Source organism: Bacillus sp. 123MFChir2 (assembly GCF_000383235.1).
In the GTDB taxonomy this organism is placed as follows: Bacteria; Bacillota; Bacilli; order Bacillales; family Bacillaceae_G; genus Bacillus_A.
On record NZ_KB910932.1, the window covers coordinates 57,672 to 104,250 of the forward strand.

General features: G+C 34.7%; 42 protein-coding genes and 4 pseudogenes. 14 read left to right on the top strand and 32 right to left on the bottom strand.

Annotated features, from left to right (window positions below):
- Nucleotides 1–79: 79 nt before the first annotated feature.
- The 17 genes and pseudogenes from deoC to H280_RS0107465 all read right to left on the bottom strand — a co-directional run bounded on the left by deoC (nt 80) and on the right by H280_RS0107465 (nt 16,326).
- Nucleotides 80–751: a deoxyribose-phosphate aldolase gene (gene deoC / locus H280_RS0107385; protein WP_020060482.1), complete on the bottom strand. Its 672-nt coding sequence runs from the start codon at nt 749–751 to the stop codon at nt 80–82.
- A gap of 380 nt (nt 752–1,131) precedes the next feature.
- Nucleotides 1,132–2,070 carry a sugar-binding transcriptional regulator gene (locus H280_RS0107390; RefSeq protein WP_020060483.1) on the bottom strand — a complete coding sequence of 313 codons (939 nt, stop codon included), beginning with the start codon at nt 2,068–2,070 and terminating at the stop codon, nt 1,132–1,134.
- Nucleotides 2,071–2,246: 176 nt separating this feature from the next.
- Entirely contained in the window at nt 2,247–2,513 is a 267-nt protein-coding gene (locus tag H280_RS0107395) for a YciI family protein (RefSeq protein WP_020060484.1), read from the bottom strand.
- A gap of 251 nt (nt 2,514–2,764) precedes the next feature.
- Nucleotides 2,765–3,688, bottom strand: coding sequence for a CobW family GTP-binding protein (locus tag H280_RS0107400; protein ID WP_020060485.1), 924 nt, complete (start codon nt 3,686–3,688; stop codon nt 2,765–2,767).
- Nucleotides 3,689–3,861: 173 nt separating this feature from the next.
- A complete protein-coding gene (gene copZ, locus H280_RS0107405) occupies nt 3,862–4,065 on the bottom strand; it encodes a copper chaperone CopZ (protein WP_020060486.1) in 204 nt (67 codons plus the stop codon).
- A 21-nt stretch (nt 4,066–4,086) separates the two neighbouring features.
- Nucleotides 4,087–6,483 carry a heavy metal translocating P-type ATPase gene (locus H280_RS0107410; protein WP_020060487.1) on the bottom strand — a complete coding sequence of 799 codons (2,397 nt, stop codon included), beginning with the start codon at nt 6,481–6,483 and terminating at the stop codon, nt 4,087–4,089.
- 12 nt (nt 6,484–6,495) lie between these two features.
- The gene (locus tag H280_RS0107415; RefSeq protein ID WP_020060488.1) at nt 6,496–6,807 is read right to left on the bottom strand and encodes a metal-sensing transcriptional repressor; all 312 of its coding nucleotides are present in this window, start codon (nt 6,805–6,807) and stop codon (nt 6,496–6,498) included.
- Nucleotides 6,808–6,950: 143 nt separating this feature from the next.
- Nucleotides 6,951–7,109: pseudogene (locus H280_RS0107420) on the bottom strand (multicopper oxidase domain-containing protein); the annotation flags it as partial.
- 68 nt (nt 7,110–7,177) lie between these two features.
- On the bottom strand, nt 7,178–8,074 hold the full coding sequence (locus H280_RS0107425) for a M23 family metallopeptidase (protein WP_020060490.1): 897 nt from the start codon (nt 8,072–8,074) through the stop codon (nt 7,178–7,180).
- Between the two features lie 84 nt (nt 8,075–8,158).
- Nucleotides 8,159–9,199 (bottom strand): sensor histidine kinase, encoded by a 1,041-nt coding sequence (locus tag H280_RS0107430; RefSeq protein WP_081625631.1) that lies wholly within the window; start codon nt 9,197–9,199, stop codon nt 8,159–8,161.
- Nucleotides 9,200–9,218: 19 nt separating this feature from the next.
- Nucleotides 9,219–9,906: pseudogene (locus H280_RS23230) on the bottom strand (response regulator transcription factor).
- Between the two features lie 336 nt (nt 9,907–10,242).
- Complete coding sequence (locus tag H280_RS0107440; protein ID WP_020060492.1) at nt 10,243–11,877, bottom strand: peptide ABC transporter substrate-binding protein; 1,635 nt, start codon at nt 11,875–11,877, stop codon at nt 10,243–10,245.
- A 152-nt stretch (nt 11,878–12,029) separates the two neighbouring features.
- Nucleotides 12,030–13,337 carry a bifunctional S-methyl-5'-thioadenosine deaminase/S-adenosylhomocysteine deaminase gene (locus tag H280_RS0107445; RefSeq protein ID WP_020060493.1) on the bottom strand — a complete coding sequence of 436 codons (1,308 nt, stop codon included), beginning with the start codon at nt 13,335–13,337 and terminating at the stop codon, nt 12,030–12,032.
- Between the two features lie 111 nt (nt 13,338–13,448).
- The gene (locus H280_RS0107450) at nt 13,449–13,796 is read right to left on the bottom strand and encodes a YunG family protein (protein ID WP_020060494.1); all 348 of its coding nucleotides are present in this window, start codon (nt 13,794–13,796) and stop codon (nt 13,449–13,451) included.
- A 46-nt stretch (nt 13,797–13,842) separates the two neighbouring features.
- Nucleotides 13,843–14,289, bottom strand: a complete 447-nt coding sequence (locus tag H280_RS0107455; RefSeq protein WP_020060495.1) for a GNAT family N-acetyltransferase — start codon at nt 14,287–14,289, stop codon at nt 13,843–13,845.
- A gap of 191 nt (nt 14,290–14,480) precedes the next feature.
- Nucleotides 14,481–15,047: an AAA family ATPase gene (locus H280_RS0107460; protein ID WP_020060496.1), complete on the bottom strand. Its 567-nt coding sequence runs from the start codon at nt 15,045–15,047 to the stop codon at nt 14,481–14,483.
- A gap of 355 nt (nt 15,048–15,402) precedes the next feature.
- Nucleotides 15,403–16,326: an alpha/beta fold hydrolase gene (locus H280_RS0107465; protein WP_020060497.1), complete on the bottom strand. Its 924-nt coding sequence runs from the start codon at nt 16,324–16,326 to the stop codon at nt 15,403–15,405.
- 219 nt (nt 16,327–16,545) lie between these two features.
- Here H280_RS0107465 and H280_RS0107470 point away from each other — a divergent pair, with 219 nt between their 5' ends.
- Nucleotides 16,546–17,307 (top strand): DODA-type extradiol aromatic ring-opening family dioxygenase, encoded by a 762-nt coding sequence (locus tag H280_RS0107470; protein ID WP_020060498.1) that lies wholly within the window; start codon nt 16,546–16,548, stop codon nt 17,305–17,307.
- A 142-nt stretch (nt 17,308–17,449) separates the two neighbouring features.
- Here the strand turns inward: H280_RS0107470 and H280_RS0107475 are convergent, their stop codons facing one another.
- On the bottom strand, nt 17,450–18,154 hold the full coding sequence (locus H280_RS0107475) for a CPBP family intramembrane glutamic endopeptidase (RefSeq protein WP_020060499.1): 705 nt from the start codon (nt 18,152–18,154) through the stop codon (nt 17,450–17,452).
- Between the two features lie 278 nt (nt 18,155–18,432).
- Nucleotides 18,433–19,356: a GNAT family N-acetyltransferase gene (locus H280_RS0107480; protein ID WP_028411145.1), complete on the bottom strand. Its 924-nt coding sequence runs from the start codon at nt 19,354–19,356 to the stop codon at nt 18,433–18,435.
- A gap of 357 nt (nt 19,357–19,713) precedes the next feature.
- Between H280_RS0107480 and H280_RS0107485 the strand changes: the two genes are divergently transcribed.
- A complete protein-coding gene (locus tag H280_RS0107485; RefSeq protein WP_020060501.1) occupies nt 19,714–20,847 on the top strand; it encodes a CapA family protein in 1,134 nt (377 codons plus the stop codon).
- 92 nt (nt 20,848–20,939) lie between these two features.
- Nucleotides 20,940–21,476 carry a peptide-methionine (S)-S-oxide reductase MsrA gene (gene msrA / locus H280_RS0107490; RefSeq protein WP_020060502.1) on the top strand — a complete coding sequence of 179 codons (537 nt, stop codon included), beginning with the start codon at nt 20,940–20,942 and terminating at the stop codon, nt 21,474–21,476.
- Between the two features lie 71 nt (nt 21,477–21,547).
- Here the strand turns inward: msrA and H280_RS0107495 are convergent, their stop codons facing one another.
- On the bottom strand, nt 21,548–22,186 hold the full coding sequence (locus H280_RS0107495; protein WP_020060503.1) for a FusB/FusC family EF-G-binding protein: 639 nt from the start codon (nt 22,184–22,186) through the stop codon (nt 21,548–21,550).
- A 194-nt stretch (nt 22,187–22,380) separates the two neighbouring features.
- On the bottom strand, nt 22,381–22,644 hold the full coding sequence (locus H280_RS0107500) for a CD3324 family protein (protein WP_020060504.1): 264 nt from the start codon (nt 22,642–22,644) through the stop codon (nt 22,381–22,383).
- Nucleotides 22,645–23,078: 434 nt separating this feature from the next.
- Between H280_RS0107500 and H280_RS0107510 the strand changes: the two genes are divergently transcribed.
- The gene (locus H280_RS0107510) at nt 23,079–24,713 is read left to right on the top strand and encodes a putative polysaccharide biosynthesis protein (RefSeq protein WP_020060505.1); all 1,635 of its coding nucleotides are present in this window, start codon (nt 23,079–23,081) and stop codon (nt 24,711–24,713) included.
- Nucleotides 24,714–24,932: 219 nt separating this feature from the next.
- On the opposite strand, the pseudogene H280_RS26065 reads toward H280_RS0107510, so the two are convergent.
- Nucleotides 24,933–25,239, bottom strand: a pseudogene (locus H280_RS26065) (hypothetical protein).
- A gap of 158 nt (nt 25,240–25,397) precedes the next feature.
- The gene (locus H280_RS0107515) at nt 25,398–26,606 is read right to left on the bottom strand and encodes an MFS transporter (protein WP_020060506.1); all 1,209 of its coding nucleotides are present in this window, start codon (nt 26,604–26,606) and stop codon (nt 25,398–25,400) included.
- Nucleotides 26,607–26,837: 231 nt separating this feature from the next.
- Here H280_RS0107515 and H280_RS0107520 point away from each other — a divergent pair, with 231 nt between their 5' ends.
- Complete coding sequence (locus H280_RS0107520; RefSeq protein ID WP_020060507.1) at nt 26,838–27,401, top strand: GNAT family N-acetyltransferase; 564 nt, start codon at nt 26,838–26,840, stop codon at nt 27,399–27,401.
- A gap of 52 nt (nt 27,402–27,453) precedes the next feature.
- Here H280_RS0107520 and hflX read toward each other — a convergent pair whose 3' ends face one another.
- A complete protein-coding gene (hflX, locus tag H280_RS0107525) occupies nt 27,454–28,716 on the bottom strand; it encodes a GTPase HflX (protein ID WP_020060508.1) in 1,263 nt (420 codons plus the stop codon).
- Between the two features lie 807 nt (nt 28,717–29,523).
- On the opposite strand from hflX, the gene H280_RS0107530 reads away from it, so the two are divergent.
- Nucleotides 29,524–30,468 carry an aldo/keto reductase family protein gene (locus tag H280_RS0107530; protein WP_020060509.1) on the top strand — a complete coding sequence of 315 codons (945 nt, stop codon included), beginning with the start codon at nt 29,524–29,526 and terminating at the stop codon, nt 30,466–30,468.
- A 296-nt stretch (nt 30,469–30,764) separates the two neighbouring features.
- On the opposite strand, the gene H280_RS0107535 is transcribed toward H280_RS0107530, so the two are convergent.
- The 3 genes from H280_RS0107535 to H280_RS0107545 all read right to left on the bottom strand — a co-directional run bounded on the left by H280_RS0107535 (nt 30,765) and on the right by H280_RS0107545 (nt 33,399).
- Complete coding sequence (locus tag H280_RS0107535; protein WP_020060510.1) at nt 30,765–31,565, bottom strand: polyphosphate kinase 2 family protein; 801 nt, start codon at nt 31,563–31,565, stop codon at nt 30,765–30,767.
- A 155-nt stretch (nt 31,566–31,720) separates the two neighbouring features.
- Nucleotides 31,721–32,839: a DUF4179 domain-containing protein gene (locus H280_RS0107540; RefSeq protein ID WP_020060511.1), complete on the bottom strand. Its 1,119-nt coding sequence runs from the start codon at nt 32,837–32,839 to the stop codon at nt 31,721–31,723.
- Nucleotides 32,824–33,399, bottom strand: coding sequence for an RNA polymerase sigma factor (locus tag H280_RS0107545; protein WP_020060512.1), 576 nt, complete (start codon nt 33,397–33,399; stop codon nt 32,824–32,826). The genes H280_RS0107540 and H280_RS0107545 overlap by 16 nt, the downstream gene beginning before the upstream one ends.
- Before the next feature lie 175 nt (nt 33,400–33,574).
- On the opposite strand from H280_RS0107545, the gene H280_RS0107550 reads away from it, so the two are divergent.
- The 5 genes from H280_RS0107550 (at nt 33,575) to H280_RS0107570 (ending at nt 38,183) form a co-directional block, all read left to right on the top strand.
- Nucleotides 33,575–34,003: a MarR family winged helix-turn-helix transcriptional regulator gene (locus H280_RS0107550; protein ID WP_020060513.1), complete on the top strand. Its 429-nt coding sequence runs from the start codon at nt 33,575–33,577 to the stop codon at nt 34,001–34,003.
- Between the two features lies 1 nt (nt 34,004).
- Nucleotides 34,005–34,397: a rhodanese-like domain-containing protein gene (locus H280_RS0107555; RefSeq protein ID WP_020060514.1), complete on the top strand. Its 393-nt coding sequence runs from the start codon at nt 34,005–34,007 to the stop codon at nt 34,395–34,397.
- Nucleotide 34,398: 1 nt separating this feature from the next.
- Nucleotides 34,399–34,845 carry an EVE domain-containing protein gene (locus H280_RS0107560; protein WP_020060515.1) on the top strand — a complete coding sequence of 149 codons (447 nt, stop codon included), beginning with the start codon at nt 34,399–34,401 and terminating at the stop codon, nt 34,843–34,845.
- A 155-nt stretch (nt 34,846–35,000) separates the two neighbouring features.
- On the top strand, nt 35,001–36,824 hold the full coding sequence (locus H280_RS0107565) for an APC family permease (RefSeq protein WP_020060516.1): 1,824 nt from the start codon (nt 35,001–35,003) through the stop codon (nt 36,822–36,824).
- A 378-nt stretch (nt 36,825–37,202) separates the two neighbouring features.
- Nucleotides 37,203–38,183, top strand: a complete 981-nt coding sequence (locus H280_RS0107570; RefSeq protein ID WP_020060517.1) for a DUF4003 family protein — start codon at nt 37,203–37,205, stop codon at nt 38,181–38,183.
- A 292-nt stretch (nt 38,184–38,475) separates the two neighbouring features.
- On the opposite strand, the gene H280_RS26725 is transcribed toward H280_RS0107570, so the two are convergent.
- The 5 genes and pseudogenes from H280_RS26725 to H280_RS0107600 form a co-directional block, all read right to left on the bottom strand.
- Complete coding sequence (locus H280_RS26725; protein WP_020060518.1) at nt 38,476–38,610, bottom strand: hypothetical protein; 135 nt, start codon at nt 38,608–38,610, stop codon at nt 38,476–38,478.
- 118 nt (nt 38,611–38,728) lie between these two features.
- Entirely contained in the window at nt 38,729–39,472 is a 744-nt protein-coding gene (locus H280_RS0107580; protein WP_020060519.1) for an amidohydrolase family protein, read from the bottom strand.
- A 518-nt stretch (nt 39,473–39,990) separates the two neighbouring features.
- On the bottom strand, nt 39,991–41,268 hold the full coding sequence (locus tag H280_RS0107585) for an MFS transporter (protein WP_020060520.1): 1,278 nt from the start codon (nt 41,266–41,268) through the stop codon (nt 39,991–39,993).
- A 228-nt stretch (nt 41,269–41,496) separates the two neighbouring features.
- Complete coding sequence (locus H280_RS23235) at nt 41,497–42,930, bottom strand: RNA-guided endonuclease InsQ/TnpB family protein (RefSeq protein WP_020060521.1); 1,434 nt, start codon at nt 42,928–42,930, stop codon at nt 41,497–41,499.
- A gap of 176 nt (nt 42,931–43,106) precedes the next feature.
- Nucleotides 43,107–43,502 (bottom strand): annotated as a pseudogene (locus H280_RS0107600) (NAD-dependent dehydratase); the annotation flags it as partial.
- Between the two features lie 213 nt (nt 43,503–43,715).
- Between H280_RS0107600 and H280_RS0107605 the strand changes: the two are divergent.
- From H280_RS0107605 to H280_RS0107615, 3 genes are all read left to right on the top strand, one after another.
- Complete coding sequence (locus H280_RS0107605) at nt 43,716–44,561, top strand: hypothetical protein (RefSeq protein ID WP_020060523.1); 846 nt, start codon at nt 43,716–43,718, stop codon at nt 44,559–44,561.
- Nucleotides 44,562–44,910: 349 nt separating this feature from the next.
- Nucleotides 44,911–45,999, top strand: coding sequence for a Rap family tetratricopeptide repeat protein (locus H280_RS0107610; protein WP_020060524.1), 1,089 nt, complete (start codon nt 44,911–44,913; stop codon nt 45,997–45,999).
- Entirely contained in the window at nt 45,999–46,205 is a 207-nt protein-coding gene (locus H280_RS0107615) for a hypothetical protein (protein ID WP_020060525.1), read from the top strand. The genes H280_RS0107610 and H280_RS0107615 overlap by 1 nt, the downstream gene beginning before the upstream one ends.
- Nucleotides 46,206–46,579 lie beyond the last annotated feature (374 nt).

A 46,579-nucleotide genomic window follows, 5' to 3' on the forward strand; every position in this document is an offset into this window, starting at 1 on the left:
TACATTTTTTTTAGGTGTTAAAGCAATAGATACACTATGTCTTCCATTCATGTATCTATTGCTTGCAACTTTTTATAAATTAATAATTACTTGAACCACCGTTTGTTTCATTTAGCACAATTGCCACACTAGCACTTGCTCCAATTCTAGAAGCGCCAGCTTTCACCATTTTCTCCGCATCTTCTCTTGTACGAACTCCACCAGATGCTTTCACGCCAACGTTTTCTCCAACAGTTTTGCGCATTAATGCAATATCTTCTGCAGTTGCTCCGCCAGTTGAGAATCCAGTTGAAGTTTTTACAAAATCAGCACCAGCTTTAACAGCTAATTGACATGCACGAACTTTTTCTTCATCCGTTAATAAGCAAGTTTCAATGATAACTTTTACAAGTGCTTTTCCATTTGCAGCTTGTACAACTTCATAAATATCTTTTTCAACGAATTCAGTATCGCCATCTTTTAAAGCGCCAACATTGATTACCATATCAACTTCAGTTGCACCTTTTGCAATTACATCTTTTGTTTCAAATACTTTTGTTTCAGTTGTATTCGCACCTAAAGGGAAACCAATTACTGTGCAAACATCTACATCATGTCCTGCTAATTCTTCAGCTGCTAATTTCACCCATGTAGGATTAATACAAACCGAAGCGAAATTGTATTTTTTTGCCTCTTCTAAAACTTTCATAACGTCTTCTTTTTTAGTGTCCGGTTTCAAAACTGTATGATCAATTAACTTTGCAATGTTCATTCTATTCACTCCTCATATCTTTTAACACCTTCATTCTAACTCTATATTGAACAATTGTAAACGAACTTTTGAAATTTTGTTCAATATTTTTAAAAAAGGAATTTATCTCCTCTAAAAAGAATCTTAATTTGTAGTATAAAATGGAGAATAAAGGATGTGAGTCATTTACTAAAATCGAAACCATTTATACTAGCATTACTAATATGTATGGCACTATCTATACTTGTCTTTCAAAAAAGGAAATGAAACGAAAAGTATTCCTTATAAATACTATACGAGGTACTATACACTTATTTACTCATACTAAAAAAAATCATGTATCCAATAAAAAGACTCTCTCAAAATACTACTTTTGAGAGAGTCTTCTATTTCTAATCTTTTTAATAATGTAACAACTCTTTTGCAGTATGCTGATCGATAATTAATACATTCGCATACCCTCCACTTAACGCACCATCAATTGCCTTTACTTTTCTAGTCCCTCCTGCAACTAGAATGGAACGCTCTTTAAAGCGCAGTTTCTCTAAATCAATGCCAATTGTGCGCTTATTTATTTCTTTGCTACAAATTTTACCATCTCCATCAAAGAAACGTGAACAAATGTCACCAACTGCTTTTTCTTTTAATATGTTCATCTCATCTTCGTTTAAGTAGCCTAATCGGAATAATAAAGCCTCGTCCCTAACAGTTCCAACAGTAAAAATAGCTATATTAGCTTGTTTTCCCATTTCAATAATATGGTGGATATGTCTATCCTGTTCCACTAATTCCTTCGTAACTGCGTTATCAAATATAACTGGAAGTGGTAGGTTTCGTGGTGTTGTTTGAAAGGCATCTGCAAATAAAGCAATCGTTTCATTTGCATACGTATTAACACTTGAATGGCTAATGCCTCCTTTTAATTGAACAACCTCTACCCCTTTTACATGCTGTGGCACGATTTTTCTTGCGATTTCATACATAGTAGTTCCCCAGCTCACACCGACAATATCACCATTAGTTACATTATTTTCCATATATTCAGCAGCATACTTACTAATATACTCTGTAATGGCCGTGTACTCTGGTACAGGGGAAAATACGACATGCGCTTCTAATAAATTATATTTTTCTTTAAGTAGGTTACCCACATTATCTAAATCAGCAAATGGATCTGCTATATGAATTTGAACAAACCCTTTTTCTTTCGCATATTTTAACAACCTTGAAATAGTCGGCCTTGAAATATTTAATTTATTTGCAATTTCTTGTTGACTATAATCGGATTGATAATATAATCTTGCAACTTCCACGCTCAACTGTTGTTTTTCTTTATCCATATTCGTTATTTCTAGACCCCTTCCAAACTTATTTTATCTTAATGGCATCATACCATTTCATGTTGTAAAATTCGACTATCTAAATTGGAGATAAAAGTATTTCAGTTAATAAATTAATTTTTAGATATTTAATTTTCAAAATAAAAAACATACAATTGTATGTTTCCATCACATTACTAAAATGTCTTTGAAAGTGGATGCAATGGATGAACTGTTGCTTGAAGTATCTCATCAGAGACAGCAGGATTATGACTCACTAACTCTTTAGCTGCCTCAATGCTCTCCATGCCACCAGTATCATCCATGAAAGGACCTCCAGCTATCACTTTTTCCGTTCTATGCTGGGTCCAATATACTTTATGTTCTTCTAAATTCTGTTCCCAAATGTGTTTTCCTTTCTCCCAATTTTCACCTTGTGTCAACAAAATAACAAAATATTTCATTTTCACAGGCTCTTTTTTAAATATTCATCTATATAAATACAAGTTGACTTTTTAACATCTAAGTCGCTGCTATGCAGAACAAAACATGGCCGCTACTTGCTGTCTATCTTTGTTTTAAACTTTGCACGTGGCAGAAATAGGCCCTGACCGATTTCTATGCATGGCCAGTTGCTCTCGCCCACCGAAAAAGAAAAGGGCTTTTATGTTAGTTTTTCAATTTGCATCTATATAAAAACAATCGTACACAAACCTTACAACTCAACTTGTTCCAAACTCTCTAGTTCTTTCTTCAATTTCGCTTTATCTAAATTCTCACCAATAATTACAAGATTTGTAGGAAACCCAAAATCTTGCTCCAATAAAGATGGTACACCAAATGAATATTGCAGCAAGGTTGGGTATTTATCACCTTGAAATTTCACAAACCCTTTGACGCGATAAATTCCCTCAGGTAAATTAGAAAGCCACTCATACAACTTGCCCTGATCAATTGATTTTGTAAATGGATAAGTCATAGTTTGAATATGTAAATGCTGTTTCACATGTAACTTTTCATGCTTTTGATCACTTGTTAGCTTTATATCTTTAAAATCCTCTAAAGACATATTACAATACTGTGTTTCATATAATTTTGCATGTTTATTTATTAACGCTACTTCCCCAACAATCTGTTTCTTCTCTTCGCCCTTAAGCAAATCTGATTTATTGATGAGAATATGACTTCCAAACTTTATTTGTTCGTTTAAAAGTTGTTGTACGCTTTTACTTAATGTTTCCCGATTTAACCACCGGTTTGCATCTAATACAACAATAATGGACTTCACTTCAATATAAGGAGCTAAAATTGGTGAGAGACAAGCGTCTAATACTTCAATCGGATGCGCAACTCCAGTTGTTTCTATATAAACTACATCAGGTCTTTCCTCCTGATATAATGAGTGCAGCTGAATTTCTAATTCATCTTTCATCGTACAGCAAATACAGCCTTTTAAAAGTTCTCTTAAAATATTTTCTCGTCCTACAATATCTGTATCTACGGAGTATTCACCTATTTCATTCATTAATACTGCCACTTTTCGATTTCTCTTCTTTTCCGCTAATAAAAGATTTTGAAGTAGCGTTGATTTTCCGCTCCCTAAAAAACCACCTAAAATATGAATTTCTACTTTGTTCATATGATCAACTCTCCATTTCTTTGTTACTACTTATTACATTTAAAACACCGTTAATTAACGAAATTATTAAAACTTAAAAAGATTGCATAATGCCCACAATAACTATACTTTAACATACTAAAAGGCCACTTTTCATAAAGCGACCTTTTTGCTAAAAATTATTGAATCTATTTTTATAGTACGTCATATCCTTGATCTTCAATAGCTTCTTTCATTTTTTCTACATCTACTTTTGCTTCATCATATTCTACATTTACAGTTCCTTCTTGCAAGTTTACTTCTATATTTTGCACTCCTGCTAACTCTGAAAGTGCATTTGTTACTGCCATTTTGCAATGATTACATGTCATTCCTTGTACGTTTAATGTAATTGTCATATTAAATTCCTCCATATTAATTTATATGTTAACGCGTTTCAAACGAAGTGCGTTCGTCACAACAGATACAGAGCTAAATGCCATCGCTGCTCCGGCTACCCATGGCTCTAGTAACCCAAATGCCGCTACGGGAATACCAATTGCGTTATAGAATAAAGCCCAAAACAGGTTTTGACGAATATTTCTCATCGTCTTACGACTTAACTCAATTGCTTTTGGTATATATGATAAATCACCGCCAACTAAAGTAACGTCTGCAGTTTCAATCGCTACATCTGCACCCGTTCCAATCGCCATACCAATATTAGATTTCGCAAGAGCCGGTGCATCGTTAATACCATCACCCACCATTGCAACATGCTTTCCTTGTTTTTGTAAATCCTCTACAAGTTTAGCTTTAGCTCCTGGTAATACTTCCGCAAATACATGGTCAATACCAACTTGCTTTGCAATCGCTTCAGCAGTGCGTGTATTATCACCTGTTACCATGTATACTTCAATTCCCATTTGCTTCAGTGTTTGAATTGCAGTCTTTGAACTTTCTTTTACTGTGTCAGCAACAGCGATTATTCCAGCAAGTTCCCCATCAATTGCGACAAGCATCGCTGTTTTACCTTGAAGCTCTAATTCTTTCATCGTTTCTTCATGCTGTGAAATTTCTACTAATTGTTCATTCATCAACTTGCGCGTTCCTACAAGAACCTTTTTATCTTCAACGTTCGCTTCAATGCCATGCCCCGGAATGGCTGAAAAATGCTGTAGCTCCTTCAATTCTATCTCATTTTGTTTTCCATACTCAACAATAGCATGAGCTAATGGATGCTCGGAAGCACTTTCAGCTGAAATCGCACAATGAACCATGCCTTCTTGAAATTGTAACACGTCAGTAACTTCTGGTTTCCCTTTTGTTACGGTTCCTGTTTTATCTAATAACACTGCATTTACCTTATGTGTTCCTTCTAGGTATTCACCTCCTTTAAAAAGAATACCTTTTTCTGCTCCTTTTCCTGTACCAACCATAATCGAAGTTGGTGTAGCAAGCCCTAATGCACATGGACATGCGATTACTAAAATCGCAATTCCTACTTCCAATGCTTTTGACAAATCTCCTGGTGCAATAAAAATATACCATACTAAGAATGCTACGATAGCAATTCCTACAACGATTGGAACAAAAACACCTGAAATAACATCCGCTAATCGTTGAATTGGGGCCTTAGATCCTTGCGCTTCTTCAACAATTTTAACAATGCCGGCCAACGCTGTGTCCTTTCCAACCTTTTCAGCTTGAATCATGAGCACTCCATTTGCATTAATAGTTGCTCCAATAACCGGATCTCCTTCTTTTTTGTCTACTGGAATAGACTCTCCAGTAATCATAGATTCATCGACAGAGGATACCCCCGAAATGACAATACCATCTACGGATATTTTCTCTCCTGGCTTTACAATAATCTTATCTCCAATAACAACCTCTTCAAGCGGTACTCTTACTTCTTGACCATTTCGCACAACAACCGCATCTTTCGCCTGTAAACTAAGCAATTTAGAAATTGCTTCCGTTGTCCGTCCTTTGGCCATTGTTTCAAAATATTTCCCGACTAAAATTAACGTAATTAACACTGCACTTGTTTCAAAATATAAATCAGGCTCATATTCAGGATTCCCTACTGTTTTCAACGCTTCATATAGGCTGTAGAAGTAAGCGGCTGATGTTCCTAAAGCAACTAACACGTCCATATTGGCACTTTTATTTCGAAGAGCACGATAAGCACCTACATAGAAATGTCCTCCAATATAAAACTGAACTGGCGTTGCTAATAAAATTTGAACCCATGGATTCATAAGAATATGCGGCAATGGTAATCCCGTATCGAACGGCATATGTCCAACCATTGTATAAAGTAAAGGTAAGGACAAAAGAATCGAAATGATAAGTTGACGCTTTTTCTCCTTAATCATTTCTTCTTTTCTTTCTGAACGCTCTGCACTTTCGTTGCGTATTTGTCCTTTATATCCAATTTTCTTTATCTTTTCTATAATACTTTCTGTAGAAACTAAACCTTCGCTATATTCTACAACAGCGCTATTAGTAGCTAAATTAACAGTAGCGTGTGAAACGCCTTCCATTTTATTTAATACTTTTTCAATTCGAGTGGCACAAGCTGCACATGCCATTCCTTCAATATCAAAGGTAACTTTTTCTGCTGATACACTATACCCTAACTTCCCAATTTTCTCTTTTATATTAGAAAGTTCTTGCTGAGACGGATCGTATTTAATACTTACTTTCTCCATCGGCAAGTTTACGTTAGCTTCTACCCCATCCATTTTATTTAGCACTTTTTCAATTCGAGTGGCACAAGCTGCACATGTCATTCCTGTTATTCCAAGCGTAACATGTTTTTGATTTTCCATCTTATCCCCCTCCTATTTTGAAAACTGCTTAATAACATTCATTAATTCTTGAATCGATTCGTCCCCATTTCCCTCATGAACTGCCTTTGCAACGCAATGCTTTGTATGGCGCTCCAATAAAGAAAAACCGACCTTATTTAACGCTGCATTAATCGCTGAAATTTGAATTAATATATCAACACAATAACGGTTATCTTCAACCATTTTTTGAACACCACGCACTTGCCCTTCAATACGTTTTAAACGTTTTATCACGCTTTGAATTTCCTCTTCTGTTCGAGGAACCATCTTTTGATCTATATGATTTCCTTCGCAATGATCCATTACTATCACCTCATGAATTATAATTATTAATCTTTATATACATCATACGGGTAGGGGGTATAAAAGGCAATTGGTTATAAGTACATTTTTTGAATTTTTTTCAAAATTTAAAAACATTTTTCATATAACAAATGAATTCAATATCACTCTGGCATATTGGGATTTGGAACATAATCTTTATATTTCACTTCTGTTACCATCCCGGCAGATACATGGTGCAAATCATGACAATGGAGCATCCATTCACCTGGATTATTTGCCACAAATGCTACTTCATACTCTTCTCCTTGTTTCAAATTTAATGGCCATGTTACTTCCATCATTATCGGCTAAATTAAGAATTGCTACCAGAAAAAACCTTCCTAAAATCTCAGGTTGGAGAAATGACATCCCCTGTCGGTACATCTCTTCCATCTTCTATACGAATTCCCCCCTTTGGCATCGCTGGTCCATCTATATCACGAAAATATAATGGTAATCCTTCAGAAAGAAACATACTCGTCTTAGCTGGATCTTGCCGTTGATGATGAATGTGTAAATGCGGTTCACTCGAATTTCCAGAGTTGCCAACACGAGCAATTACAGCTCCTTCTTCTATGTGTTGTCCTATCTTCACTTTAACAGATCCCTGTTTTAGGTGAGCAAGGACAAGATATGTTCCCGTCTCATCTAAGCGTATATAAATATGATTACCCGCCATAGACTTAAAATTATCATTTTCTGATGTTAAATCTGCTTCTGAATCCTCTACAGATATAACCGTTCCTGATGCAGGAGCTATTACCTCCACTCCATATATGTCATAATCCTCTAGTTGCGAATTTGTTATCCCTTTTTGCGGAGCAATAAAATCATACGCCCATCGTTGATTTGGTTCGATAGCATGGTAATTTGTTTGAAGTCGATCTCCTCCCCAACCTACCCGAACAGTTTCACGAAACGGAAGTCGAATTGTTACTTTCGGTGTAGCTGAATTAGCATTTGCTGGATAAGCGATTTGTCCTATTCCAACAAACCAACATACCGGCCACGCAGCTGCTATGGATAAAATAAAAATCGTAACGGTTGTTTTATGTATTTTACTTTTAGAAAGCAATTTACCTACCATTACACATAACGTAATCATTACACTAATGAAACCGACAATACTAAAAGCTTGCATTCCCCACCAAGCTAAAGTAGACACAATACCGGGAACTAAATAAACAGAACCCCAACCTACTACTAAGATTGTAATAAACATGATTATTATCCATTTCTTCCACATCGTATTCCCTCCATTTGTAATATCTCATATTAAGATCGTACAAAATAATAATTACGACATTTGAAAGAAATACTTACAACTTTCTTACGGTTTTATTGAATATTGCGGCAAAATGATTGTGAACACTGTTTCAGCGTCATCACTGCATACTGTAATATCACCTTTATGTATATTGGCAATGCTCTTAGCAATAGCAAGTCCCATTCCTTTCCCACCCGTATGAACACTTCGTGACTTTTCTCCTCGATAAAATTTTTCAAATATATATGGGATATCTTCTTGTAAAATTCTCTTCCCGTAATTTTTAATATTCACCTTAACATTTCTATCTTCTTGAAAAATTTGCACATCAATTTTCTTTCCAGATTTCCCATAAAAAATGCTGTTGCTAATTACATTTTGCATCAACCTTACTAGCAAACTGATATCTGCTTCTATTTGTAAGTCTTCACTACACTCTATATGAAAATTCATTTGCACTGCTTCTAATTGTGGAATAAAATCTACCATAACTTGTTCTACTAATTGTTTTACCCCTACTATTTCTTTATGTAACTTAATTTCTCTATAATTAATTTGACTATATTCAAGTAAATCATCTATTTGATTTTTCAACTCATAGCTTTTACGTTTTACAACTTCTACATATTGCTGGCGATTCTCTTTGTTCGTATCAAGGTTACGTTCTATTAAATCAACATAACCAATTAACGATGTTACCGGTGTCCGCAGATCATGAGAAATATTCCCAATCATCTCATTTTTCATCTTTTGTGCGAACTTCTCTTTTTCAATTGACGCCTTCAAACTGTTTGTCATTTTATTAATATTTATTGCTAGTTGTCCTATTTCATCGTTTTTCAGTGTTTGTATCTGTACGTCTAAATTTCCTTTGCTAATTTCTTTTACATTTTGATTAATTTCTTCTAATCTCGTTATCATATTCTTTGATAATAAAAAGAAAAAGAATGAAGTGAAGATAAGAAAAATAACAAAATAAATAAAAGAATATTTCTCCTCTAATTCTGCTATATTTCCATATACATGGCTAATAGCATTTTGAAAGAAGACAATACTTAAAGTCGCTAATACAATACTGCATATAAAAATGAAAAAAAGCCTCATTCTTAATCCTTGAAACAATTTAGCTTTCAATTTTATATCCTACTCCCCATACATTTTGGATAAATTTTGATTCTTTCGGATTCGCTTCTATCTTCCCTCTTAATCTTGCTAGATGAACCATAACAGTATTATTGCTTTCGTAGGCTGTTTCTCGCCAAACGCTTTCATATATCTCTTCTAGCGTAAATACGCGGTTTAGATGTGTTACCATCAGATGCAAGATCTCACGTAAGATTAATATGTTCTCCATATAACATTACCTTTCTAGAGGCCTCATCTATTTCTAATCCCCTAATTTGTATTTTCTTCTCATGAACTTGTTTTGAAGGGTGATTTAAATACATATATCTTCTTAACTGTGCTTTCACTCGTGCTATCAGCTCAATTACACTAAATGGCTTCTCAATATAATCATCTGCACCTGTGCTTAATCCGATGACTTTATCTACATCTGTTGTTTTCGCACTTAAAAACATAATAGGAATATTATAATCCTCTCGTATTCTCCTGCACACTTCAATTCCATCTATAACCGGCATCATAATATCAAGAATAACCAGTTCAATATCGTTATCTAAAAACAGGTGTATTGCTTGTTCTCCGTTGTAAGCCTTTACAACTTTGTAACCTTCTTGCTGCAAGTACACTTCAATCATTTGAACAATATCCTTATCATCATCTACGACTAATATAGATTGTTGTTTCATACTCCATCCTCTTTTTGTTTATTTTCGAAATATATTCCATATCCTCATAGTATCATGTTCACAACGTAAAAACTTCGAAATATTCTAGACATTAAACTATATATAAATCAATTTTAATCTTTCAGCATATAAGTTGCTGTTATGCAGAGTGCAACACGACCTGTACTCGCTTGCGCCCTTTGTTTTAAAACATCGCATGTGGTAGGAAAAGGCCCTGACCGCTTCTATGCACGGCCAGATGCTCTCGTCCTCCCCTAAAAGGAAAGTTCTTTTAACTTGTATATATAAGAAAAAAGCTAAGGCTTATCGAAAGCGCTTAGCTACTTGACCTCTTATCTATTTCTCCTTTTCACTTATATAAGCATGCTTATACGTATAAACACCGCCAAATTGATGTTTTTCAATACCTTTTACATATTCCTTTTGAACGTATGCTGAACCTGTATGGTAAAGCGGTGCAATAGCAGCGTCTTCTAATAAGATTCTCTCTGCTTCTTGCATAGCTTTCCAGCGTTTTTGCTCATCCAATACAAAATCATTTTTCGCACTATGTATAAGCTTATCATACCCCTTATTTGAATAACTCATTTTATTATTTAAATTATCTTTCGTAAATAGTTCTAAATAACTGATTGGATCTTTGTAATCTGGAGCCCATACAACCATCGATATATCATACTGCCCCGTTTGTTCAAGTTGTAATTTTTGTTTAAATGGTTGTGTTTTTACATTTATTGTTAATCCTTGTAAGTTCTTTTCCAGTTCTCCTTTTATATATTCTGCCATTTGCTTCGCTTGGTCCTGTTCAAACGTTAAAAATTCAAGTGTAATATGTTCTACACCAAGCTCTTTTTTCGCATCTTCCCAAAGATTCTTTGCCTTTTCAACGTTATATACGGCAAGATCACCGTTTTCTTTTCTGAAATCTTTTCCATTTTTTTCATTTTTATATCCTTCTGGTACAAGCCCTTCAGCTGCTGTTGCACCGTTGTTTAGAAAATGATTTACTACCGCCTCTTTATTTAAAGCCATAGAAAGTGATTGTCGTATTTTTGTGTTTGCTAGTGTAGAATTTTTTTGATTAAAACGCAACATAGCTATAGCAGAATCTTTCGTTGTATAAAAATCACTTTTCTCTTTATATTTATCAACAAACGAAGAATTAATTGGCGTACGATCAATACTACCTGTTTCATATAAATTAACTGCTGTCGCTGTATCTTTTACAATATGAAAATTAATTTCTTCTAGTTTCACTTTATTTTTATCCCAATATGTATCATTTCGCTTCAACTTAAATTCTTGCTCATGTTTCCATTCCGATAATACAAATGGACCATTGTAAGTCAAATGTTCTGGTTCTAATCCATACTTACTTCCTTTTCCCTCAACAAACGATTCGTGCTGTGGTAAATAAATAGGCAGTGTCAGTAAATAAAGGAAATATGGAAGTGGTTTCTCTAACTGTATCTCTAATGTAATATCGTCTATCGCTTTTACACCTAGTTGATCTACAGCTAAAGCTCCTTTGTTTATTGGTTCCGCATTTTTTATATTAAATAACATGTACGCATATTGTGATGCTGTTTCCGGTTTCACTGTACGCTGCCATGAATAGACAAAATCACGAGCTGTTACAGTATTCCCATTCGACCATTTTGCATCTTTACGCAAATGAAATACATATGTTTTTCCATCTGTACTTTTCTCAAAAGATTTTGCAACACCAGGGACTGGGTTATCTTTCTCATCAAGTACATATAATCCTTCAAATATATTTTGCATGACATGCGCTGATGTACCGTTCATAGATTTTGCAGTATCTAAGGACGGAATTTCTTCTGAGATTGTTACATTTAATACTTGTTTTCCACTTACTTCCTTCGATTTACTCGAAGGATTACTACAAGCTGAAATCAATAATGAGGTGGCAAGTATAATTCCTATCAGTAGTCGTTCATGTTGTTTCATAAATCGGCTCCTTTAATGAAATAATAAAGCGCTTTATATTATAACAGAATAATTATCATAAAAGTGTTACATTTCACTGAATTTTCACCTTTCCAAATATATACAAAAACACTATTCTTTCATTAAATGAAAGAATAGTGTTCTCTTATTACTTACATTTTCAATCCTTGTTTGTAACGGCCCGCTTCAAATATAATACGTTCTTCATCTAACGTTTTACACTCACCGTTCCAAACAATATGTTTTCCATTAATAACTACATCTGAAACGTCTTTGCCGCTCGCTGCGTATACAAGATGTGATAACACTTCTTCTGCAGGCTGTAAATGTGGCTTTTTAGATGGATCAATTGTAATAAAGTCAGCACACTTGCCTACTTCTAATGAACCTGTTTGGTTCATCCCAATTACCTCTGCCCCTACTTTTGTCGCTAATGTGAGAAGTGTTTCAACAGGTAATGTTGTCGCGTCTTTATGAACACCTTTTTGCAATAAAGTGGCAATGCGCATTTCCTCAAACATATCTAAATTGTTATTAGAAGCCACACTATCTGTTGCAATTCCGACTTTTATGCCGCTCTCTAACATTGCACGAACGTTCGCGATACCCGATCCTAATTTTAAATTACTAATCGGATTATGAGCAACGCGCACATCATGTTCTGCTAAGAAAGTGCGCTCATTATCATTTAGCACAACACCGTGAGCAATTACAGTCGGTCTTTTAAACAATCCACAATCTGCTACATACTCTACTGGCCGTTTTCCATATTGCGCTTCAATATCTTGAACTTCACGTTCTGTTTCAGAAAGATGAATATGGACCATCGTCTTATTTTCCACTGCAATTCGTGCACACTCTTCTAACATTTCCGTAGAACATGCATATGGACTATGAGGAGCAACCATCGTTGTTAACATACTATCTTTATTGGCATAGCGTTTCACATACTTTTCCGCTTCCTGAATTGCCTTCTTTTCATCCTCTTTCGTTCCGAAGCTAAATAATGTTCGAGAAACAGCTGCTCGCATACCACTTTTACGAACAGCTTCCATAATAGAATCCTGATCTACTCCAATTGGATTAAACATATCAGAAAATGTTGTTGTTCCGCTTTTCACCATTTCTAATAAACCAAGTTCTGTGCTAGCAACAGCAAGCTCTGGTGTAAATTGATTTTCAAGCGGCCAAATTCTCGTTTCAAGCCATGGCTTTAAGAGCATGTCGTCACCTATTCCACGTAAAATGCTCATCAAGACATGCGTATGCGCATTCACCAAACCTGGCAATACCCACTTCCCATGAAGATTAATAATTTGATCTACTTCTTTTCCGCTCGGTAATTCTCCTGATTGTACCTCTATAATTTGATCATCTTCTACAATGATATATCCATTTTTCAACACTTCATTTTTTTCATTTAAAGTCACGATTGTAGCGCTTACATATGCTGTTTTCACGAATATTTCCCCTCTCGACTCTTTTAGAAATAATGATTCTCCACAAATAAGTTACTACCGTTATAGTAACCCATTTAACGATAAGAGTCAAAAGATAAATTAATATGAGATTTATTCCTTTATATGGATACGAATCTTTTGCTTTAAAGCATCGTATTGTATTTCATTTGTATCAGTAAATGCTTCTTCTCTATTAGAAGAAATATCCATATATGTAATCTCTTCTAAAAATTGTGATGCTGTATAATCATATCTTTTACCATTAATTCTGTTATAAAAATGCCATCCTTCAGAAACTTTCGTTTTCATGATCTCTCCTCCAAAGAAATCATTGATTAGTAATGCTGTTACACCACATTGCCCTTTCGCTGGATTGTCTAATGTCCATTTTGTGCTTGTCTCTTTTGACCAAGATTGAAACAAAACCTCTCTCATCTGTTCTATTTCCATATACGTCATACTTAGCATCTCCTAACTGAATTCAAAATATCTAATGAAAATTAATTTACACATCATACCGCAAAAGTGGCAATACACGATTTTTTAAAACAGTAGAAGGTGTTTTTCCTATTAATTTCGCTCCCATTTTTACATAATACCCCTTCGCATTTGGGTCACTATCAATCGTAAAACTCTTTATATTTAACTCAACTGCTTTTTGAACAACGCTTTCCCAAAGAATTCTGCCATAACCTTTTCCTTTGTATGTTGGGTGCAGATATAGAAAATCAAGACTGTCTACTTCTTTTCTCTGAAAGGAAAAAAAGCCGATTATTTCTTGGTTTTCTTCTAAAATGTACACATAGTTATTCTTCATATATTGTTCTGTCATTGTTAAGTCTTCCTTACACGCCAATATAAATTCTTCACTATAATTCCAAGTTGCTTTTGAGGATAGTGCGATGTTACTTAGCTCTTTTGCTTCTTCTAATAATGCTTTTCTAACAATCATGTATTTCTCTCCCTTTTTCTTTTATCCATACAGAAAGAAAAATTCTTTTATTTCTGAATATTAATTGCAATATTATTTTCTCTCTCCGAAAAAAAGACGCCCCATTAGCTTAATAATCTCTACTTTTTAAATGAGTACACCTTTTGTAAAACTCTAACATTACTTGATCATTATCAACTAACTGAGAATAATCATAAACATTTAGCGATATGAATCACTTCTTTAATAACAGAATCAACTTCCGCGTTGTCTTTAATTACAAATAAATGATCTGCTTCACCATTTACTGGATCTGTTACATCTTCATTTAGGGATTCAGCCTGTTGCCGAACAAGCACTTCCTCAAAATTAGAATAAGCACCCCTAAATATATTGGTACTCCGCCTGCTTTGAGTAACTCGTTTATGAAGAACATCATCTGGAATATCAAAATGAACCAAGATACGAACAAACTCATCTTTTTTAAACAACTCTTCAAGCAAATACAATCGTCCATCTCGACTTCGATTTGAGTTGCAAATAATAAGATGTAAATCAGTATGTTCTTTGGCATAATCGACAATTAACTTTGAGAGAGCATGCTTAAGAGTATTAGGTCCTCGTTTTGGTTGTAATTCCTTATAATGAGTGTTTATAAATTCAGCGTGGTTATCTTGGTCCATAACAAAGGAGTTATGTAACTCTTTTTCTAGAGCCCTTGCAAATGTAGTTTTCCCACTATGCGTTTTACCTACTGTTATAATTACTAACCTTTTCATAACTTTAACCTCCATTGTTACAGCATAAGTTATTCCAAAAAACTGCTCCTTTGATTGAAGAAACAATATTGTATCCTCAATCCATTATCAGTAAAATAAAGGCGCCTTATCTGTGTTAAGGCGCCTTTATTTGAAATATAAAAAGTCTTTCATAGTAAGTTCCGTTGTTTTTATTTGCCAAACAAATATTGTAGAAAGTTCTTAGAATCGTTACTCTTGATAATCATCTTGTATTTTCTTTTCTCGGTACACTTTGCTCAAGAAATGATGACATCGCTTGTTTAAAATTCTTTGTTAAACACAACAGCTAATACCACTCACTCCTAATTGTTGAATCTTCATTTGCTACAAACCACTATTTTACATGCTCGTCTAACCAAGAAATCACATCTTGGAACACGTCCTGTCTGTTTACCTCATGAAACATTTCGTGCCTTCCATTCTCATATAAACGGATTGTTACGTCATTGACACCACATTTTTTATACATGTCATACACTTCTTGTACACCTTTGCCCATATTTCCAACTGGATCACGATCTCCTGAAAAAATATAGATAGGTAAATCTTTTGGTGTTTTCTTATACGCCTCCAGCCTGTTCACAGCCAGCACACCGTTAAATAATTCACGGTAAAAACTCGTTGTACAAATAAAGCCACATAATGAGTCCTCTATGTATCTATCAACTTGATTCGTATCAGAAGACAACCAATCAAACTTCGTACGGTTTGGCTTAAAATGCGAATTAAAATTACCAAATGATAAAAAGTTCAGCATTGGGCTTTTCGTTTTTGCGCCGCGAAGTTTCATTTCAACTGTTGCCACTTTATGACCAATAACTCCTAAAAGCCCCGGATTCCCTCCCGTTCCGGAAATAAGGAAGCCATTATATAATTCACCGCGAATTTGCACGGCACGCCTTGATAAGAAAGAACCCATACTATGACCTAATAAGAAAAGTGGACAAGCATGTTCCTCCTGAATAAGCTCTGAAACGAAAATTACGTCAGAGACAGCTTGATCCCATCCTACATTCGGCTCAAAATGCCCATAATCTTCTTCATACTTTACTGTTTTTCCATGTCCGCGATGATCATGAGCATATACCCCATATCCAGCTTTCAATAGCGCTTCAATGCATTCTATATATGCACCAGCATGTTCCGCCATACCATGTGCAATTTGAACAATCCCGCGAGGTTTATTTTCTGGTAACCATTTACGTAAATAAATTTCCGATCCATCCGACGTCATAATAAAGCTTTCTTGTCTATTCATTTTGAACTCCCCCAAATCTCTCATCTATTACTCAATAATATAAATCTACACCCTCACAAAATGAATCACCATTCATATTTCTTACTATAAATTATATGTAAAAGCTTTCCTTATTACAAATCATGATATTTGACTTTCTATTACTTCATTCTTGACGAAACTAAAATAAATATATATAGTTACTTACATAAAGTAACTATATTATTGGAGGTAATCACTATGATTCCATCTCTTTTTTTAGCACATGGGTCACCTATGTTAGCCATTCAAAATACAGACTATACAAGTTTTTTACAAACACTTGGTGAAACATACAAACCAAAAGCAATTGTCATTTTTACAGCTCATTGGGAAAGTGAAATTTTAACTATTTCTTCTTCAGATAATGAATATGGAACGATTTATGACTTTGGTGGTTTTCCACCTGAACTATATGAGATAAAATACGGGGCAAAAGGTTCGTCATCTATTGCAGCTATGTTAGAAGAGAAGTTCAAAAAGCAAGGGATTGCGGTTCAAAAAGATACAACACGCGGATTAGACCATGGCTCGTGGACACTCCTGCACCGTATGTATCCAAAAGCTGATATACCCGTTGTTCAAATCTCAGTAAATCCATTCCTATCTGCAAGAGAACAATATGAAATCGGAAAGGCTCTTCAAGGACTTGGGGAAGAACATATTTTAGTCATCGGAAGCGGTGTTACCGTTCACAATTTACGAATGTTAAAGTGGGAACAAACTACACCTGAACCATGGGCTGTTGAATTTGACGAATGGCTCATTGATCAAATCCAAAACACAAATATAGAAGCCCTATTTAATTGGGAATCGGAAGCTCCACATGCACGTTTAGCTGTGCCAAGAGCAGAACATTTTGTTCCTCTTTTCATTGCAATGGGGAGTGGTAATACAAAGGCTAAAATGATTCATCGAAGCTATGAATTTGGAACTTTAAGTTATCTTTGTTTACAATTTTAATTACTATTTATAAAAATAAAAAACCGAAAGACTCCCCGATAGTTGATTTTGAATATAGTTCACTATCTAAAGTGAAAATAGGATGCTTTAAAAGCATGTATACAGTAGCATTGGATACTTCACCTGCTGACAACAACTTTTACTATCCCATCGTTGTCAGCAGCACCATAATTCCATTAGTTAGACCATGAATGATGACTGGTGCCCAAATTGAATTGGTTCGTTCATACGCCCATGCAAAGACTATACCACTCAAGAAGTTTACAGGCATCGCGTTATAAGTTGGAATGTGGATAATTGTAAAGATTACTGAGCTTAGAAAAATGGCCACTATCATACCTAAGCGCGTACGCAGCCATCGATATAAAAAACCACGATAAAATATTTCCTCATATACTGGTGAAATGACCGCCGCAGAAATAAAGGCAATAAGAACTGTAAAGAAATTTACGTTTTGCTGCATAGCCTCAGTTTTGCTGTTCTCATAAGTATTCCCAATAAAACTAGTAAGTGCCATCACTATTACATCACCAACCATTAATATAATAGTTAGTAAGACAATAACTTTCCAATCCTTCATAGACAATGACCTGATTCCTACTTCACTCCAAGAAAGCTTCTTTGGACGAAGAACGATAAAATATACACCTAAAACTAAAACAATCGCTATTGTTAATCCTATTAAAGTTCCTGAATATAACTCATTATTAAACCACTGAGAATAAATAGGCTTTACTAAGAATTTTATGCCCCCTATAACAAATACAAATTCAAGTAGCATCATTAATAAAAATTCTTTTAATCCCCAATGGTCTTGCTCCTTCCAATTCATGTCATTTTTCTTCATTCACCATTCCTCTTTCTTTGTATTCTATATCTTAACTATAATAGATGACGTAACGTCACTTACAACCTTCATTTTCATGAGGAATTAAATAAATTGATGGATTACAGGAAGACAGGTATCCAAGCGACATAATTTCACTCCCAGAATAAAAAACACCCCTTTAGATATGATTACCTAAAGGGATAAAGCATCGTGACTTTATTTCAACCCTATATTCAAAAACCAAAATACACATATAAAGTCAAAGAAGTCCAGTAATTCACCACTAGACTTCCACTTTATTTCCTAACAGAAACTTCCTTATCAAACCGTACAAATTTACTCTGCACTTTCATTCCAGCTGTTTCGTATACGCGTGGTGCACCTGTAATATTCTCAGAGTCTACATTTAGATGAACTTTAGAAATCCCGTCTTGTTGCAATTGACCAAATGCATGATGTAATAGCGCTAATCCCAATCCTTGTTTACGCCTTGAACGACATACACCTAAGTGAGTAATTTCAGCTTTATTGTCAGTACCCTTTTTACTAAAGATAAAACCAACTACTTCATCTCCATGCATCGCTAGTGACCATAATGTAGGATGGAATCCCTCTCTTTCGGTACGTTTCAAAAACTCTTCAAGTGAAGAAGGATGCGAATTCCAGTGGTCTGCAAAGGCTTCATTAAAAGCTTGATGTAACCCTCCATCATCCACACCTGGTATGTAATGTCGTACAGCAATCTCTTTTGGCCATAGTGGAGATGGAACATTTGATTTTAATTCAATCCCCATCTCCCACCAAATACGGGTTGGAGTAAAACCAGCTTCTGCTAATACTTCTTCCTCATAGTTATTATTTGCTTGTGTTACAATCGTACCGTCCAAGCGAGGAGAATACTCTACGAGCTCCGTAGCTCGCTCTTCAAGCATTGACCATAATGAATATTCAATACCTTGCTGTATGTAATCAGGATTTATTAATACAGCAGAAGGAAATTGTCCTTCATTTCCGGTAAGAATCCCGTATCCGATTATATTTTCTTCTTCATTTATAACAACAGAAGAGCTCTTACTCACATCAATATCTTTCCATGAGTTGATAATATCCTCTTCTGTCGTATCAATTTCACCATAAATAGCTTGATCGTAAATCGTGCATAGCTTTACAATTTGTTGTAAATCTTCTTGTGTTGTTGCTCTAATGAATAGGCCATTCACTAAGTTTCCCATAACTTCTATCCCCCTCTTCAAAAAAAACAAAAAAGTCCGAATATTAATATTATAAAACAAGATACTATTGTTCTTAAAGAGCAATTTCTATTTTCATTCTAATTTCAATACAATCCCCTTCTTTAAATAGCCCATTATTATGACATTGATTTCCCCTCTATTTTTTGATATTTTACTATACATTTCAATTTTGTTACTTTCATTCAAATTCATTTTCATATAAAGTTATAAGTAGAAATGAAACTTCTCGAGTTAACTTCATATAAAAATCCTTAAAGTGTTATATTTTAATATTTTTTAAAACAAACAACTCTACACACTATTTTTATAAGGAAAGGACTACATATGAAAATTCGGAAAAGAACATTACTAAAACGGACTATAGTATTAGCTGTACTCTTTACCCCGATAATCTTATTGATTAACTATGCGCTAAGTTCAGACACGAAAAATGATCAAAATACAGGGGTAAAAAATAAACAAACAGAAAAAGCTAAAGGAAAAGAACAAACAAAAAAACCGAAAGAAGATCCTGAGATTACTCTTACATTCTCGGGTGATACAATGTTTGATTGGCAATTACGACCTGTTATTCAAAGTAAAGGTGCTGATTATCCATTTCAGCATGTAAAACCGGAAATAGAAAAAGCGGACTACTCATTTGTAAATTTAGAATCTGCGTTTACAACTCGCGAGAAAAAATATCCTGGCCAACTGTTTTGGATTAAAAGCGATCCTTCTACGTTAAAAGCTATTAAAAATACAGGCTATGATATTGTTAATATCGGAAATAATCATACACTCGATTATTATCAAGACGGCTTATTGGATACAATTTCGCATGTTGAAAAAATGGGATTTCCGTATATCGGCGCAGGAAAAAATGCAAAAGATGCATATACAGCGAGAGAAGTTACAATTAAGGGAAAAAAATTTAAATTCCTCTCTTTCGTTCGTTTTATGCCTGATGCTGCATGGATAGCTACAGAAAACAAACCAGGAATTGCAAATGGTTACGATTTAAACCTAGTTACAAAAACAATTAAAGAACAAAAGAAAGATGCTGACTATATGATTGTATATATGCATTGGGGAGTCGAAAAAACAAATCGTCCTGCTGCTTATCAAAAAGAATATGTTCAAAAAATAGTAGAAGCAGGTGCAAATGCGATTGTTGGAAGTCATCCGCATTGGTTACAAGGCTTTGAATATTACGACAAAGTTCCTGTTGCATATTCACTTGGAAACTTCCTCTTCCCTGATTATGTTAAGGGACATAGTGCAGAAACTGGAGTTCTAACAATGAAATTTAAAGGAAACGACGTCCGCATGTCATTTAATCCTTACATGATTCGTAATAACCAAATTACGCCGCTTCAAGGTACAGAAAAACAAACCATGCTGCAATATTTACAGTCTATTTCAAACGATGTACAAATTAATCAAAATGGAGATATTATGAATAAACGCGCACAATAATTTTCTTCCTACCTTCCTGACTTTTCTCTTGCGATGATTCAAAACATATACGATACTATATGAAACATATCAATTTAAGGGGATTACATACGATGGAAGAAAAACAATATGAACTTGCAACTTTTGCTGGCGGTTGCTTTTGGTGTATGGTCAAACCATTTGATGAATTGCCTGGTATACACAAAATCCTTTCAGGTTATGCAGGAGGACATGTTGAAAACCCAACATATGAAGATGTAAAATCAGGGGAGTCTGGACATTTAGAAGTCGTTCAAATTACATTTGATCCTACTATATTTCCTTATCAAAATTTATTAAATTTATATTGGCCACAAATTGATCCAACAGATGATGGTGGACAATTTTTCGACCGCGGTCCATCATACCGTACAGCAATTTTTTATCATAATGAAGGACAAAAAGAACTTGCTGAAAAATCGAAGTTAGCATTAGCAGAAAGCGGTATGTTTAAAGACCCAATTGTAACAGAAATCCGCCCAGCTACTCCATTCTATGTGGCTGAAGAATATCATCAACATTTTTATAAAAAAAATCCAGAGAAATATGCACAAGAACGGAAAGAATCTGGTCGGGAAGAATTTATTAAAACAAACTGGCAAAAGAAATAATACAATAAGGAAAAAAGGACACAAAAAGCAGTGTCCTTTTTCTTTCCCTTATTCACAACTTTATCTATTACTTATTTTCTCACTCTCTCAATGAAATCATGTAATTTATCGAGTGAAGTAATATTACAATTACACACTGTACTATCTCGACAAATATAGTTTCCCTTTTTCACAAAAGTACCTGGTACATCACCTTTTATTTCAACAAGAAACATTCCCACTTCTTCATGTTTATGGCACAATGAACAAATGCTTTTTTTGTTTATACTTTGAAATGTACCTTGCACACCTACAAGCTTATTATCTTTACGAGCTAGTATGAACTTTCTGCTTGATCCTTTATCAATCCAACTTAAATAAGATGTCTCTTTCATATTGATTTCTTCCATTTCAGGCAGTTTAAGCTTTTTAACCTTAGGAAATAATTTTTTTAATGTTTGCTCGGACACTTCTTGAAACGGTATGATATATGGCGATAACTTGAGCAAAAATGATTCTGCATCCTCTCTATTTTGAATCGTCAAAATCATATCCATTAATTCTTTTTGTTCATCTGTCAGATCTTCAAACAGATGTAATACTTTTTCTATCGCCAGAGATTTCAGCGCAGCAATAACTCCCTTATCATTCGCAGTTGCATGTCCATTCACTAAAATATAAGCTTGTGATTTTATAAAATTATATTGATCACTTCTAATAAAAGCATTCATTCCTATCACTCCATACAAAATTGTTTATCCCGCATTAACGGGCAGTAAGACCCCCACTGACGGAAGTTTCACTTTATCTATTTTTTATTTTATACAATGAATTTTCTTTATAAAATGCAGAAAATCATTTAGAAACAAACTTTACATACAAAAACACTGAGTATTTTATATGAAAAACTCAGTGCTTTGTATCTTTATTTGGAGTACACGATTTTTTTTATGGTTTCAATGGAGAGAAAATATTCTTCAGCTAATTGACAAATTGAAGTTCCGCTTTTAAAAGCATCTTTAATTTCTTTATTTCGATCATCAAGTTGCTTTCTTCCTCCAGAACGTGTACCCCACTTATGATAAGCATTTTCTTGTTTTGGAATATAAATCGTTTCACCCTGTACATACTTTTGAATTTCTATAATTAACTGTTCAGGTAAAACAGTCGCTGCTTTTACATATTTCATTTCCGCTCGCCCCTTATTTTTTATGTTTCATCTAAATAAGGTGCAAAGCCAAATATAAGAGAAATGATACAAGTCCATTGAGGCGATTGTATGTTTAGATCTCTACCTCATGCAAAGTATCGCCGTTTCCATACTTGGCTTTGCATGAGACGCTGCAGTATCTAGCAATTTCATTGTAATTGCCATACCCACACCCCCTAATATATCTTTTGAATCCCCTCTTATTATATGATAAATTTTTCCTAATTGCATCTTCATGCCCTGTAAACGATTGTATTATTACAAATATCCAAACCATCTATTAAAATTCCCAAACAAACACACTTTGTAAAAATTCTGTAATAATAAATTGATTATTTTACTTTATAAAATACTAAGACAAGTTTATAGTAGAAAAAGATGATTCTTAAGCAACCAGAGTAGGAGGAAGTATTTTGTCTACTTCAAAAGTATTGAAAGGCACTGCCCTGCTAAGCGGTGCAACAATGATTTCACGTATTTTAGGTTTTATTTATTTTTTCCCATTCCAAGCTTTAGTTGGAAGTGAAGGAGTTGCTTTATATTCTTATGCGTACTCCTGGTATGGGATTTTACTAAGCTTTTCAACGGCAGGTATTCCGATCGCCGTTTCCAAATTCGTTGCCAAATATAACGCTTTAGGAGATTATAGTACAAGTAAAAAGTTATACAACTCAAGCTTAAAAGTAATGATGTTTATGGGATTCCTTGGTTTCTTAATTTTATTTTTCGGCGCACCTTACGTATCAGAATTAATTATTCGCTCTAAAACACCTGAACCTGGATTCGTCGAAGATGTAACATTAACAATGCGTGCGCTAAGCTTTGCACTTATTATTGTGCCAGCAATGAGCGTTACGCGTGGTTATTTCCAAGGTTTTCAATATATGAAACCAAGTGCCGTTTCACAAGTTGTGGAACAAATTGCACGTGTTATTTTTATTTTAGTTGGAAGCTTTATCGTTTCTAAACTATTAGGTGGATCAGTCGCATCTTCTGTAGCAGTTGCAACATTTGGAGCTGTTATTGGAGCCATTGCCAGTGTTTCCATGCTCATTATGTACTGGAAAAAATACAATGGACTTCGTGCGCCAGAAGGAGAACGAAAAACACGCTCTTCTTCATTCTCCTTAACAAAGATTTATATGGAACTGCTTCGATATGCGATTCCAATTGTCTTTGTAGGTATTGCCATTCCACTTTATACATTAGTGGATCAATATACAGTTGCTGATGCACTGCGAGCAATAGGCACACCGCTTGATAAAGCAAACGCTGTGTTCGCTTACATTACGAACTATGCTCAAAAATTAATTATGATACCAGCATCACTAGCAACAGGATTTTCACTTTCAATCATCCCGGCAATTACACAGTCATTTACGGGTGGTAAATTAGATGAACTGCAAAACCAAATTGAAAAGATTTTCACAGTCTTATTATTTTTCACAATTCCAGCATCATTTGGACTTGCGAGCATCGCATATGATGCATTTCGCATGGTATATTTCGATCACAATACAGCATTAGACGGTTCACAATATTTAATCTCATATGCACCGTCCGCTGTCATGAGTGCAATCTTCACCGTATCAGCTGCTATTTTACAAGGCATTGATTATCAACGTAAAACAATGATTGCCTTTACTGCCGGTATTCTTTTAAAAGTTGTTGTCAACACACCGCTTTTATACTTACTCGGTGGGCACGGTGCAGTATTAGGAACTATTCTAGGTTACCTCGTTTCTGATGTCATCATGTTATACTGCATTGTGAAATATACAAAGTTTAACATCGTAAAGACTAGTAAAACAATATTGCTTATTACCATTTACTCAGCTGCGATGTCTGCTGTAGTAGTTGGTGCAAAAACGTTATTAAAATGGTTAATTCCTGGTCAATCATACATCGAGTCATTAATAATTGTAGTCGTGTGCGGTTCTCTTGGCGGAATAGTTTACTTTGCGTTTGTATTTACAAGTGGACTTGCTTCTGACATTCTTGGCGATCGTATTAATCGACTACCACTGTTAAAAAAATTAAAACGCTAAATGTTAAAGAGATGTAACTTTCAATATTTTTGTTAAAAACATTGAAAGTTGTCATCTGGCTTTCAGATTACTGACTTTCCATATAATGTTCCACATTATATGACCTAAGAAATAAGGATAGATAAAAGCAGATATAATCGGCTTTATCTATCCTTTTTTAGTACCCTTTAATGAAGAAAAATCATTTTAACATCGCCGCGGGATTTAAGATGAAAATTTTTATTTTTCCCGATATGCTAAACAATGTTCATCGGAAATACGATAATTTCCCCTGCCAGTTAAAGCTGATACTTCCACTAATTTATGACCAAGATTGTCCCATACTGCAACTACATTCAAGGAGACCCATTCAAAATTCCCCCGTGCAAGTCGAAAGGAATAATAGTCATTATTTGTTGTTACCAAGACTTTTTTATAAGTAATCTGCTTTTTTTTCGGTTTTGAATCACCAGAACAAAGTCTAACTTTTCTTCTTTGTTTTATAAATTTTTTCTGCTTCTATTTTTAGTTCGGGTCTCCCCCTCATAATCTCTCCCTCCATACTTATATTTTAAAACTATATTTGCTAAAAGATTAATTTAAAACAACTAAGAGTTGGCACTATGCAATTAGAATTATACTTTTTTCTTTGTTGTGGTAAAACATGAAGTCATTTAGAGGTCTTGTAAATAAATCGTTTCATTTTCACGTACTTTTCCGATCATTTGGTAATAACCATGATGATAATCCAATTAACGGTAACATGCTACATAATATCATAATAAAGTTAAGACTATATATGTCTGCTAATTTCCCAAGTACAACTGCTCCTAATGCACCAAGTCCGAATGCAAGTCCTACAATTAATCCGGATACCATACCAACCTTCCCTGGAACAAGCTCCTGAGCATACACAACAATTACACTAAAGCTACTCGAACTAATAAATCCAATGCATAGAAACAATGGAACAACCCATACGAGCGAAACGTGCGGCAATAACAGCGCTAAAGGTGCCGAACCAAGCATGGAAAAAACAATAATATTTCGCTTTCCAAATCGATCTGCTAACGGCCCGCCAAAGAACGTTCCAAGTACGCCAGCAATCATGAAAGCAAATACGTAAAATTGTGCATTTTTAATAGATAATCCGTAATGCTCGATTAAATAAAACTGATAAAAGTTTCCAATACCTGCTCCGTACCATGAGCGAACAAACGTTAAAAATACAAGTAAAACAATAACAAACTTAATTCGGCTGCTTATTACTAAACTGTCAGCTTCTAGCGCAGCACGTTTCTTCCTTCTTACAGCCCCGCTTACTAACTCTCCTTTATACCACGTTGAAACAAAGTATAATAAAATAATTCCAACCATCGCAAAGCCTGTAAACCATACAGTTCCAATTTGTCCAAGCGGTACAAATACAAGTGCCGTAAAAATTGGCGCAAGCGAATTCCCTGTATTTCCTCCTACTTGATAAATGGATTGTGCTAAACCACGCTTTGCTCCTGCTGCCATATAAGCAACACGTGCGCCTTCAGGATGAAATACAGCGGATCCAAGTCCAATAAATAAAACGGATAAAATAACAATAAATAAGTTCGGCGCAAACGCAAGTCCAATCATCCCAAGCATGCTTGAAAACATTCCTAATGGCAGTAAAAACGGGGAAGGCTTCTTATCCGAATACATCCCAAACACCGGCTGCATAATGGAAGATGTCATATTCAAAGCAAAGGCAATCCAGCCCACCTGCATATAGGATAAATTCATCGACTTTTCTAAAATAGGAAACAACGCCGGTACAACCGCCTGCATCGAATCATTAAGAAAGTGCCCTAAACTAATCGCAAATAAAATACGGTAAATCGTTGGTGTATTCATCGCATTCGGCTTTGCTATTGTCTGCATGCCACACGCTCCTCTCCTCTTGTGCTGATACCAGCTTCTGCATATGTTCCACACACTTTTATTTTTCTGACTTTTTAAACAAAATCTATTCTATACCTCTTCTTCCTTTTTTTCCACTTCTATGCTTACCATATAATAAAACTTTATTTTTATTAAAATTCAGAAAAAACATTTACCATATACATCCATTCATGTATCATAATATAAAATAACAAATAAGGAGCGTTTCTTATGAATCCACTGCTATTAGATTTCCCTTCTGAGTTCTATACGGAAAGACTTCTCATAAGGATGCCAAGACCTGGAGATGGAAAAGTAGTATATAACGCTATCAATGAATCTATCGAAGAATTAAAACCTTGGATGCCTTTTGCTCAAAAAGAACAAACAAAACAAGAGGTAGAAGCAAATATTAGAGATTCTCACGTGAAATTTTTGGCACGTGAAGATTTACGATTACTCGTTTTCCTTAAAGATACAGGGGAGTTTGTCGCCTCTTCAGGGTTACACCGCATTAACTGGGATATTCCGAAATTTGAAATTGGTTATTGGATTCACTCTCATTTTAGCGGGCAAGGTTACATGACAGAAGCTGTTACAGGAATTGTAGATTTTGCTTTTCATAAATTACAAGCAAATCGAATAGAGATTCGCTGTGACTCAAGAAATGTCAAAAGCCGTGCCATACCAGAAAGGTTAGGATTTAAATTAGAAGGTATTTTAGAGAGTAATAGTGTATCAATAGATGGGACTGAATTAAGAGATACATGTATATATGCAACGAAAAGATCATGAAAAGAAGAGCTACTTTCCAGCAGCTCTTCTTTTCCTATTTCATGTGAACTTTTTAGTGTATTGCATACCTTTTATACTTTTCGAAATCACTCATTTTACATTCCACGGTAATCTTCGTACCTTCATTTTCATAGTCTGTCGATAAAACGTTAGCATGCTCGTTAAAATAAGAAATTAGGTGTCCTTGATCATAAGGAATTAACATTTCACACTTTGTATAATCTTTATAAATTTGTGTGCGAATCATATGCACAAGCTCATCAATACCTACTTTTTGTTTCGCAGACAAATATACCCGATCATCTTGTACTTTTGGAATTTCAATATCAATAACGTCTGCTTTATTATAAGCATAAATTGCCTGGATATTTTCCACGCCGATTTTTTTTAACGTTTGATTCGTAATCTCAATCAGATGCTCATAGTTCGGATTTGCATAATCCACAACATGAACCAATAAATCAGCCTCCGCCACTTCTTCTAACGTCGAACGGAACGCTTTCACAAGATGATGCGGCAATTTACTAACGAATCCAACGGTATCTGTTAATAAAAATGATTTGTTATCTGGCAATTGAATATTTCGCACAGCTGTTTCCAGCGTCGCAAACAACATATCTTTTTCAAATACTTGTTTCTCTGCAGATCCGTTAAACATTTCAAGCATCGCATTCATCGTTGTTGATTTCCCAGCATTTGTATACCCTACTAATGCAACAACAGGCACTTCATTTTTCTTACGCTGTTTACGCTGCGTTTGACGCTGTGCAACAAGTGCTTCTAACTCTTTATTTAACGTGGCAATTTGCTCTTCAATCTTACGGCGATCAAGCTCTAACTTCTTTTCCCCCACACCTTTGTTTTTCGTACCAACACCACCGCTTTGTCTTCCTAACGATTCACGGAGGCCAATTAAACGAGGCATCATATATTGTAAATGAGCTACCTCAACCTGTAATTGTGCTTCCTTCGTTTTAGCACGCTGCGCAAAAATATCTAAAATTAAAATCGTACGATCAATCACTTTACAATCTAAATCGGCTTCTAAATTTCGAATTTGTGAAGGCGATAACTCATCATTAAAAATGACCAAATTCGCATCCGCTTCTTTCACGAACGCTGACACTTCTTCAATCTTACCCGTTCCAATATAATGAGATGGATTTACACGATGTAAATTTTGCGTCACTTTCCCTATCACTTCTACATCGCAAGCTTCTGCTAAGTTCACTAACTCTTCCATTGAATATTCGAAATCACTTTCACTATTTAAATTCACTCCGACTAATATTGCTTTTTGTACTATTTGTTCCATATATTTATTCCTCCATTTCGATTACGCGCAAACTAAAAAACACAAGCCGCTGCCTGTGTTTTTAATAAACGGATGAGAGCACAACAAATAAACATAAAAGCATCGCTTCTCGCTTGTTCAATGGTCGTCAAAGCCAGCATCATACAACATAAAAATGTTTGTATACATGCATTGCGTCATTCTGTTTTAAAGGTAAAACAAAAAGAGGGCGTATTCGTCCTCCCCTCTTTTCACATATAAGTTCAATTGGGTTCCTTTAAAGAGACAGACCAATCCCGTTTACTCTGTACACAGACAGAGCCTTTGAGCGCTATTCAATTATTGGCACAAAGTATTGAGACGTAATCTGATTAAGATCAAAGGAGACCCCTCCGTTCATTAAAAGTTATATAAATTTTAGCATAGTTATAGAGCTGACACAAGAATAAACCCCATTTATTAACATAAAGAAAATCGCTATTTTTCTATTTTATTCATCATTTTTTGCACCTGTTTCTCATTTATTGTGTCCAATTTCTGCAACAATAATATGAATAACCACTTTCATTCATACACTTTAAACAAACCAAAAATCCAAAAGTTATTAATAATCTGATAAAATCATTATAAAGTAGCAACCTTTCTTAATACTAGAAAATATGGTTTTCTCAAAAAAACATACAAATCATCAAGCACAATTACTAATGACTCCAAAAATAATCCGTGATTTTGAGAGAATAACATTTTTTTCGCTCACAGATAAAAACGAAATGGCATCTACCGCGCTCCACTTTGATACATACTAAATTATATTATGGGGGAATATGTTTGAAGTATAACAGACTAGGAAAATCTGGTTTAAAAATTAGTGAAATTAGTTTAGGGAGTTACTTAACATTTGGAGAAAATGGGACAGAACAAGATGCTGTACGAACGATTCATAAGGCATTTGATGTAGGAATTAATTCATTTGATACTGCAAACGTGTATCAAAATGGTGAAGCTGAAAGAATTTTAGCATCTGCTTTAAAATCATTCACTAGGGACGAATATGTGTTAGCAACAAAAGCATATTGGCCTACTGGAAAAGGTCCTAACAGCAAAGGGCTATCACGTAAACATGTTATTGAGCAAGTACATACCAGTTTAAAAAGAATGAACCTTGAATACATTGATATTTTTTATTGTCACAGTTACGACTATGAAACTCCAGTAGAAGAAACGCTAAGAGCAATTGATGATTTAATTAAGCAAGGTAAGATACTATATGCTGGGGTAAGTAACTGGAGCTCAGAACAAATTAAGGAAGCAGTACATATCTCTGATAGGCATTTAATAAATCGAATTATTGTGAACCAATGCGAATACAGTTTGCTGAAGCGGGACATAGAGGACAAAATCATCCCTATCTCTGAAAATTTAGGCATATCACAAATCGTTTTTAGTCCCCTTGCTCAAGGTATCTTAACTGGTAAATATAAAAAGCAAATTCCTGAGAAAAGCAGAGCCAACAATCCAAATGTAAATAAGTTCTTTAAAAAACTTTTTACAAAAGAATTACTACTCACGTCACAAAGATTAGAAGAGATATCTAAAACTTGCGACATGTCTTTAACTGAATTAGCAATTGCTTGGGTACTACGGCAAAAAAATGTAGCAAGTGCGTTAACAGGTGCTTCCACTCCTCAACAAATTGTGGAAACCGTAAAAGCTGTTTATAAACAAATCCCTGAAGAAGTTCTAATAGAAATTGAGAATGTACTTTTAAAATGAGGAAGCCATAAAAAGGATTTTTAATGATATGAACTATCTTCAGTGCGCACCTTAGAAAATTATTGAATTATAGTGTTATTTTCATAGGTTATTCTTTCAACAATCCAGCTATATTAAGAGTACTAAAGACTGAACAATCGTGCTACGGTATTTAATTAAATATCGTAGCACGATTGTTCCATAATGACCGTTCCTAAAATATAAAGGACTGTCCCATTAAAATAAGACAGTCCTTTATATTACTATATTATTTTCCTTCCACTATCTCCTGCACCACTATTCCCATCTTTAACAGCTTACATCTTTATTTGTTCGTCTTCCTCTTCCTTTTCTTCTTTCATTTCATGATAGTATGATGGCAGTTCTATACTATGTTCTAAGAAATAATCTTCAATTAATGAAATAATCACTTTCAATGTTTTCACACGCGCATACAACTTATCATTGCCAGGTATAATATGCCACTTTGCGTTTGGTTTGTCTGTTTTTTCAAACATATCTTCCATAGCCTCGACATATTCATCCCATTTTTCTCGATTGCGCCAATCTTCATCTGTAATTTTCCATTTTTTAAGAGGATTTTGCTCTCGTTCTTTAAATCGTGCTAACTGTTCATCCTTACTAATGTGATAGAAAAACTTTGCTACTATGTAACGATCATCCGTTAATAGTTTTTCAAAATCATTAATTTCACTGTATGCCCTAGTCCACTCTTCCTTTGTAGCGAAACCCTCTACGCGTTCAACCAGTACACGACCGTACCATGAGCGATCAAAAATAGTAATTTGACCATATTGCGGAATTTTCCGCCAAAATCGTTGCATATAATGATAGCGTTTTTCATGAGGAGCAGGTGCACCAATTGGATTTACTTGAAATCCGCGCGGATCAAGATGCTCAGTAATTCGCTTAATTGCTCCGCCCTTCCCAGCAGCATCCCAGCCTTCCATAGCCAAAATAACAGCTATTTTTTCTTTTCGTAAAATCTGCTGCAACGCAAGTAAACGCATTTGATATTTTTCCAGCTTCTTATTATATATTTTTTTTGATTCCATTCTTTTCGTTAAATCTATTTTTGCAAGACGATCTTTTTTCACAATAAAATCCTCCTTTTCAAGCAATTAACACTATTTTAACATAATTTTCAGTATTTTACGTATATACATATCGACTATCATCACTCTTATTTAGCTTGTTACTAAGATACAAAGGACCGTCCCACTTCAAGAAAACAGTCCTTTCGATTTTTATGTTATTTTTCTAATTCGATAACAATATCTTTTAATACAAGATCTTCTTTATCACTACCAATTATTTTTAGTATAGAAAATTTATTTCTTCCACTTCCGGTCCCTCCTGCTTCTCCATAGTTATCAGCATTGTGATTACTTAACATAACATGAGGAGTTATCATAAGTTTTGTTGCATTCGGGTTGATTTTTTGAAATGTTTTACTTCCATTCAAAGTAAAAGAACTTTCATCACCTATACTCCCATTTCCTTCTCCGGCATAACTATTCCCTAAATCATCTTTAATTCTCAAATCAATATATATTTCATCCCATCTATTTTTCATGTAATCGGAAACTTCTTGTTTATACGAAACGATAAATGACATCGGTGATATGGATAGCTTCTCAATAGATACCTTTACTCCATCTTGCTCTACACTACTATAAATTAATTTTTCTTTACTTTTCATTGCATTTAAAGTGAAGTCAAAGTTCCAATTCCCTTTTATTTCTTTTTGTGTATTTGAACTTGCAATACTATCTATTTTCCATTGCATATTTACACTATCTTCTGTAGTACCTTCCAAATTACTAGCCGTTATTAAGCCTACATACTTATGTTCATCTACTTTTTTAATCCCATTACGTTCCGATATGCCTCCAGCCCCTTTTATTTTTAGAAAGTCCAAAGTAAATGGATTGTCACCTAAATCTTGATCACTTTCAATAGAGTACGTTAAAGATACTTTCTGTCCATCATAAATCGCATTATGTATAGTAAATTTAATTCCGTTACTCTCCTGAGTAAGATTAAGTTCATTCGAGTACTTCTTATACTCATGATAAAGTCCTGGCCCTTCCTCTTTCGTTATTTTAACTTCGTTATGAAGTACAACTCTTTCGCTATCAAAAAATCTAAAAATATCTCTTATAATGGGAATACTTATCGCAGAGGCAGGAAACGTTAATCCAAATATGGTAGCTACTAAACAAATTGCGACAGAAGCTATCGCAACATACTGTTTCCAGACGGTTACTTTTTTCTTCTTACTATGTAACAGTTGTTCAATATTTACGCGCTGTGGAAATGAAGTTCCATTCGCTTTTTCATGAAATGTCTTCTTTATTTGTCGATCCATACACTCACCTCCGTATCATGGTCTAAAAAAACAGTATGAGCTAAATAATCCTTCAGATTTTCTTTCGCTTTAAAAAGACGCGACTTTATTGTCCCTTCTTTTACATTTAACACTTCCGAAATTTCTAAAATAGATAAATCTTGATAGTAAAAAAGAATAATAACAATTTGATGCTTGCTGGATAATTGCTGCACTGCATCAAGAATCATCTGAGACTCTTCTTGTATGAGATAATTATGTTCAGGTGTTTTCCCATCTTTTATACGAAACCACGTTTCAGGTTGCAAAAAAGCAAACCGTTTTTTTCGCTTCTGTTTTAAAGTTGTATGAATTAAAATTTGATGAAACCAAGTTTTAAACGAAGCAATCTCTCCATTAAAACGATGGATAGATTCATATGTTTGTATGAGCGATTCCTGTACCGCATCTTCTGCTAAGCCTTTATCATCTACTATGAGATAAGCTGTTTGATATGCTTTTTGTATGTACGGTTGTAGTAGTTGATTAAACGCCTCTTTGTCTCCTTGTTTTACTTGCTGAATTAACCGTTGTTCCTCCAAACTCTTCCCTCCTTATTTTTTATTCTATATATTTATTACCATCAAACTAGAAAAAAGTTCACTTTTCCCCATTTTTTATCTTTCACTCTCTGTTTTTACCATTTAATGGTTGACACTCAAAAATAGTCAGTTATACTGATTATATATAAAGGTGATTATTCGGGAGGATGATACATTGAGCAGAATCTTAGAATCATACGGATTCCTTACAGGAAAAGTAGAGCAATTACTAGAACTCGACTTGATTGAAAAATTAAAACCTTACGACATTAATGCGAGACAATATGGGATTTTAATTAAAATCAATGAAAAGCCTAACCTTTCTCAAAAAGAAATTGCTACTGAATTAAAAATCGATCGTACAACAATGGTAGATTTTATTGACCATTTAGAATCACTACAATATTTAATTCGAATAAAAAATCCAAAAGACCGCAGATCCTATTGCATCCAAATTACAAACAAAGGTCAAGAAGTATTGGAAAACTGTTGGGGATTGTTAACACAGTCGGAGATGAAAATTTTATCTCCTTTAACAAAAGAAGAACAATTCTTTCTAAAAACCTGTTTGTTAAAAATCTTAAAAAACGCGGAGGAATGCTAATATGCTTGAAATGGAATTTTTTAAAGGTCGTATTGCTTCTACATTTAGTCCAATGGATCTTTTACAGGCAAAAAAATTAAATCCTGATGCTTACATATTAGTTGATGTACGAAATGGAACACTTGAGTTAAAAAAAGAGATGATTACAGGAGCACTTCAAATTCCGCAATCTGAATTAAAAAATCGGTTATCAGAGTTACCGAAAGAAAAAATAATCATTTTATATTGCTGGGACGTCTGGTGTAATACAGCTGCGAAATCAGCTTTATTCCTTTTAGAAAACGGATATAATGTGAAAGAACTTGCTGGAGGTATTGCCGCATGGAAAACAATGAATTTACCAACCACACCTTTATTTTTTGAAGAAACTAGTGATTCATCATGCGGGTGCTAATATGCTAACGAACGAGATCAACTATTGGATCGGTGTTGCTTCAAGGGATCATGTTTTAAAAGGAGTAGAAGGCAGATTCGCCCAGCTTTGTCACGGTAAGTCCACCCCTTTAAAAAGAATGAAGCCTGGGGATTGGATTATATATTATTCTTCTAAACATCAATTTAATGAAAAAACACCATGTCAAATGTTCACAGCTATTGGCAAAGTAATTGATGACCATATTTACGAGTTTGATATGGGGAACGGATTTATTCCTTTTCGCAGAAATATCAAATTTTATTCATGTAAAGAAACAGACATTCATCCTCTTATTGATAAACTATCCTTTATTCAAGATAAGAAAACGTGGGGATTTCCGTTTAGATATGGACATCTCAAAATAAGTAAAGAAGATTTTACGTTAATAGCACAAGAAATGGGTATTGAAACGATTGAATTCCACTAAAATCGCATTCTTTTTACGTAATAAAAAAGGTTTTCTGTCACCGTTTTGTCAATTTACTATTAAATAAAAAAGAATTCATAATAAAAATATCTATTCACTCGCTACCAATTGTGATATTCTGTTCATTGGAAAAATTACTTATTGGTGGTGCATCCATGTTTTCAGTATTCAAAAGGTTTTTAATTGGTAGACCTCTTAAATCAAATGCATTAGGTGAACAAAAATTGAATAAGTTAAAGGCATTAGCCATTCTTTCATCTGATGCTCTTTCTTCTGTTGCTTATGGAACAGAACAAATTTTAATTGTTCTTGCAACAATTGGTTCGATCGCTTTTTGGTATTCTATTCCAATCGCAATCGGCGTTCTCGTTTTGTTAACGGCACTTATTTTATCGTACAGACAGATCATTTACGCCTATCCACACGGCGGAGGAGCCTACATTGTTTCCAAAACAAATATAGGTATAAATGCGGGTCTTGTTGCCGGGGGATCCTTACTGGTAGATTATATTCTTACCGTAGCTGTAAGTGTATCCGCAGGGACAGATGCAATTACATCCGCATTTCCAGCTTTACATCAGTACACCGTAATAATCGCTGTAATACTTGTTATTTTTATTACCATTCTGAACCTTAGAGGAGTAACAGAATCAGCTTCTGTTTTAGCTTATCCTGTCTATCTCTTCGTATTAGCACTTATCGTATTAATTACTGTTGGAGTCTTTAACATTGCCACTGGACAAGCGCCGGCAACTTTGCATACACCTATTGGTACGGTAGCACCAGGAATTACATTATTCTTTTTATTAAAAGCATTCTCATCTGGGTGTTCTGCATTAACAGGGGTAGAAGCGATTTCAAATGCAATTCCTAACTTTAAGGCACCAGCTGCTAAAAATGCAGCGACTACTTTAGTAATGATGGGAGCAATTCTTGCAGTCTTATTTACTGGTATCACCGTTTTGGCATATTGGTACGGTATTGCGCCGAAACACAATGAAACTGTTGTCTCTCAAATTGCTTCGGATATATTTGGAAGAAATTATGTGTATTATTTTATCCAAGGAACAACTGCACTTATTTTAGTATTAGCTGCTAATACGGGATTCTCCGCATTCCCATTGTTAGCTTTCAACCTGGCATCCGATAAATATATGCCTCGTATGTTTTTAATGCGCGGTGATCGACTAGGATATTCAAATGGAATTATGACCCTAGGAATCGCTTCTATTATTTTAATTATTGCGTTTCAAGGAAAAACAGAACAATTAATCCCGCTGTACGCAGTTGGTGTGTTCCTTCCTTTCACCTTGTCACAAACGGGAATGATTATAAAATGGTTGCGTGAAAAACCAGCAGGCTGGTTACCAAAATTACTAACAAATTTAGTAGGCGCACTTATTTCATTATCTGTATTACTTATTTTCTTTATCACAAAGTTTACACAAGTATGGTCTGTTGTTATATTCCTGCCAATTATTGTGTATCTCTTTCATTGCATTCATAAACATTACGATGCAGTTGGAGAACAATTACGTATCGATCCAAATGAAATTCCGCACAAAATCGAAGAAAACATTGTCATCGTACCGGTTGCAGGAATTACAAAGGTAGTCGAACAATCCATTAATTATGCTGAGGCTATCGGTGATACTGTCATCGCTGTATATGTGGCATTTGATAAGGAAAGCGAATTAAAGATGCAGCAAAAATGGAAAGAATGGAAACCAGATGTTCGTCTTATTACAGTTGTTTCTTCTTACAGAAGCTTAATGAGACCTATTACAAAATTAGTAGCAATGATTCAAGAGAAAGCACAAGAGAATCATCATTCTGTTACTGTTCTCATTCCGCAGTTTATCACAAAGAAAAGTTGGCATAACTTTTTACACAACCAATCAAGTGTTTTATTAAGGGTTTACCTTTTATATAAAAAGAATGTTATTGTTTCAACTGTTCCGTATCGATTTAAAAAATAAAGTTTGGAAATGTTACAAACGAGCCCTCTAACTATTAATAAGTTAGGGGGCTCGTTTGGGTTTATTTGATTCTTCTACTTCCGAATCTCATTAGTTAAAGAGTAAACCTAGCAATAGAAAGTCATGTCAAAGAAAATGCAAAATGAATTTGTTATTTTCGCAGACTGCTGAAAAGTCAATTTATCAATTATGAAGTAGTGAACTCAACAAGTTTTAACTTCCAAATTTGAGTTTTTTTATGCCCCACTAGCGGATTGCTTGCTCTCTTGTTTTTTGTATCTCCTACAGTGCAAAGTTTGTATAAAAACCACAATATCCCTAAATATGGAATTATAGTATAATAGAAGAAAATCACAAGAAAAAATGGGGGGTACGGCTATGATTACATTACAGCATAAGCTGGAGCAGTACACACACATATATGCACAATTGAAAGAAGAACTAAGATGGAAAACTGGTGATTCCCGAACATGGATGATGATTGCCGCTATGTATGCAGGCAGTAATAAGCCGTTTCATCTTGAACGTTTTTTGCAAATCAGCAGCTATATTAAGGAGCAGGTAGGGATTTTTTCATATTTGAAGTCCTATCATCGCTTTGTGATTGCAGCAACATTGGATATTCACTTTATACATTACGAGGAAGCGTTTCAGCAGTTTCTCGACTTATATGAACGATTGGTCGCGGGTGGCTTTAGCCGCAGCATCTTTACTTATCTGGCGGCAGCAACGCTTTTATCAGAAGGAAATGAACAACATGAAGAACGCATTCAGCGGTCGTTGCAAGTATATAAACGTATGAAAGAGAATCACTTCTTTCTCACAAGCACATCTGATTACCCACTCGCTGTTTTGCTAGCAGGACAACCCGAGGAAGTAGAGGTGCTAATGGATCGAGTGGAAAGCCTCTATCGCAAACTGGCAGTAACTGTCTTTCATAAGGGAGATAACCTTCAGTTTTTAAGTCATATTCTTTCCCTAAAGAAGGATGTCAGTGAAGATATTTTAGTAGCACGCTGTACAAACATATGGAACGTACTGCGGCAAGAAGGAGTAAAAGTTAAGCAAATGCATTACGCCGCTGTCGGGCTACTAGCGTTACTTGAAGATGGAGTGAAAGAAGTCGCTTCTGTGCGGGCATACATTGATAAATTGCAGGGGGACAAGCTATTCCGTTGGCATGCGGATGTAAATATTCTTGTTGTTATCCAACTATTCATGAGTGAGCAAGGCAAGGAAAATCCTGCTACCACTGGATTGCAAACAATGATAGAGGTCCTCATACAAGCACAACAGGCCGCTATGATAGCTGCAATTACCGCTTCCTCAGTAGCAACTTCTGCTAGTAGTAGTTCATAATGTGCAATGGTACTTCCATACTTGTTCATTGTCATTATTCCGCTGTCCAATTTGCTACATGAATGCAGGCATAACGTCCCTGCATGCTTCTTGAACTAAAAAGAGGCTGCCTATAAGTCAGTGAAACCAGTTTATAGGACAGCCTTTTGGGTTACATATATACAAGAAGCCGAGAACTAGTTCTCGACCCTGTTTTTGATTACTCACCTGTCTTCTCAAATCTCTTAATACGTGCACCATATATAGGGAACCTGAACTATTTTGTAGAAACAAGAATTATCAAATGACGTGCTCAACCAGGAGATTTACTATCCTTCTTCTTTATAAAATACACTTCTAAAGCTCGAATAAAAGCTTCTTCAACTTTTATTGTGCCGTATGATTCATTTCCAAGTTTGAGTGGGGATGTTTTTTGGTCATGAGACATCACCTCATCCCCAATATATGCAAGAAAACATTATGGACTATCCTTCTTTCACATAATCAATGTTATTGGAAGTTATCTGATTCGTTTTTTTACCATTCTAAATCTAATAAAAGCTGAATTACTTGAAATACCATTTGAAAGCATTCGTGTATAAGATTTTATCAGTAGCTTGTTCATCAAATAGCTGTTGAATCAATTCAATATCTGTATACTCAAAAGATCTTTTTGCTCTTGTAGATGGTAAATCTGTTCCAAACATAAGAGCATCTGGATTAATTTCACAAATCGCTTTTAAAGCATTCTTAACATTCAAATCTGCACGACCAAAACCAGTAGCTTTTACATGTATCCCTTTGTCAACTAGCTTTAATAAATGTGGTAGTCCTTCTTCAGATAACCCTAAATGGTCGATTGATATTGCTGGTAATTTTTCAATAGTTGATGCAATTTCGGGCAACTCTTTTGCATCAATATAAAGCTCGCTATGCCACCCTACTAGATTATGAACTCTTCTAGCAAAGTAATCCAACTTCGATAAATCTTCTGAACCGCCTCTTTTAATATTAAAGCGTAATGCCTTTACCCCATTTTCATTTAAATTTAGTATTTCTTTGTCCGTTACTGTAAAAGGTAATTGTGTTACGCCACAAAATGTTGAACCCATTTGTTTAAGTACCTTTAATAAATATTCTTGGTCAAATCCTTGGAATGACCCTGATACAATAGCTCCACCTAATACATTTAAATCAGCAGTTTCATTTTGATAATCTTCTACAACATAACTGGAGGGCAAATATCCTTGGTTTTCGATAATTGGAAAGTCAAAATCAATAATATGAAAATGTCCATCAAAAATTCTCATTATAATTCCTCTTTTTTTCTTTAACATATCAAAGAGGATATATAAAATAAATTATAGATTTTTAATGTGAATTCATAACTATATCTTATGGAACTAAATTGCCCCGTTGAATAGTCTATACATCCAAATTTAACATAACGTAACATTATCAGCGGTAACTAAATCCCAGAAAGCCATTCAAACCGTTTTCGTAGCCTGCATGAAATCTTGCATATCCTTATGCGTATAAAATCCGCGTTTTGTTGGCGAGACCTCAAAAAGAAGTGCGAAGCGCACTTCTTTTCTTTGCAAACCCTACACATCACATTATTAATATGATTATGGACAAGCCTTTTAATGAAATACAACTTTAATCAGCAGAGGGTTTCATCCTCTACTAAACTATTAAAAGAAAACATTCCCCAAACAATTTTATGAGATTCATTTTGTGTATTAACTTCTTTGATTTTTTTAGTAAATATCTATCTCTTTTACTCTGTCAGTACAAATCAATCTGCCAAACTTTCTGGGTTTCTATTTTATTTTTGTTCTCCACCTTTTCTAGACCATAACACAACAGGAATAAGTAATAAGGCTAACGCCCCTCCAGCTAACGATAATGCTGCATAACTTGAATTCGCTACCACCATGCCGGACATCGCTCCACCAGAAGCCCCTGCCAATGCAATAAAAACATCTACTTTCCCTTGCGTTTTTGCACGTATTGCAGGTTCTGTTGAATCAACAATTTGAGCCGTACCACTTATTAATCCAAGGTTCCATCCTAATCCAAGTAAAGAAAGGGCGACGACCAGAAGTATTAAAGAATCGCTCGGTGCAATAGCAGCTAACACCCCAGCACTAAGTAATATAACGCCGGAAGCAATACTCATCGCCATTCGACCAATCTTATCAACAAGTATTCCTGTAACGAGTGATGGAAGGTACATTGCCCCTACATGAAATCCAATGACAATCCCCACTTCACTTAAACCATGACCATGGTGTTTCATATGTATAGGAGTCATCGTCATAATAGCAACCATGACAACTTGCGTAAGTATCATAACGATTGCCCCAACAGTAACGCCCCTATTATTTGTTGTTGATTTTTTAGTTATCGAATTCCCTTTATATTTATGTTCCTGTTTATATGTTTCTATCGTTTTCGCTATAAGTAATGGATCTGGACGAAGCATAATGAAAAGTACAAGACCTGCTGACAAAAACGCAGCTGCCGATAATATGAACGGACCAGCAAGTTCAGGAATACCTAGAGAAAGAGCAAAACTCCCCATTATCCCCACTAAGTTTGGTCCCGCTACCGCACCAAAGGTCGTCATAACCATTGTCATACTAATAGCAGTTGCCCGTTGCTTCTCATTCGCTAAGTCTGTACCCGCATAACGAGCTTGTAAATTTGTGGCTGTACCTGCACCATAAATTAATAGAGATGCAAGTAAGAGAACAATGCTACTTATTAAAGTGGAAATTACAACACCAATAGCCCCAAGCCCTCCTACCATAAATCCTGTCGCGAGCCCTATTCGGCGCCCATAACGTTGCGAAAGCCTTCCTACTACAAAAGCGGCTCCTGCCGATCCCATTGTAAGTATAGCAGTTGGCAATCCTGCGAATGCATCTGTCCCAAGCATTTGCTGTGCGAGAAGTGCCCCTACTGTAATTCCAGCAGCTAAGCCCGCACCGCCAAACATTTGTGAAATACTTACGATTACTAACGTCCGTTTATATAACCTTCTTTGCTCTTCTTCTGTATACATTTGACTCCTTATTGAACTATCAGCTTTATCAAGCATTTCCTCACCTTCTTAATGAAAAATTCTCCCTTTTTAAATGTACTATGATTAATGTTTCATATTCAATGTGAACTACCCACCACTTAACAGCCTTACGGTCTGTTTGAAGTGGGGGCTTCAAAAGTCAAAAGACTTTCTCTTTTATTGCTAATTCATCCACAAGCCTAGCAACTCATGTCCAAAGCCTTGAATTCGCGGCGTCCCTACCGCTAATAAAATCGATACAAACTACGTGTTTAGACTTTGTTCGTGCAGAATACGAATGCCATAATATTTTAGATTACGACCCGCATTGTAATCTCTATCGATTTTCGTGCTACAATTATCGCACGTATAGATTCTTTCTGATAATTTTAATTTATCTTTTTTGTGATTACACTCACTGCATAATTTACTTGACGCAAAATACTTTTCCGCAACGATGTAATGTTTGCCTTTTTTCTTAGATTTGTACTGTAACATCGTTCGAAACATGCCAAATCCATTATCATGCAACTTTTTTCCTAAACTCAAGCATTGCGCTAGGTTACTTAAGTTCAAATCTTCTACAACAATGGCATGATAATCATTGGTTATCTGATTACTTTTCTTGTGTAGAAAATCTTTTCTTTGGTTTTTTGCTTTTGTTGTTACTTTTTGATATTCTTTCACTCGCTTTTCATAATTTTTACTATATACGATATTTCCCGTTTCATCTGTTTTTGCATTGTTCTTTTTACGAGCTAAGGATTTATTGATTCTTCGTTGCCTTTTTTCTATGATTTTGTTATACCGGCTGTACTGAGCTGTTCGTCCTTCGCTGTCTACATACAATTCGCTTTGACTGTAATCTAGTCCAATTACTTCGTCAGCAGTCACGAGTTCTACTTGTTTTTCATTTGGACAAAAATAATCAACAGAAAGAGAAACAACATATTTTGTTCCTTCTCGCTTAATTGTTGCTTTTTTAATGATTCCATCAACCGGTAATTCTCGATGTAGATAAATAGAAATACCTTCTTGAAACTTTGGAATACAAAAAAAATAAAAACCGTTTTCTTGTGTAATTTTTATGTTTCCGTTGGTTTGATTCGTAGTATAACTTAATTTCCCCTGTTTTTTACTATGGAATTTAGGCATACCTTTTATGTCTTTCAACATAGGAACATAACCGATTGTTTGCATCTTTTTACGAACCGATTTTTTATATTGAATAGGTTGTTTTGCATAGGTTTCATTATATTTTTTTATGGCTGCCTGGAATCTCATTTTTGCGTCATTATAAACAAAAGAATCATTACTTTTATCTAAGTAATCATATTTGGCCGTGATCGTTGTATAATTTGGAACTTTATAACGAATAAATCCACTTTCAAAACCGATAGATTCTAAATATTCATACAAGCCAGAGACATATTCGTTATACACTTTTCGTTCACATCCAAACGATTTTTCTAGTTTCGTTACTTGTTCAGGTGTGGGAAAAATAGCGTATCGAAATGCATAGGTAGACCATCCATCCGGTAACGACTTTTTTGTTCCTTTTATATGTACACCCTCTTTTGTGGTTGCCATATACACTTTCCTTTCTTTCGTATTTTCATATTGATTATTTCGCATAGTCTCAAAAATACATACAAAGAACATATGCAGGCTATCACCTACTGAAAATCCCCCCCCCACCTTCTCGCTCCTTGAGAAAGGGGACTTCTTTTCGGGAAATATGTTAAAACGGGGCAAGAATATTTTTTGAAATCTAAATTTTATTATACAATCATCTCAGATCTTTCGGACTCCCAATTTAGAAGAATCTATTTCCTTGCAAATTTTTTTCGCTGCTTGATGAGTATATACTCTCATCATAATTTCTCCTTCTGAAACCAAACCTCTAGCAATTCGGCCTCTCTTTCTCTTGATATACCTGCTTTTCGTTCTGTATCCTGCCTCGATTTCTCCCATAGATACACATCACAAATAGTATCTTCAATAGGTCTAAAAGAAAGACCAGCGTTAATAGCTTTTTCTATACTGATGAAAAAACTACCTTTCCACGGTTCTGTCTCTCCTTCTAATGGAAAATTTTCAGGAATCCATAAAGGCAGCTCCGTCCATGGCTTTACTTTATTTTCAATTAAAAATTGTTCTTCTGCCCATACAAATTCAGCATCGCTATTTGTTACTGCCTTACAAATATTTAATAGTTCTTCTATCGTCAATTCATTATTCGGCCCTGTTACATTAAACTTGCCTACTTTTCAATGCTTCTTCTACTAAAGCTCTTCCTAAAAAACGAGTCCCCCCCCAATATAAGGACCTTCATAAAATCCCCCCCATTCATTTTCATAACCTATAAAATTAGTATTCACTTTATATAACGATTTTCCTACTGAAAAAGTTACGGGGATGATAGGAAAATTAATGTCAGGGAATTATAACCTTAGATCCCATTCTAAAGGAGCTATTTTAAAATGAAAATAATACAAATTATCTTGCTCTCATTAGGAATTTTAAATTCTTCTTCAATACATATATTCGCTAATGAGAATCAAAAAGAAAACCTAATGAATATTATTAAGGAGTTTAAACCGTCAAACTCGCTACTTGTAAGTCCTGAAAATCCTTTCTCTACACAGCCGATTCAACTCTACGACTTCAATCAGGATGGGCAGAAAGAAATGATTGTTACTTTTCAAATGAAAGCAAAAGAACAACCTTCTCAGTTTGGAGCAATGGTTTTGAAGAAAGAAAATAATAAATGGCAAAAAATTTGGGAGACAAAAACGCAAAGCGTGGGTTTGGAGTTTTCGGGTCTAGCTGATATTACTGGTGATGGTATAAAAGAGTATTTATTTGGTGTTACAATTGGTGCTGCTGCAGGAAATACACTTGAAATTTTCCAGTGGAATGATAACTCATTCACAAAGATTGCTGATGTTCCTTATCATAAGATGGATATTTTGAATGGAAACAAAAAGATAGGTTTAGCCATTTGGCAGTGGTATCTTGCTGATAGCTATCTTGTAGATACTTTAAAATGGAACAGTAAAAAATTAGATTTTGATGGAGAATTATATTCTCAATACTACCCTACCGTTGAAAAATTCTATAACGATAAAATTTCAGAAATGGACGCCTGGTTTTATTGGTATTGTCTTGCGGATGCTCAAATAAAAGCAAATTTATTAGAAAAAGCTTCTAACTCCATCCACAAAGGGTTTTCATTAGCAAAGCAATTATCGATGACAGATGTAGTTCAACATTTTAACAAATTAAATAGCAAGCTTGAAGAAAAGAAAAAACACCTTTCAAACTAAAAACAGTAAATGTCCTGTTTAACTAGGACAATTTACTGTTTTTCTTTATAAGAAACACTTCTTCAACTTTAATCGTAACACAGGATTCATTGCCCATTTCGAGTAAAGCTGAAACATTTCCTCTCCCCCACTATATATGAGCTTTAAATGTAAGTCCTACTCCTATATCAAAATACAATACAAAATCAATGAGTGAAAAATAGTAATTCCAAGTGTAATTCGCAACAATAATATTATCTTTTAATTCACAGAAAATTAAGACTTTTATTTATCAATTTTAAAAATAAAGATCCTCACTTCTCATCGTTATATCTGTGGTAATATTTAGGTAAAAAAGGGCGGAGAAAGTATGAATATAGAAGTTGTAACAAAAGAAGTAATCACGAAGTTACTCAATGATTGGTATCAATCGTTATTAAGACAACAATTTACGGAAGCAAAACTATTAAAAGAAGAAATTGAATCAAAAATCATCCATGTCGATGAAGATCCAAAAATATTGTTTTATTATTCGTTATTAGATTTTCGCTATCAAGTATTAGCTGATAGTTTAAGTATTACAAGCAATAGTTTTGATAAAATTGATGCTTTGCCTATTCCTGATGATACACTTTTAACATACTATTATCATTTATTCAAAGGCATTCATTTAATGTATATTTCAAATTATAATGAGTCAAAGACTCATTTTGAAAAAGCAAAAAAATTACTAAAGCATGTACCAAATGCATTAGAACATGCTGAATTCAATTATCGATTTGCTTATCTTTCGTATCAATCTTATCAAACATTATTAGCAGTTGACCTTATCCGTCTTGCAAAAGAAGAGTATGAAAAACACGTTGGTTACGAAATTTGTAGTGCATTGTGTGATAATATCTTTGCTATGTGTTGTATTGATTTAAAACAATTTGAACAAGCAGAAGAACACTTCACAACAGCATTAGATGTTTTTAAAAAATATAACATTAACCGATTTACATTGATGGTTCGAAATAATTTAGGATTAATGTATGCAAGTCAAAATTTATCAGAACTAGCAATTCGTCATTTATCAGAAGTAACAAAACAATCTCCAAACCATTTCCGCGCATTGTACTTGGAAGCAGATGAAAATTTAAAATTAAATCACACAAATATTGCTGAATCACTTATAGAAAAAGGATTACATATCTGTAATCAGTTAAAAAATCATGAATACCAATATCGTTTCATGATTTTAAAAGAAATGAATACGAATACAAATGCATTAGAAAAAGCAGTTCTAGCAGGAATTTCATACTTTGAAAACGAAGAATTATTTGATTGTATTGAAGAATATACTGAGCGTTTAGCAGACAAATTCTATCATGAAAACAATCATGAAAAAGCAAGTAAATATTATCACATAAGTAAAGAAGCAAGACTAAAACAAATAATTAAAGGGGCGTTAAAATAATGAAAAAGATTGTATTAACAGCAATAGGATTTGCGTTTACGTTATCTATTTTAAGTTCAAATCACTTTAGTGCAAGCGCACTAAACAAAGGAGACGGCGGAACACCTGCAAGACCTGATTTGGCATATGGAGATTATCCTATTAGTTATGCACATGATGATGGCGGTGGAATAAGTCAACAAGAAACACATGCAGATCATTTTTAATGAAAACAAAAGAGGCTCCCACGAGCCTCTTTTACTTTATAGATTATTTGATTCAATATCTTTATTTTTACAAAATATACAATAGATGTGTATTTTAACACGTCTGTTGATTATCTAAATTCTACCAAAAAATGAATACAAAAAGAGAGATTCCTCTTGTACAATGTAAGTTACCACACCAACATTGACGAAACGAGGAATCTCTCATGAACAAGAATACCACGTCCCACACATTGATTCAAAACTTTCTTTCAGAAGCAGAGCTCCAGGCGATTTTAACGGAGTTCAACCACACCGAGACAGCCCGAAAATGCACGGTTTCTACTGTTATTTCTTATTTGATTAGTGCTGCGACAAATGAATGGAAAAGCTTG

What these genes read in the sequence shown, in the direction of transcription:
- H280_RS0107565 (WP_020060516.1), top strand. Translation starts at nt 35,001, where the DNA reads ATGTTTTCAGTATTCAAAAGGTTTTTAATTGGTAGACCTCTTAAATCA.
- H280_RS0107495 (WP_020060503.1), bottom strand. Translation starts at nt 22,186, where the DNA reads ATGAATGCTTTTATTAGAAGTGATCAATATAATTTTATAAAATCACAA.
- H280_RS0107615 (WP_020060525.1), top strand. Translation starts at nt 45,999, where the DNA reads ATGAAAAAGATTGTATTAACAGCAATAGGATTTGCGTTTACGTTATCT.
- H280_RS0107610 (WP_020060524.1), top strand. Translation starts at nt 44,911, where the DNA reads ATGAATATAGAAGTTGTAACAAAAGAAGTAATCACGAAGTTACTCAAT.
- H280_RS0107470 (WP_020060498.1), top strand. Translation starts at nt 16,546, where the DNA reads ATGATTCCATCTCTTTTTTTAGCACATGGGTCACCTATGTTAGCCATT.
- hflX (WP_020060508.1), bottom strand. Translation starts at nt 28,716, where the DNA reads ATGGAACAAATAGTACAAAAAGCAATATTAGTCGGAGTGAATTTAAAT.
- H280_RS0107455 (WP_020060495.1), bottom strand. Translation starts at nt 14,289, where the DNA reads ATGATTGTTAGAAAAGCATTATTAGAAGAAGCAAAAGAGCTAAGTAAC.
- H280_RS0107585 (WP_020060520.1), bottom strand. Translation starts at nt 41,268, where the DNA reads ATGCTTGATAAAGCTGATAGTTCAATAAGGAGTCAAATGTATACAGAA.
- H280_RS0107390 (WP_020060483.1), bottom strand. Translation starts at nt 2,070, where the DNA reads ATGGATAAAGAAAAACAACAGTTGAGCGTGGAAGTTGCAAGATTATAT.
- H280_RS0107560 (WP_020060515.1), top strand. Translation starts at nt 34,399, where the DNA reads ATGCTAACGAACGAGATCAACTATTGGATCGGTGTTGCTTCAAGGGAT.
- H280_RS0107605 (WP_020060523.1), top strand. Translation starts at nt 43,716, where the DNA reads ATGAAAATAATACAAATTATCTTGCTCTCATTAGGAATTTTAAATTCT.
- H280_RS0107465 (WP_020060497.1), bottom strand. Translation starts at nt 16,326, where the DNA reads ATGAATAGACAAGAAAGCTTTATTATGACGTCGGATGGATCGGAAATT.
- deoC (WP_020060482.1), bottom strand. Translation starts at nt 751, where the DNA reads ATGAACATTGCAAAGTTAATTGATCATACAGTTTTGAAACCGGACACT.
- H280_RS0107425 (WP_020060490.1), bottom strand. Translation starts at nt 8,074, where the DNA reads ATGTGGAAGAAATGGATAATAATCATGTTTATTACAATCTTAGTAGTA.
- H280_RS0107415 (WP_020060488.1), bottom strand. Translation starts at nt 6,807, where the DNA reads ATGGATCATTGCGAAGGAAATCATATAGATCAAAAGATGGTTCCTCGA.
- H280_RS0107555 (WP_020060514.1), top strand. Translation starts at nt 34,005, where the DNA reads ATGCTTGAAATGGAATTTTTTAAAGGTCGTATTGCTTCTACATTTAGT.
- H280_RS0107515 (WP_020060506.1), bottom strand. Translation starts at nt 26,606, where the DNA reads ATGCAGACAATAGCAAAGCCGAATGCGATGAATACACCAACGATTTAC.
- H280_RS0107500 (WP_020060504.1), bottom strand. Translation starts at nt 22,644, where the DNA reads ATGAAATATGTAAAAGCAGCGACTGTTTTACCTGAACAGTTAATTATA.
- H280_RS0107540 (WP_020060511.1), bottom strand. Translation starts at nt 32,839, where the DNA reads ATGGATCGACAAATAAAGAAGACATTTCATGAAAAAGCGAATGGAACT.
- H280_RS0107400 (WP_020060485.1), bottom strand. Translation starts at nt 3,688, where the DNA reads ATGAACAAAGTAGAAATTCATATTTTAGGTGGTTTTTTAGGGAGCGGA.
- H280_RS0107485 (WP_020060501.1), top strand. Translation starts at nt 19,714, where the DNA reads ATGAAAATTCGGAAAAGAACATTACTAAAACGGACTATAGTATTAGCT.
- H280_RS0107570 (WP_020060517.1), top strand. Translation starts at nt 37,203, where the DNA reads ATGATTACATTACAGCATAAGCTGGAGCAGTACACACACATATATGCA.
- H280_RS26725 (WP_020060518.1), bottom strand. Translation starts at nt 38,610, where the DNA reads ATGTCTCATGACCAAAAAACATCCCCACTCAAACTTGGAAATGAATCA.
- H280_RS0107475 (WP_020060499.1), bottom strand. Translation starts at nt 18,154, where the DNA reads ATGAAGAAAAATGACATGAATTGGAAGGAGCAAGACCATTGGGGATTA.
- H280_RS0107410 (WP_020060487.1), bottom strand. Translation starts at nt 6,483, where the DNA reads ATGGAAAATCAAAAACATGTTACGCTTGGAATAACAGGAATGACATGT.
- H280_RS0107395 (WP_020060484.1), bottom strand. Translation starts at nt 2,513, where the DNA reads ATGAAATATTTTGTTATTTTGTTGACACAAGGTGAAAATTGGGAGAAA.
- msrA (WP_020060502.1), top strand. Translation starts at nt 20,940, where the DNA reads ATGGAAGAAAAACAATATGAACTTGCAACTTTTGCTGGCGGTTGCTTT.
- H280_RS0107440 (WP_020060492.1), bottom strand. Translation starts at nt 11,877, where the DNA reads ATGAAACAACATGAACGACTACTGATAGGAATTATACTTGCCACCTCA.
- copZ (WP_020060486.1), bottom strand. Translation starts at nt 4,065, where the DNA reads ATGACAATTACATTAAACGTACAAGGAATGACATGTAATCATTGCAAA.
- H280_RS0107580 (WP_020060519.1), bottom strand. Translation starts at nt 39,472, where the DNA reads ATGAGAATTTTTGATGGACATTTTCATATTATTGATTTTGACTTTCCA.
- H280_RS0107450 (WP_020060494.1), bottom strand. Translation starts at nt 13,796, where the DNA reads ATGACGTATATGGAAATAGAACAGATGAGAGAGGTTTTGTTTCAATCT.
- H280_RS0107520 (WP_020060507.1), top strand. Translation starts at nt 26,838, where the DNA reads ATGAATCCACTGCTATTAGATTTCCCTTCTGAGTTCTATACGGAAAGA.
- H280_RS0107460 (WP_020060496.1), bottom strand. Translation starts at nt 15,047, where the DNA reads ATGAAAAGGTTAGTAATTATAACAGTAGGTAAAACGCATAGTGGGAAA.
- H280_RS0107430 (WP_081625631.1), bottom strand. Translation starts at nt 9,199, where the DNA reads ATGAGGCTTTTTTTCATTTTTATATGCAGTATTGTATTAGCGACTTTA.